Annotated in this window: 55 protein-coding genes, 3 tRNA genes and 1 pseudogene (1 of these 59 only partly in view); 27 read left to right on the forward strand and 32 right to left on the reverse strand. The window is 59.4% G+C overall.

Annotated elements, in window-relative coordinates; all coding sequences use genetic code 11:
- Nucleotides 1-1,561: 1,561 nt before the first annotated feature.
- The 3 genes from AD665_RS20185 to AD665_RS20195 form a co-directional block, all read right to left on the reverse strand.
- Nucleotides 1,562-1,646: transfer RNA gene (locus AD665_RS20185), tRNA-Leu, on the reverse strand.
- Nucleotides 1,647-1,704: 58 nt separating this feature from the next.
- Nucleotides 1,705-1,780, reverse strand: a tRNA-His gene (locus tag AD665_RS20190).
- A gap of 40 nt (nucleotides 1,781-1,820) precedes the next feature.
- A tRNA-Arg gene (locus tag AD665_RS20195) sits at nucleotides 1,821-1,897 on the reverse strand.
- A gap of 281 nt (nucleotides 1,898-2,178) precedes the next feature.
- On the opposite strand from AD665_RS20195, the gene folD reads away from it, so the two are divergent.
- The gene (gene folD / locus AD665_RS20200; protein ID WP_024778303.1) at nucleotides 2,179-3,033 is read left to right on the forward strand and encodes a bifunctional methylenetetrahydrofolate dehydrogenase/methenyltetrahydrofolate cyclohydrolase FolD; all 855 of its coding nucleotides are present in this window, start codon (nucleotides 2,179-2,181) and stop codon (nucleotides 3,031-3,033) included.
- 271 nt (nucleotides 3,034-3,304) lie between these two features.
- Complete coding sequence (pbpG, locus tag AD665_RS20205) at nucleotides 3,305-4,243, forward strand: D-alanyl-D-alanine endopeptidase (protein WP_053193678.1); 939 nt, start codon at nucleotides 3,305-3,307, stop codon at nucleotides 4,241-4,243.
- Between the two features lie 105 nt (nucleotides 4,244-4,348).
- On the opposite strand, the gene AD665_RS20210 is transcribed toward pbpG, so the two are convergent.
- Complete coding sequence (locus tag AD665_RS20210) at nucleotides 4,349-4,555, reverse strand: DUF6021 family protein (RefSeq protein ID WP_024778301.1); 207 nt, start codon at nucleotides 4,553-4,555, stop codon at nucleotides 4,349-4,351.
- A 100-nt stretch (nucleotides 4,556-4,655) separates the two neighbouring features.
- Nucleotides 4,656-5,333 carry a hypothetical protein gene (locus AD665_RS20215; RefSeq protein ID WP_024778300.1) on the reverse strand — a complete coding sequence of 226 codons (678 nt, stop codon included), beginning with the start codon at nucleotides 5,331-5,333 and terminating at the stop codon, nucleotides 4,656-4,658.
- Between the two features lie 223 nt (nucleotides 5,334-5,556).
- Here AD665_RS20215 and AD665_RS27630 point away from each other — a divergent pair, with 223 nt between their 5' ends.
- Complete coding sequence (locus AD665_RS27630) at nucleotides 5,557-5,721, forward strand: hypothetical protein (protein ID WP_167355731.1); 165 nt, start codon at nucleotides 5,557-5,559, stop codon at nucleotides 5,719-5,721.
- Nucleotides 5,722-5,788: 67 nt separating this feature from the next.
- Here the strand turns inward: AD665_RS27630 and AD665_RS20220 are convergent, their stop codons facing one another.
- On the reverse strand, nucleotides 5,789-6,538 hold the full coding sequence (locus AD665_RS20220) for a TerC family protein (protein WP_024778299.1): 750 nt from the start codon (nucleotides 6,536-6,538) through the stop codon (nucleotides 5,789-5,791).
- Between the two features lie 28 nt (nucleotides 6,539-6,566).
- Nucleotides 6,567-6,830 (reverse strand): hypothetical protein, encoded by a 264-nt coding sequence (locus AD665_RS20225; protein ID WP_024778298.1) that lies wholly within the window; start codon nucleotides 6,828-6,830, stop codon nucleotides 6,567-6,569.
- Nucleotides 6,831-6,965: 135 nt separating this feature from the next.
- Between AD665_RS20225 and nhaR the strand changes: the two genes are divergently transcribed.
- Entirely contained in the window at nucleotides 6,966-7,859 is an 894-nt protein-coding gene (nhaR, locus tag AD665_RS20230; RefSeq protein ID WP_024778297.1) for a transcriptional activator NhaR, read from the forward strand.
- On the opposite strand, the gene AD665_RS20235 is transcribed toward nhaR, so the two are convergent.
- Nucleotides 7,856-9,010, reverse strand: coding sequence for an MFS transporter (locus AD665_RS20235; RefSeq protein ID WP_024778296.1), 1,155 nt, complete (start codon nucleotides 9,008-9,010; stop codon nucleotides 7,856-7,858). The two genes, nhaR and AD665_RS20235, sit on opposite strands and share 4 nt — an antisense overlap.
- Nucleotides 9,011-9,293: 283 nt before the next feature.
- On the opposite strand from AD665_RS20235, the gene sstT reads away from it, so the two are divergent.
- On the forward strand, nucleotides 9,294-10,526 hold the full coding sequence (gene sstT / locus AD665_RS20240) for a serine/threonine transporter SstT (protein WP_024778295.1): 1,233 nt from the start codon (nucleotides 9,294-9,296) through the stop codon (nucleotides 10,524-10,526).
- A gap of 184 nt (nucleotides 10,527-10,710) precedes the next feature.
- Here the strand turns inward: sstT and AD665_RS20245 are convergent, their stop codons facing one another.
- Complete coding sequence (locus AD665_RS20245; protein ID WP_024778294.1) at nucleotides 10,711-11,220, reverse strand: DUF1993 domain-containing protein; 510 nt, start codon at nucleotides 11,218-11,220, stop codon at nucleotides 10,711-10,713.
- A 130-nt stretch (nucleotides 11,221-11,350) separates the two neighbouring features.
- Between AD665_RS20245 and AD665_RS20250 the strand changes: the two genes are divergently transcribed.
- Nucleotides 11,351-11,998, forward strand: coding sequence for a YceH family protein (locus tag AD665_RS20250; protein ID WP_024778293.1), 648 nt, complete (start codon nucleotides 11,351-11,353; stop codon nucleotides 11,996-11,998).
- 3 nt (nucleotides 11,999-12,001) lie between these two features.
- On the opposite strand, the gene AD665_RS20255 is transcribed toward AD665_RS20250, so the two are convergent.
- On the reverse strand, nucleotides 12,002-12,823 hold the full coding sequence (locus tag AD665_RS20255) for a shikimate 5-dehydrogenase (RefSeq protein WP_024778292.1): 822 nt from the start codon (nucleotides 12,821-12,823) through the stop codon (nucleotides 12,002-12,004).
- Nucleotides 12,824-12,990: 167 nt separating this feature from the next.
- Between AD665_RS20255 and AD665_RS20260 the strand changes: the two genes are divergently transcribed.
- Nucleotides 12,991-13,341: a hypothetical protein gene (locus tag AD665_RS20260; RefSeq protein WP_024778291.1), complete on the forward strand. Its 351-nt coding sequence runs from the start codon at nucleotides 12,991-12,993 to the stop codon at nucleotides 13,339-13,341.
- Nucleotides 13,342-13,466: 125 nt separating this feature from the next.
- Here AD665_RS20260 and AD665_RS20265 read toward each other — a convergent pair whose 3' ends face one another.
- From AD665_RS20265 to AD665_RS20290, 6 genes are all read right to left on the reverse strand, one after another.
- Nucleotides 13,467-14,987, reverse strand: a complete 1,521-nt coding sequence (locus AD665_RS20265; protein WP_024778290.1) for a nucleobase:cation symporter-2 family protein — start codon at nucleotides 14,985-14,987, stop codon at nucleotides 13,467-13,469.
- A gap of 195 nt (nucleotides 14,988-15,182) precedes the next feature.
- On the reverse strand, nucleotides 15,183-16,001 hold the full coding sequence (locus AD665_RS20270; RefSeq protein ID WP_024778289.1) for an arylamine N-acetyltransferase family protein: 819 nt from the start codon (nucleotides 15,999-16,001) through the stop codon (nucleotides 15,183-15,185).
- A gap of 115 nt (nucleotides 16,002-16,116) precedes the next feature.
- Nucleotides 16,117-16,911, reverse strand: a complete 795-nt coding sequence (xth, locus tag AD665_RS20275; protein ID WP_024778288.1) for an exodeoxyribonuclease III — start codon at nucleotides 16,909-16,911, stop codon at nucleotides 16,117-16,119.
- A gap of 37 nt (nucleotides 16,912-16,948) precedes the next feature.
- Complete coding sequence (locus AD665_RS20280; RefSeq protein ID WP_053193412.1) at nucleotides 16,949-19,525, reverse strand: bifunctional diguanylate cyclase/phosphodiesterase; 2,577 nt, start codon at nucleotides 19,523-19,525, stop codon at nucleotides 16,949-16,951.
- Nucleotides 19,526-19,606: 81 nt separating this feature from the next.
- Nucleotides 19,607-21,175, reverse strand: coding sequence for a sensor domain-containing diguanylate cyclase (locus AD665_RS20285; protein ID WP_024778286.1), 1,569 nt, complete (start codon nucleotides 21,173-21,175; stop codon nucleotides 19,607-19,609).
- A gap of 277 nt (nucleotides 21,176-21,452) precedes the next feature.
- Nucleotides 21,453-22,112: a ribonuclease T2 family protein gene (locus AD665_RS20290; RefSeq protein ID WP_024778285.1), complete on the reverse strand. Its 660-nt coding sequence runs from the start codon at nucleotides 22,110-22,112 to the stop codon at nucleotides 21,453-21,455.
- A gap of 185 nt (nucleotides 22,113-22,297) precedes the next feature.
- Between AD665_RS20290 and chrA the strand changes: the two genes are divergently transcribed.
- A complete protein-coding gene (gene chrA / locus AD665_RS20295; protein WP_024778284.1) occupies nucleotides 22,298-23,641 on the forward strand; it encodes a chromate efflux transporter in 1,344 nt (447 codons plus the stop codon).
- A gap of 13 nt (nucleotides 23,642-23,654) precedes the next feature.
- Here the strand turns inward: chrA and AD665_RS20300 are convergent, their stop codons facing one another.
- Nucleotides 23,655-23,918 carry a hypothetical protein gene (locus AD665_RS20300; protein WP_053193415.1) on the reverse strand — a complete coding sequence of 88 codons (264 nt, stop codon included), beginning with the start codon at nucleotides 23,916-23,918 and terminating at the stop codon, nucleotides 23,655-23,657.
- A gap of 200 nt (nucleotides 23,919-24,118) precedes the next feature.
- Here AD665_RS20300 and AD665_RS20305 point away from each other — a divergent pair, with 200 nt between their 5' ends.
- Entirely contained in the window at nucleotides 24,119-25,270 is a 1,152-nt protein-coding gene (locus AD665_RS20305) for a mechanosensitive ion channel family protein (RefSeq protein WP_053193416.1), read from the forward strand.
- Between the two features lie 147 nt (nucleotides 25,271-25,417).
- A complete protein-coding gene (locus AD665_RS20310) occupies nucleotides 25,418-25,897 on the forward strand; it encodes a hypothetical protein (RefSeq protein ID WP_024778281.1) in 480 nt (159 codons plus the stop codon).
- Nucleotides 25,898-25,907: 10 nt separating this feature from the next.
- Here the strand turns inward: AD665_RS20310 and AD665_RS20315 are convergent, their stop codons facing one another.
- Both AD665_RS20315 and AD665_RS20320 read right to left on the reverse strand, forming a co-directional pair.
- Complete coding sequence (locus AD665_RS20315) at nucleotides 25,908-26,156, reverse strand: hypothetical protein (RefSeq protein ID WP_050593842.1); 249 nt, start codon at nucleotides 26,154-26,156, stop codon at nucleotides 25,908-25,910.
- Between the two features lie 127 nt (nucleotides 26,157-26,283).
- Entirely contained in the window at nucleotides 26,284-27,519 is a 1,236-nt protein-coding gene (locus AD665_RS20320; RefSeq protein ID WP_053193419.1) for an MFS transporter, read from the reverse strand.
- A 243-nt stretch (nucleotides 27,520-27,762) separates the two neighbouring features.
- Here AD665_RS20320 and AD665_RS20325 point away from each other — a divergent pair, with 243 nt between their 5' ends.
- The 3 genes and pseudogenes from AD665_RS20325 (at nucleotide 27,763) to AD665_RS20330 (ending at nucleotide 29,554) form a co-directional block, all read left to right on the forward strand.
- Complete coding sequence (locus AD665_RS20325) at nucleotides 27,763-28,662, forward strand: AraC family transcriptional regulator (protein ID WP_024778278.1); 900 nt, start codon at nucleotides 27,763-27,765, stop codon at nucleotides 28,660-28,662.
- 108 nt (nucleotides 28,663-28,770) lie between these two features.
- Nucleotides 28,771-28,893, forward strand: a pseudogene (locus tag AD665_RS27920) (LysR family transcriptional regulator); the annotation flags it as partial.
- Nucleotides 28,894-29,068: 175 nt separating this feature from the next.
- A complete protein-coding gene (locus AD665_RS20330; RefSeq protein ID WP_231995046.1) occupies nucleotides 29,069-29,554 on the forward strand; it encodes a coiled-coil domain-containing protein 60 in 486 nt (161 codons plus the stop codon).
- Between the two features lie 33 nt (nucleotides 29,555-29,587).
- Here the strand turns inward: AD665_RS20330 and AD665_RS20335 are convergent, their stop codons facing one another.
- From AD665_RS20335 to AD665_RS20345, 3 genes are all read right to left on the reverse strand, one after another.
- Nucleotides 29,588-30,475, reverse strand: coding sequence for a LysR family transcriptional regulator (locus AD665_RS20335; RefSeq protein ID WP_024778276.1), 888 nt, complete (start codon nucleotides 30,473-30,475; stop codon nucleotides 29,588-29,590).
- Between the two features lie 6 nt (nucleotides 30,476-30,481).
- The gene (locus AD665_RS20340) at nucleotides 30,482-31,168 is read right to left on the reverse strand and encodes a cysteine hydrolase family protein (protein WP_024778275.1); all 687 of its coding nucleotides are present in this window, start codon (nucleotides 31,166-31,168) and stop codon (nucleotides 30,482-30,484) included.
- A gap of 256 nt (nucleotides 31,169-31,424) precedes the next feature.
- Nucleotides 31,425-31,700 (reverse strand): hypothetical protein, encoded by a 276-nt coding sequence (locus tag AD665_RS20345; protein WP_024778274.1) that lies wholly within the window; start codon nucleotides 31,698-31,700, stop codon nucleotides 31,425-31,427.
- Nucleotides 31,701-32,350: 650 nt separating this feature from the next.
- Between AD665_RS20345 and AD665_RS20355 the strand changes: the two genes are divergently transcribed.
- The gene (locus tag AD665_RS20355) at nucleotides 32,351-32,713 is read left to right on the forward strand and encodes a BrnA antitoxin family protein (RefSeq protein ID WP_053193420.1); all 363 of its coding nucleotides are present in this window, start codon (nucleotides 32,351-32,353) and stop codon (nucleotides 32,711-32,713) included.
- A 52-nt stretch (nucleotides 32,714-32,765) separates the two neighbouring features.
- Here AD665_RS20355 and AD665_RS20360 read toward each other — a convergent pair whose 3' ends face one another.
- Together AD665_RS20360 and AD665_RS20365 are read right to left on the reverse strand one after the other, a co-directional pair.
- The gene (locus AD665_RS20360; RefSeq protein WP_080686217.1) at nucleotides 32,766-33,611 is read right to left on the reverse strand and encodes a TIGR03915 family putative DNA repair protein; all 846 of its coding nucleotides are present in this window, start codon (nucleotides 33,609-33,611) and stop codon (nucleotides 32,766-32,768) included.
- On the reverse strand, nucleotides 33,602-34,822 hold the full coding sequence (locus tag AD665_RS20365; protein ID WP_024778270.1) for a putative DNA modification/repair radical SAM protein: 1,221 nt from the start codon (nucleotides 34,820-34,822) through the stop codon (nucleotides 33,602-33,604). The genes AD665_RS20360 and AD665_RS20365 overlap by 10 nt, the downstream gene beginning before the upstream one ends.
- 117 nt (nucleotides 34,823-34,939) lie before the next feature.
- Between AD665_RS20365 and AD665_RS27445 the strand changes: the two genes are divergently transcribed.
- From AD665_RS27445 to tal, 8 genes are all read left to right on the forward strand, one after another.
- The gene (locus AD665_RS27445) at nucleotides 34,940-35,110 is read left to right on the forward strand and encodes a YhfG family protein (protein ID WP_122319437.1); all 171 of its coding nucleotides are present in this window, start codon (nucleotides 34,940-34,942) and stop codon (nucleotides 35,108-35,110) included.
- Entirely contained in the window at nucleotides 35,110-35,730 is a 621-nt protein-coding gene (locus AD665_RS20370; RefSeq protein ID WP_024778269.1) for a putative adenosine monophosphate-protein transferase Fic, read from the forward strand. Before AD665_RS27445 ends, AD665_RS20370 begins: the two co-directional genes overlap by 1 nt.
- A gap of 142 nt (nucleotides 35,731-35,872) precedes the next feature.
- The gene (locus AD665_RS20375) at nucleotides 35,873-36,415 is read left to right on the forward strand and encodes a hypothetical protein (protein ID WP_024778268.1); all 543 of its coding nucleotides are present in this window, start codon (nucleotides 35,873-35,875) and stop codon (nucleotides 36,413-36,415) included.
- A 63-nt stretch (nucleotides 36,416-36,478) separates the two neighbouring features.
- On the forward strand, nucleotides 36,479-37,201 hold the full coding sequence (locus AD665_RS20380; protein WP_024778267.1) for a metallophosphoesterase: 723 nt from the start codon (nucleotides 36,479-36,481) through the stop codon (nucleotides 37,199-37,201).
- A gap of 147 nt (nucleotides 37,202-37,348) precedes the next feature.
- Entirely contained in the window at nucleotides 37,349-38,344 is a 996-nt protein-coding gene (gene dusA / locus AD665_RS20385; protein WP_053193425.1) for a tRNA dihydrouridine(20/20a) synthase DusA, read from the forward strand.
- A 168-nt stretch (nucleotides 38,345-38,512) separates the two neighbouring features.
- Nucleotides 38,513-40,249, forward strand: a complete 1,737-nt coding sequence (locus AD665_RS20390) for a DEAD/DEAH box helicase (protein WP_024778222.1) — start codon at nucleotides 38,513-38,515, stop codon at nucleotides 40,247-40,249.
- Complete coding sequence (locus tag AD665_RS20395) at nucleotides 40,246-42,234, forward strand: UvrD-helicase domain-containing protein (protein WP_024778221.1); 1,989 nt, start codon at nucleotides 40,246-40,248, stop codon at nucleotides 42,232-42,234. Before AD665_RS20390 ends, AD665_RS20395 begins: the two co-directional genes overlap by 4 nt.
- Nucleotides 42,235-42,416: 182 nt before the next feature.
- The gene (tal, locus tag AD665_RS20400; RefSeq protein WP_024778220.1) at nucleotides 42,417-43,343 is read left to right on the forward strand and encodes a transaldolase; all 927 of its coding nucleotides are present in this window, start codon (nucleotides 42,417-42,419) and stop codon (nucleotides 43,341-43,343) included.
- Nucleotides 43,344-43,561: 218 nt separating this feature from the next.
- Here tal and rssC read toward each other — a convergent pair whose 3' ends face one another.
- The 3 genes from rssC to AD665_RS20415 form a co-directional block, all read right to left on the reverse strand.
- Nucleotides 43,562-44,044 carry an anti-sigma factor antagonist RssC gene (gene rssC / locus AD665_RS20405; protein ID WP_024778219.1) on the reverse strand — a complete coding sequence of 161 codons (483 nt, stop codon included), beginning with the start codon at nucleotides 44,042-44,044 and terminating at the stop codon, nucleotides 43,562-43,564.
- Complete coding sequence (rssB, locus tag AD665_RS20410; RefSeq protein WP_024778218.1) at nucleotides 44,044-45,225, reverse strand: two-component system response regulator RssB; 1,182 nt, start codon at nucleotides 45,223-45,225, stop codon at nucleotides 44,044-44,046. The genes rssC and rssB overlap by 1 nt, the downstream gene beginning before the upstream one ends.
- A 343-nt stretch (nucleotides 45,226-45,568) precedes the next feature.
- The gene (locus AD665_RS20415) at nucleotides 45,569-46,258 is read right to left on the reverse strand and encodes an MlaA family lipoprotein (protein ID WP_024778217.1); all 690 of its coding nucleotides are present in this window, start codon (nucleotides 46,256-46,258) and stop codon (nucleotides 45,569-45,571) included.
- A 202-nt stretch (nucleotides 46,259-46,460) separates the two neighbouring features.
- On the opposite strand from AD665_RS20415, the gene pcrP reads away from it, so the two are divergent.
- Together pcrP and AD665_RS20425 are read left to right on the forward strand one after the other, a co-directional pair.
- Nucleotides 46,461-47,081 carry an HAD superfamily inactivated hydrolase PcrP gene (pcrP, locus tag AD665_RS20420; RefSeq protein WP_053193428.1) on the forward strand — a complete coding sequence of 207 codons (621 nt, stop codon included), beginning with the start codon at nucleotides 46,461-46,463 and terminating at the stop codon, nucleotides 47,079-47,081.
- Between the two features lie 111 nt (nucleotides 47,082-47,192).
- Nucleotides 47,193-47,456 carry a DUF4404 family protein gene (locus tag AD665_RS20425; protein WP_024778215.1) on the forward strand — a complete coding sequence of 88 codons (264 nt, stop codon included), beginning with the start codon at nucleotides 47,193-47,195 and terminating at the stop codon, nucleotides 47,454-47,456.
- A gap of 184 nt (nucleotides 47,457-47,640) precedes the next feature.
- On the opposite strand, the gene queF is transcribed toward AD665_RS20425, so the two are convergent.
- Together queF and copI are read right to left on the reverse strand one after the other, a co-directional pair.
- Nucleotides 47,641-48,471, reverse strand: coding sequence for an NADPH-dependent 7-cyano-7-deazaguanine reductase QueF (queF, locus tag AD665_RS20430; protein ID WP_053193430.1), 831 nt, complete (start codon nucleotides 48,469-48,471; stop codon nucleotides 47,641-47,643).
- A 61-nt stretch (nucleotides 48,472-48,532) separates the two neighbouring features.
- Nucleotides 48,533-49,075, reverse strand: a complete 543-nt coding sequence (gene copI / locus AD665_RS20435; protein ID WP_053193433.1) for a copper-resistant cuproprotein CopI — start codon at nucleotides 49,073-49,075, stop codon at nucleotides 48,533-48,535.
- Nucleotides 49,076-49,231: 156 nt separating this feature from the next.
- Here copI and AD665_RS20440 point away from each other — a divergent pair, with 156 nt between their 5' ends.
- Together AD665_RS20440 and AD665_RS20445 are read left to right on the forward strand one after the other, a co-directional pair.
- On the forward strand, nucleotides 49,232-49,912 hold the full coding sequence (locus tag AD665_RS20440) for a heavy metal response regulator transcription factor (RefSeq protein WP_053193437.1): 681 nt from the start codon (nucleotides 49,232-49,234) through the stop codon (nucleotides 49,910-49,912).
- Nucleotides 49,909-51,255: a heavy metal sensor histidine kinase gene (locus tag AD665_RS20445; protein WP_053193440.1), complete on the forward strand. Its 1,347-nt coding sequence runs from the start codon at nucleotides 49,909-49,911 to the stop codon at nucleotides 51,253-51,255. Before AD665_RS20440 ends, AD665_RS20445 begins: the two co-directional genes overlap by 4 nt.
- A gap of 161 nt (nucleotides 51,256-51,416) precedes the next feature.
- Here AD665_RS20445 and AD665_RS20450 read toward each other — a convergent pair whose 3' ends face one another.
- The 3 genes from AD665_RS20450 to AD665_RS20460 all read right to left on the reverse strand — a co-directional run bounded on the left by AD665_RS20450 (nucleotide 51,417) and on the right by AD665_RS20460 (nucleotide 54,665).
- A complete protein-coding gene (locus AD665_RS20450) occupies nucleotides 51,417-52,661 on the reverse strand; it encodes a lipoprotein-releasing ABC transporter permease subunit (RefSeq protein WP_024778210.1) in 1,245 nt (414 codons plus the stop codon).
- A gap of 62 nt (nucleotides 52,662-52,723) precedes the next feature.
- Nucleotides 52,724-53,407 carry a lipoprotein-releasing ABC transporter ATP-binding protein LolD gene (gene lolD / locus AD665_RS20455; protein ID WP_167355730.1) on the reverse strand — a complete coding sequence of 228 codons (684 nt, stop codon included), beginning with the start codon at nucleotides 53,405-53,407 and terminating at the stop codon, nucleotides 52,724-52,726.
- Nucleotides 53,408-53,414: 7 nt separating this feature from the next.
- The gene (locus AD665_RS20460) at nucleotides 53,415-54,665 is read right to left on the reverse strand and encodes a lipoprotein-releasing ABC transporter permease subunit (protein ID WP_053193443.1); all 1,251 of its coding nucleotides are present in this window, start codon (nucleotides 54,663-54,665) and stop codon (nucleotides 53,415-53,417) included.
- A 94-nt stretch (nucleotides 54,666-54,759) separates the two neighbouring features.
- Here AD665_RS20460 and AD665_RS20465 point away from each other — a divergent pair, with 94 nt between their 5' ends.
- On the forward strand, nucleotides 54,760-54,903 hold the 5' end (the start) of the coding sequence (locus AD665_RS20465; RefSeq protein WP_024778207.1) for a PilZ domain-containing protein. The gene runs 453 nt beyond the window's last position; only the first 144 of its 597 coding nucleotides appear in the window; it begins with the start codon at nucleotides 54,760-54,762; the stop codon falls past the right edge of the window.

The raw sequence follows: 54,903 nt of genomic DNA on the forward strand, positions 1-54,903 counted from the left end.
CCGACAAGCCTTCGCAATCCGCACCTGCATCACCCGGACATTCCGCTGAACGCGACACCAATCGATGTCGTGCCATTGCTGCGGAACACCGGAAGGCGCAGACACGGCCATATGGCTATGTACTAGCATGCTGCCTTCCTCTCAATTTGCCTGAGCTGAAGACGTACGCATCCCCTGACGGGAATGGACGCTCCCGCCAGGGCTGGATAAATGTGAAATCCAAACCTCGGATTTCTAAGATTGTTGAGACAGGTTCACTCAGAGTTCATGCGACGAAAGACCACGCAGAAGTCTGCCCGGTTTCCCGTGGGGTAATGTTCCAACCCCTATCCGATCCATTACAGTCCGGCTTTCGCTTTCTCTGCGATCCCATACCCGCACAGCCAACAGCTCACCTTACGGATCCCCTGCCCTAGGGCAGCTATACGGGCTTACCACGTTCCCTGCCTGTCACACGACTGGGTTAGAGCCTGCCTATTCGCCGGCGATCTTTGTGACGACGTGTCCCGACCCTTGACCAAGACAACCAATCGCATCACCTTTTGGTAAATGCCTAACAGCAGCTTAGGCACCGTAATGCTGACGACGCTTAGCAGCAGTTCACTTGGATTACTCATACCAGCCAGCCTAGCGCCTCAACCCGGTACTGCTCCGAGCATCCACACTCCTGCCTCGCGGCGAGAGTGCACCCTAACGGGGGCTACATTGTAGGAAGAGCTCCACACCCCACCGTTACCAGTGACGCATGTCTTCGTAGGCTATCGTTGGTCGCACAACGAGTCCGCTGCTATTTCAGAAGCAAAATAGTTGGACAATGACAAGCAGAGCTTTCGCTCATGCCTTCGATTGAATTAGAGAAGGGCCTGTTGATTGACCCGCTCTGAGAAATCGTTACCTCCTGTTTCTACGCAGGAAATAACCCCTGCGGGGATTATTTTCCGCAGGGTGGCGCCCTTGATTAGGGCCGAGAAGAGTATGCACTCTCGAGCCGGGGGACTCCGGCTCTTAGGTCGAATGTAGAGTGCGAATCGACCTGGCATTGCCAACCGCCGCAGCGGCTAAACCCTTGAAGGCAAAGGGCTTCTGGTGGATTTTGTTTCCCGGGATTGGGTACCCAAGCTTCGGTTCAAAGAACCCTTCAAGATGACCAGACACCTCGAAGCTGAAGACACGCTACGCGTGTCGCACCAAGGGCATGCATTCTAGTAGGTCAAACTCAAGAAGTCACCCTACTGAAAATGACTGGAAAACAGGCGCCGGCATTAGGAGCGAGGCAAACAGTCATGCCCCGCCCGGATTGCAAATACAGCCGATCATTCCAGAGGCTCTGCGCCAACGCTTCTATATATAGAAACGTGAACCTGCACGTCCCCGGCACTCGAGTGCCGCCAGGAGACCGACGGGCATACCGCGCATCATCGCGAAACACAATCGCAACAACCCATTGCCAAACCTGTCCCGAAACAAGACAGACGACAAACCATCCGAATGCCGAAAACAAAAACGGCGCAGCCCTCTTCAGGTACTGCGCCGTTCTCTGCTATTCAAATAGCGACTTGTATGGTGCGGACGGAGAGACTCGAACTCTCACACCTTGCGGCGCTGGAACCTAAATCCAGTGTGTCTACCAATTCCACCACATCCGCGTAGCAAGCTTTTAAAGCAAAGGCGCCAGATTGTTAGATCTGGCGCCTTTCTAGAATATGGGGTGGACGATGGGGATCGAACCCACGACAACGGGAGTCACAATCCCGTGCTCTACCAACTGAGCTACGCCCACCATATTGCCTTGTTGCGTTACTTGTGCCAAAGCTGCCTAATGGCGCACCCGGCAGGACTCGAACCTGCGACCATCCGCTTAGAAGGCGGATGCTCTATCCAGCTGAGCTACGGGCGCCTTTTTAATCTGTATTCTTTGACGACTACAAACTAAATGCTTTCAGTTTTGCCGAGTTAAAACAACCAACTCCGCTCCACCTTCTTAACCAGTGCTAGGCTGTGCCCGACAAGTGCGACGAATGTTATAGACGGCCTGATAGGTCGTCAACTCTTTTTTAAAAAAAATTCATTTAATTAAAGGGGTTAGGGGAATTTGCAGACCAAGCGCCTTTGCCCTCACGCCTCGGCATGCGAGAATGCGCTCTCTTTTTTTCCCCTCTCGATGGTTAACCACGCGCAATGACTGCACAACTTATCGACGGCAAATCGATCGCCGCCAGCCTGCGCCAGCAGATCGCCCAACGCGTCACCGAGCGTCGCCAGCAAGGCCTGCGCACGCCCGGTCTCGCGGTGATCCTGGTCGGCAGCGATCCCGCCTCTCAGGTTTATGTCTCGCACAAGCGTAAAGACTGTGAAGAGGTCGGCTTCCTTTCCCAGGCCTACGACCTGCCTTCCGAAACCACCCAGCAAGCGCTGGCTGATCTGATCGATCGCCTGAACGATGACCCGAACATCGACGGCGTTCTGCTCCAGCTGCCCCTGCCTGAGCATCTGGACGCCTCCAGACTCCTGGAACGCATCCGGCCGGACAAAGATGTCGACGGCTTCCATCCCTATAACGTCGGTCGCCTGGCCCAGCGCATCCCGCTGCTGCGCCCCTGCACACCAAAAGGCATCATGACGCTGCTGGAAAGCACGGGTGTGGACCTTTATGGCCTCGATGCAGTAGTCGTGGGCGCGTCCAACATCGTTGGCCGGCCGATGGCCATGGAGTTGCTGCTGGCCGGCTGCACCGTGACCGTGACCCACCGCTTCACCAAGGACCTGGCCGGCCATGTCGGACGCGCCGACCTGGTGGTCGTGGCAGCCGGCAAGCCTGGCCTGGTCAAGGGCGAGTGGATCAAGGAAGGCGCCATCGTCATCGATGTGGGCATCAATCGCCAGGATGACGGCAAGCTGGTGGGTGACGTGGTCTACGAGACCGCCCTGCCCCGTGCCGGCTGGATCACACCGGTACCCGGCGGCGTGGGCCCGATGACCCGTGCCTGCCTGCTGGAAAACACGCTGTACGCGGCCGAGACGCTGCATAGCTGAGTTTCTCCCGCCAAAACGAAACCCTGTGGGAGCGAGCCTGCTCGCGAAGCGGTGTGTCAGTCAGCCATCAACGCGCTGACACGCCAACTTCGCGAGCGGGCTCGCTCCCACATTGGTTTGGATCCCCCTTTTATTAAACTTTATTTATTCGCAAGCCTCAGTGGTACAGGCATGTAGCGCTGTTGTCGCCCATACTCATAAAATGCAGCGCTTTTTTCAAAAGCCGCTACTGAACGGCCTCTTCATCTTCAATTCTACCGAGCCTATTCGCGTGAAAATCCGTATTTCGATCCTCAGCCTGTTCATCGCTTTCTCAGGCACGCTTATCACGCAGGATATCAACGCGCAGGAAACCATCGCAGCTCCACGAGACACGTCAAAACTGCAAGTCGCTTCGGGCAGCGCGATGTTGCTGGACCTGCAAACGGATAAAGTCGTCTATTCCAGCAATCCGGACGTGGTGGTACCCATCGCCTCGGTGACCAAGTTGATGACCGGGCTGATCGTGCTGGATGCCAAGCAGGACCTTAACGAGTACATCTCCATGACCATCGCCAACACCCCGGAGATGAAAGGGGTGTTTTCCCGAGTCAAACTCAACAGCGAACTGTCCCGTCGCGACGTGTTGCTGATTGCGCTGATGTCCTCGGAAAACCGCGCCGCCGCCAGCCTCGCGCACCATTACCCGGGCGGCTACGCAGCGTTCATCGCCGCCATGAACGCCAAGGCGAAGGCACTGGGCATGACCAGCACCCACTATGTCGAGCCGACAGGCCTGTCGATCCATAACGTATCCACCGCCAGGGACCTGACCAAGCTGCTGATCGCTGCTCGCAAATACCCCCTGCTGAGCGAATTGAGCACCACCAAGGAAAAGACCGTCACCTTCCGCAAACCGGTTTACAGCCTGGGCTTTCGCAACACTGATCACCTGATCCACAAGGATAATTGGGATATTCAGTTGACCAAGACCGGCTTCACCAACCAGGCCGGTCACTGCCTGGTGCTGGTGACGAAAATGGGTAATCGGCCGATGGCCCTGGTGATCCTCGATGCCTTTGGCAAGTACACTCACTTCGCCGACGCCAGCCGGATTCGTAGCTGGGTGGAAACGGGCAAGAGCACCAATGTGCCGGCGGTGGCCATGCAGTACAAGGCGGCGAAGAACCTCAAGAGTCGCCAGAGCGGCGTCGTGGAAGCCTCCAAGTAATTGACGAATGCGCCGGCATCTGTGGCGGGGGGATTTATCCCCTCGCCACAATGGCTCATAAACCCTGGGGAGCAACATGACCCAACTCGTCGGGCTTTTTTTCGCTCAATGCTTCAGGTCACCAAGCGGATCATAGGCCTTGGCCCGGGGCTCCCCCTTATCGTCTTTCTCGTCACGAGGGGCCTTGGCCGGCCCGATCGGATCGACTTGCGGATCATCGAGGTCCGGCGAATCCGGATCGAATCCCAGCTCGTCACCAGCGGATGAATGCTCGGAAGAATGGGGCCCCGTGGGCGTTTTCGACTGTGCCATACCTGCCTCCTTGAATCATGGCCCGGACAATCCGGACCCTGACGATAAGAACTTCAGGCGTGCGGGGTCGTGCCCGGCAGGTGACGAACGGGGCAAACCGTCAATGCGTTGCACCCAGGGTCTTGGTGGCGCGCGCTGCCGCCTGCTCCTGCCCTGCCCCGGCCAACTCGTCCGCGGCCTTCAACCAGCGCTGCGGGTTGACGTTGGCCGGAAGTTGCGTGGGCCGCTGGAGCAGAACCGCCCAGCCGCCGGCATCCTTGAAAGCCGACTCGAACCCACTGAAGCTCATCAATAGTCGCCGGTTCATGCCCGAACGCAGCAAGACCGTGCGCTTCTGCCGGTTATAGCCGGCGAGAATCCCGTATCGGGGCCCAGACCAAAATGCCGTACCTTCGGTGTAGCGAAGCAATACCGGGTTGCCCGCCGCAACCTGCTCCAACAATGCGGACAAATCACTGTCGAGGGGATACACCACCAGCCCGTATTCTCGTGCCAGGGTCTGCATATTCTGCTGCAAGCCGGCTTCACCACCTGGCAGATGCAACGGTTTCTCCAGCAGCCCCGGGGTAATCACCGTACCTTGCGAGGTCAACACTGCAGCCAGAGATTGCGGGGCACCCTGGTACATATCGCCACGATAGAACGGCACGCTGTTGAGTTCCACCCGCTCGGGCAGGCGCTGGATCTGGGGCGGCACGCTGCCCGCGCAACCCGCCAGGGCTGCAAGGCAAGCCGTCGCGAATACCAGTGATCGAAAAGAGGGAATGACCGGCAACATGATGAGTCTCTAGTTCAGGTACCCGATGAACGGGCCAGGCTTGGGCCGTCGATCATAAAGCGCCCACAGGCCGGGGTATAGCCTTAAACAGCAGTCTCGCTAATGCGATAGAACCAACCCGTCCGTCGCCGACGACCACGAACGACTGCCTGCAACACTTGAACGACTAGACTGTCCATTGAACTGAGTGCATTGCCCCGGACCGGGGCTGAGGGAGGCCCCCATGAGCCTGACAACGACAATCCTGATGCTGTTATTCGGCTGGCTGAGCGTAGCGGCGGCGATGCTGTGGGGCGTGTTGCGAATCACCCGTCGCTATCATCATCCGTCCCCATCGAGCACAGAAAAGCCCACGGAGCCCAGCCAGCGCCACGCCGCCGCACACTGATCGCCACTTTCAAAAAGTCAGAAAAAGCCGCCCGGGCTGGACCCGGGCGGCTTGTGCATGCCTGCTGTCAGGCTTCGTTGCCCAACGCCTTTTGCCGGGCGCGACGGGCCATCATGTTCAGTACCTCAATCGCGGCCGAGAAGGCCATGGCAGCGTAGATGTAGCCCTTGGGCACATGGGCGCCGAAACCTTCGGCGATCAACGTCATGCCAATCATGATCAGGAAGCCCAGCGCCAGCATGACCACCGTCGGGTTGTTATTGATGAATCGGGCCAGAGGCTCGGCTGCCAACAGCATCACCAGTACCGACACCACTACGGCGATGATCATGATCGGCAAGTGCTCGGTCATGCCCACAGCGGTGATAATGCTGTCGATGGAAAATACCAGGTCGAGCATCAGGATCTGACCGATTGCGGCGGCAAATCCGAGGGTCACGCCCGAGGTGGCCGACTTGGGATCGTTTGGCGCCGGGTCCATGCTGTGGTGGATCTCGGTCGTGGCCTTCCACAGCAGGAACAGACCGCCAGCAATCAGGATCATGTCCTTCCAGGAGAACGCCTGGCCGAGGATTTCGACGACCGGCTCAGTCAACTGCACAATGAACGCGATGGTGCTCAACAAGCCCAGCCGCAGGATCAGCGCCATACCGATACCGATCCGCCGCGCCTTGGCACGATGCTGTGCGGGCAGCTTGTTGGTCAGGATCGAAATGAAGATCAGGTTATCGATACCCAGCACGATTTCCATGACAACCAGGGTCGCCAAGGCGATCCAGGCAGTGGGGCTGGCAGCGAGTTGTAGAAGATAATCCATGGGTCAGTCCTGGCTCGATGTGACGGAGTTAGATGGCTTGGGTGGATGATTCGGTTTTTTCAGCATCGTCCGCCGGCTCTTTCTTGGGACTGATCAACCCGCCAGTGGCGTCGTTCAGCGCCTGCTCGGCAGCTTTATGGGTATCGTCGATGGCTTTTTTGGCCACATCGACCGCTTGCTCCTTCAACTGCTGGGCCAATTGTTCAGCGCTTTTCTCCGCCTGTTCGCAGCCCACGAGTGCCATTGAAGACATTGCCAGCAAGGCAGCAAGCCCCAGGGATTTGTATGTCATGGTTAGAAGCCTCTGAGGAAACACGGAGCCCGGAGATGGCTCACCAATGGCCAGGCATTCTAGAGACGTCGATACTTCAGGAAAATTCGTATTTTCAGCGGTTATACTTCGGTTTTTACGAATCCGAGTGAACCCATGCTCAATTATCGACAACTGCATTACTTCTGGGTGGTGGCCAAGACAGGCAGCATCGTGCGGGCGTGCGAGCAGTTGAACCTGACTCCGCAAACCATCAGCGGACAGATTTCCTTGTTCGAGCAGACGTATAACATCAAATTGTTTCGCCGCGTCGGACGGCAACTGGAGCTGACGGAAGCCGGACGCCAGACGCTGCCCTACGCCGAGCACATGTTCCAGTTGGGGGGCGAACTGGAGTTGATGCTCCGCGCCCAGCCCAACGAACAGCAGACGCTGTTCCGGGTCGGAGTGGCGGACGTGGTGCCCAAGTCAATCGTCTATAGACTGCTGGCGCCGACCATGGAACTGAGCGAACCGCTGCGCGTTACCTGCCGCGAGGACAAACTCGAGCGGCTGCTCGCGGACCTGGCGATCCAGCGCCTGGACCTGGTGATTTCCGACAGTCCTATGCCCAGCCACCTGGACATCAAGGGCTACAGCCAGAAACTGGGGGAATGCGGCATCAGTTTTTTCGCCACCGCTGCGCTGGCCGAACGCTACGGGCAGGATTTCCCCCGAAGCCTGCAGGACGCTCCCCTGCTGATTCCCGGCCCCGAAACCGTGGTCCGCAGCCGCCTGCAACGCTGGTTCGCCGAGCAGCAGATCCAGCCGCGCATCGTGGGGGAGTTTGATGACAGCGCGTTGATGCAGGCCTTCGGTCAGTCAGGCAGCGGGATTTTCATCGGCCCGAGCGTGATCGCCGAAGAAGTGAAGCGCCAGTACGGCGTGCAGGAGATCGGTCAGACTGACGCGGTAAGCGAGTCATTCTATGCCATCTCCGTGGAGCGCAAGGTCAGCCATCCAGGTATCGTCGCGATTGCCGAAGGTGCTCGCCGCGAGTTGTTCCACTAGCTGCAAACGGGCCGGGGCTTGAAGGTCATCAGCAGCAGCGCCAGCAGGATCGATACAAGAATGAACCCGGCCGCCGCAAAACCGACGCTGCCCAGGCCCAATGTATCGATGACTCGCCCGCCGACCATCGCTCCGAGACCGATCCCCAGGTTGGCACCAGCAATGTTCAGCGACGCCGCAAAGGCTGGCGCTTGCGGTGCTGCCTTCATCAATCGCACATGGCTGACCAGGAACAGCGCGGCCTGGGTCACGCCCCAGATCGCCATCGCCGCGGCCAGCCACAAGGCCGAATGAATGCTTGGCACCAACGCTACCATACCGCCGATCATGAACAGGCAGAACACCATCGACGCCATCAGGGGATGCCGATCCACCGCCCGGCCACCCAGGGAATTGCCCACCAGCCCCACGGCGCCGAACCCCATCAGGCACCAACCGACCAGCGTGCCATCGAACCCGGCGAGACGTTCGAGGATGTCGGCCAGGTAGGTGTAGGCGGTGAACATGCCGCTGAACACCAGGATCGACAACAGCACATGGCCTTGCATCAACGGACTGCGCAGGATCTTGAACTGCGAGCGGAAGCTGACCTGATGCAAGTGCAGGTTGGTTTTCGGCAGGTAGATGAACAGCAATAACGCCTTGGCGAAAGCGATGACGGCCAGGATCGCGAAAGCACTGCGCCAGCCGAATGCATCGGAAATCAGCGTTCCCACCGGAATCCCGAATACCGTGGCGCAGACAATGCCGAAGCCGATCCGGGCGATGGCCCGTCCGGCGTGTTGCGGCCCGACAATGTCCACCGCTGTCTCGCTGGCCAGCGCCCAGAACACTGGCAGGCCGAGGGCAGGGATCAATCGGGCAATGGCCATGACCCAGATATCGGGGGCAACGGCCGCCAATGTGTTGGCCAGGCCGAACATCAGCAGTACGCTGATAAACAGCCTGCGTCGCTCGAAACGGGCAAACCAGGCTGTCAGGAATGGCCCGAACGCCGCTACCGTAAACGCGAACAATGTCACCAGCAATCCGGCCTGGGGAATGCTGACGTGCAGGTCGCGAGCGATGGATGGCAGCAGGCCAACAATGATGAATTCCGTGGTCAGCACGGTGAAACCGGCGGCCGACAGCAGGAAAATGGGTAACAACATGCAGAACTCCGACAAAACGACAACACCAGCGTTGGCTTGAGGGCCCGCTGGAGGAAGAGAGAGGTGAGAGAATCCAAGCCTAACAGAATGTGGGCCGCAGACAAATGTGCTCAAACACCTGAGTGACGGATCGTCACAGGTCCGTCAGATTCTTTACCGGGCTGTGCTAAAGTCCGCGACCCGCAAACATCGAACATTTCTTCCGGTCCCGCTCATGTGGCCTGCCCGCTTGTTGCCCTGAACGTCGACCATTGCCCACAACAAAAAACACATGGATAGCCGTATGACTGCTTTATCCCCGTCCCTTTTGCAACGCTTCAAACGCACCAGCCTGGTCACGCAAATCGTCATCGGTCTGATCATTGGTATTGCGTTGGCCTGGCTGGCCCCGGACGTAGCCAAATCCACCGCATTCATTGGCAAGGTCTTCGTATCCGCCCTCAAGGCCGTGGCTCCCATCCTGGTGTTCGTGCTGGTCATGGCTTCGATCGCCAACCATAAGCAAGGCCAGGAAACCCATATCCGTCCGATCCTGTTCCTGTACCTGCTGGGCACCTTCGCGGCGGCGGTGGTTGCGGTCGTTGCCAGTGCCCTGTTTCCATCCAGCCTGGTCTTGTCCGCCCAGGACGTCGCTGTCACCGCTCCCGGTGGCATTGGTGAAGTGCTGCAGAGCCTGCTGCTCAGCGTGGTGGACAACCCGGTCCGGGCGCTGACCAGCGGTAATTTCATCGGCATCCTGGCCTGGGCCATTGGCCTGGGCATAGCCTTGCGCCATGCCGGCGAGACCACACGCACCATGCTTGATGACCTGTCCAACGGCGTGACCGCGATCGTGCGCCTGGTGATCCGCTTCGCCCCGCTGGGGATTTTCGGGCTGGTCGCGTCGACCCTGGCCACCTCAGGCTTCGGCGCCCTGCTCGGTTACCTGCACCTGTTGACCGTGCTAATCGGCTGCATGCTGTTCGTCGCACTGGTGGTCAACCCGCTGATCGTGTTCTGGAAACTGCGTCGCAACCCATATCCGCTGGTATTCACTTGCCTGCGCGAAAGCGGCATCACCGCGTTCTTCACCCGCAGTTCAGCGGCCAACATCCCGGTGAACCTGGAGTTGAGCAAACGCCTGGGCCTGCACGAGGACACCTACTCGATATCGATTCCGCTGGGCGCGACCATCAACATGGCCGGCGCCGCCATCACCATTACAGTGCTGTCCCTGGCCGCGGTACATACCCTGGGGATCGTGGTCGATATTCCGACAGCGGTGCTGCTGAGCGTTGTCGCGGCCGTTTGCGCTTGCGGGGCGTCTGGCGTAGCCGGCGGTTCGCTGCTGCTGATCCCCCTGGCATGCAGCCTGTTCGGCATCCCGAGCGAAATCGCCATGCAGGTGGTTGCCGTGGGATTCATCATCGGCGTCCTGCAGGATTCGGCGGAGACGGCATTGAATTCTTCCACCGATGTGCTGTTCACCGCAGCGGCTTGCCTGGGTGAGGAAGAAAGGCTTGCGCGCACGGCATAACCGTTGCGGTGGATGCATCACCGTCATCGCGAGCAGGCTCGCTCCCACAGGGGCCAGCGGCAACCACAATGTGGGAGCGAGCCTGCTCGCGATAGCGGAGGTATATACGCCAAGGACATGACAGACAGCCACAAAAAAGCCCGGAACGGCTCACACCGTTCCGGGCTTTTTCATGGCTGTGAGCTTAGAACGCGCCCATGTAGTCGCGCTTGCCCACTTCCACACCGTTATGACGCAGCAGCGCATAGGTAGTGGTGACGTGGAAGAAGAATTGCGGCAGGCCGTAGGTCAGCAGGTAGTTCTGACCGGTAAAGCGCTTTTCCTTCGGCGTGCCCGGACGGGTGACGATCTCGATGTTCTCCTTGCCATCGACCTGCTCGGGGCTGATGCCATCGATGAAGGCCAGTACCTTGGTGATCAGGGCTTGCAGCTCGGCGAAGGTAGTTTCGCTGTCGTCATACTTGGGCACTTCAATCTCGGCCAGGCGAGCGGACACGCCCTTGGCGAAATCCACGGCGATCTGCACCTGACGCACCAGCGGAAACATGTCCGGGTACAGGCGGGCTTGCAGGAAAGCGTTCGGGTCGATGTTTTTCGCAGTCGCGTGGGCTTCGGCCTTGTTCAGGACGTCGCTCATGGCGTTGAGCATCTGCTTGAAAACCGGGATGGAAGCGGCGTACAGGGAAATAGTCATGGCGATCTCATGCAGGTGAGAGGAAAGAAATACATCAAACGGAGGCGATTATAGCCACGGCTTGTTGCACACCTTGTCTTTTATTGCGCAAGGATTAGGCTAGGCGGCTTCACAGCATAGGGGACGCGCGATGAGCATCGAAGAACAAGGCCAGGCCGAAGAACCACGGCTCAACAGCACGGAAATCCGCATCCTTGGTGCCCTGGTCGAAAAACAGGCCACCAACCCGGAAACCTACCCGCTGACCCTCAACGCCCTGGTACTGGCCTGCAACCAGAAAACCAGCCGTGAACCGGTGATGAACCTCACACCTGGCCAAGTCGGCCAGAGCTTGCGGGCACTGGAGGGCCGCGGCTTTAGCAAATTGGTCATGGGCAGCCGCGCCGACCGCTGGGAGCATCGGGTCGACAAGGCCCTGGAGCTGGTGCCGGCCCAGGTCATCCTGATGGGCCTGCTGTTCCTGCGCGGCCCACAAACGGTCAACGAGCTATTGACCCGTAGCGGTCGCATGCATGATTTCGAAGACACCGACCAGGTGTTGCATCAACTTGAACGCCTGATTGCCCGAGGACTGGCGCTGCTGGTGCCACGCCTGGCCGGACAGCGGGAAGACCGCTACGTCCACGCCATGGGCGACCCGGCGGAGATTGAAGCGATCCTCGCCGCCCGCCAGCACCCGGTGGAGCGCGGTGCCGGCAGCGGCGTGTCGCTGGAGCGCATCGAAGAACTCGAAGCCCGAATCGCGGCGCTGGAAGAACGGCTCGCGCGGCTGGAATAGGTCCTATGCGGACCGGGCAAACGCTACGGCTTTCTCGAACTGTTCCAGGCTGGGCCGCACACCGGTATACAACACGAACTGCTCCAGAGCCTGGATCGCAACCACCTCCAACCCGGTGATGACCCGTTTGCCCTCAGCCCGGGCTCGAACGATCAGCGGCGTTTCCGACGGAATTGCCACCACATCGAACACGGTCTCGGCCGCGGCGATAGCGTCGGGCTCAAACGCCAGATGATCGGCTTCCGGCCCCCCGGCCATGCCGATCGGCGTGACATTGATCAGCATCCGGGGATGCTGATCGCCCAGTTCAGTTTGCCACTCATACCCCAGGGACTCGGCCAGGGCCCGTCCGGCGGTTTCGTTGCGGGCAACGATCAGCCCCTGCTTATAGCCGCCGTCACGCAGGGCGCTGGCCACGGCCTTGGCCATCCCGCCGCTGCCGCGCAGGGCGAAGGTCGAATCTTTGGGCACGGCATGGGTGTGCAGCAATTGAGCGACGGCGATGTAGTCGGTGTTATACGCCTTCAAATGGCCATCAGTGTTGACGATGGTATTGATGGACTGGATCGCCGCGGCGGAGGCGTCCAGCTCATCGACCAAGGCTATGCAGGCTTCCTTGAACGGCATCGATACCCCGCACCCGCGAATGCCCAGCGCGCGGATACCGCCGACCGCACCGGGCAAGTCCCGACTGCTGAAGGCCTTGTAGTAGAAATTCAGGCCCAGCTGCTCGTACAGGTGATTATGAAAACGCAGGCCGAAATTCCCGGGACGCCCCGACAGCGACATGCACAACTGGGTGTCTTTGTTGGGATTGATTTGCATGTTTGTTTCCTTTGCATTCACTTTCTGACAAGCGGGATCACCGCCCGCCCGACCTTACACAATATTTACCCAACGGCGGTGCAAATCCTGGGAAAATCGTTGTCAGAGCAAGTATCCCCGTGACCCTATATCGGTCTGTTACAAACGGGGCCAGACGAGGAATCACCATGAATCGTAAACTCCCTGTCATCGCCCTGCTCATGGGGGCACTCGCGGTCACCGGCCAGGCATCCGCCCATGGTCGCGGTGGTTGGGAGGGGCCCGCAGTGTTTGGTGCAATCGTCGGTTCGGCTATTGTCGGCTCGGCGCTCATCAACCGTGACCGGCCGGTGTACGTGCAACAACCGGTCTACGTCCAGCCGCAACCGGTTTATGTCCAACAACCCCCACCGGTCTATTACGAGCCACAGCCGGTGTACATCGAGCGGCCTATCTACTATCGCCCGGCGCCGGTGTATTACGGGCCACCACGGGGCTACTACTACGGCCCACCACGCGGTCATTACGGTCGCTGGTAACCGAACAAAAAACAGCCTGTGATCAAGGATCACAGGCTGTTTTTTTATGTGAACACCACAAAACCTGTGGGAGCGGGCTTGCTCGCTCCCACAGGGGATTTGCCGCTGATGCTCAGTTGGCAAAGTCAGACATGTTCACTGCTTTTCAGTCGTACCGGCCCATGCTCCGCGGTCGGGTGGGAAGGCTCTTCCAGCACCGGAATCTCGTTGCCGTCACAGTCATGCAGCTTGCCGTCGCTGAAATAGTCGCCTTCACGCAGCGCCGCCAGGTCCTGATAACGCAGCACCCGCTCAGTGCCGGCGGCAAAGACTGATTGCTGATCGGAGTTGCCTGCGGTGAAGTGATTGAAGGCCAGGTTCAGGATGATCGCCATGATCGCCGAGGAACTGATGCCCGAATGGAAGATCGTCGCGAACCAGCTCGGGAAATGGTCGTAGAAGCCTGGCGCGGCGATGGGGATCATGCCGAAGCCGATGGAGGTGGCAACGATGATCAGATTGACATTGTTGCGGTAGTCCACTTTCGACAGGGTTCGGATGCCGCTGGCGGCCACGGTACCGAACAGCACGATACCCGCGCCCCCCAAGACCGAAGTGGGTACCGCAGCGATCAGCCGGCCCATGAATGGCAACAACCCCAGTACCACCAGGAACACGCCTCCCGTGGCCACCACGAAACGGCTCTTGATCCCAGTCACTGCCACCAGGCCGACGTTCTGGGCAAAAGCACTCTGGGTGAAGGAACCGAAGATCGGCGCGATCATGCTCGACAGCATGTCGGCCCGCAGACCGTTACCCAAGCGCCTTGAGTCGACCTTGGTGTCGATGATCTCGCCCACCGCCAGGATGTCGGCCGAGGTTTCCACCAGGGTCACCATGATCACGATGCACATCGACAGGATCGCGGCGATGTGGAAGGTCGGCATGCCGAAGTGAAATGGCGTGGGAAAGCCGAACATCGGGCCTTCGCCAACGGATGAAAAGTCCGCCATGCCAAGGAACACCGCGATCACCGTCCCAATGACCATCGCCAGCAGAATCGACAAGCGGGAAATGGTCGCGCTGCCCATCTTGCTGAGCAACAGCACCAGCACCAGCGTGACCGCAGCCAGGCCGATGTTGGCCATGCTGCCGAAATCAGCGGCGTGACTGTTGCCGCCCATGGCCCAGCGCGCTGCTACCGGCATCAACGTCAGGCCAATGGTGGTGATGACGATGCCGGTGACCAGTGGCGGAAAGAAACGAGTGATTCGCGAGAACACCGGTGTGATCAGCAAACCGATCAGGGACGCGGCGACCACGGCCCCCAGGATGGCTTGGAAGCCGCCCTCTCCGCCAGTTCCGACAATCGCCACCATGGTCGCAACACCGGAGAACGATACGCCTTGCACCAACGGCAGTTGGCAACCGAAAAACGGCAGGCCGAGGGTTTGCAACAGGGTCGCCAGCCCCCCTGCAAACAATGACGCTGCAATCAACAGGCCGATGTCCGCCGAGGACAGACCTGCCGCCTGGCCGATGATCAAGGGCACCGCGACAATACCGCCGTACATGGTCAACACGTGCTGCAGGCCGTAAGCCATATTCGCGCCGACACCAAGGTTTTCGTCCTCGGGCCGTGGGAGTGAAACATGGGGCGTTTTCATGGTTCGGGGGTTCCCTGTTTTTTTGTTATGGGCACACTGTATTCAAAACTCAGGACAAATGTCCATAGAGTTGTATACAACTTTCCATCACCGCATCAACGCGGCAAGGGAACTTGCCCTGCCCGAGTAGCGAAACGCCCCCCCCCTAGTGGCCTGTGTGGCTAATTCGTTTACTCAAATCAACCGTACAGGCCACTAGATAAGCCCCGCCACCGCAGGTCGTAACAACTCCCGTGGCGGTACCCGCAGGCCGAATTCGTTTTCCAACAGATCGATCAGTTCATCGGCATCGGTGATAAGCCGTCGCACGCTCTCCTGCCCCATCCGGTGCACGGCATAGCTGTTGCCGTTGAGGGTCTTGCGCAAACCGTCACCAGTGCGGGCCACCATCAGCCGGCCCATGAACGGGGAGTCAGGATGGTTGCAGACGTACCAGTTACCCAGGGTGTAGTCGATCTCCTCCTGGCGTTGAAGGTCGAACAGGTACATCGGTCGCCACTCGCCCCCAACGTTGGCACGCAGCAGGTAGCCGTCCGGATGGTCCTCGATGCGATACGGCTCATGGGGAGTAGCCTGGATGTCACGGCTGTCCAGAAGCAGTGGCCCGGTGGGAACCATGCCACCAAAGCCGACATCGGTGGTGTAGCGCACGCCGCCAATCGTTACCAGGCTCAGGCGATGGGTCCGGGCGGTCCAAGCGCCCTCGGGGGCGTTCATCACCACACGGCCGGTGATTCCGCGGGCGTCGAAACCCAGTTCCTGCAGCAGGGCCAGGAACAACTGGTTGAGCTCGTAGCAGTAGCCGCCACGGCCCTGCTCGAAAACCTTGCGCTCCACCGACTCGAAATCGATGGGCACCGGTTGGCGCAGCAGCGTCGAGAGGGTTTCAAAGGAGAATTCGGCCGTGTGGCGATTTTGAAGCTGGCGCAATGTATCGAGCGTCGGGGCTGGCGGGGTGTCGAAGCCCAAGCGTTGCAGATAACGGCGCGAATCGCTCAGTCGGGGCTGGCTCATAAGGGTGTCCTTTTCCTGGTCCGGTGCAGGGCTGACAGGCAGCATGCTGTGTTTGGCGCCAGATATAAGGCATTACCCTTCCATAGACAACAACGGACCGAGATACGTTGGACTTTCAGCGCCGCTTGCGAGAAGCCAGCCGGATCCAGGTAGGGGCATGATCACTGGGGTGCGGCTGGTTCCTGACCCAGGCGTCCACGCCCGCCTCACTCAGATAAGGGCTTGCCGCAGGGTTGAGCAGCAGGTGATCGATCCGCAGCCCGGAGTTTTTCTGCCAGTGCTGCCGGAAATAGTCCCAGAAGGTGTAGATCCGCTCGTCCGGGTACAACTGGCGCAGCGAGTCCGTCCAGCCTTGATCCAGCAACCGTTGGTAGCACTCGCGACTTTCGGGTTGCAGCAGCGCATCCTTGAGCCAGGAACGGGGGTTGTAGATATCCATGTCGGTGGGCACCACGTTGTAGTCGCCAGCCAGCACCACGGGATGATCGCTGGCCTGCAACGCCTGGGCGTAATCAATCAGCCGTTCAAACCACGCCAGTTTGTAATCGAACTTGGGCCCTGGCTGCGGATTGCCGTTGGGCAGGTAAAGACAACCTACCAGCACGCCATGTACGGCCGCCTCCAGATAGCGGCTGTGGCTGTCGCCCTCATCGCCCGGCAAGCCGCGCCGGCTTTCCAGTGGTTGCGCGTCTCGGGCCAGTATCGCCACGCCGTTCCAGGATGCCTGGCCGTGCCAGATCGAGCCATACCCCACCGACTCCAGCTCGGCCGCCGGGAAATCCTTGTCGAGCGCCTTGAGTTCCTGAAGACAGGCGATGTCGGGTTTCTCCCGCTCCAGCCACTCCAGCAGGTTGGGCAGCCGGGCGCGAATGCCATTGATATTGAAAGTCGCGATGCGCAGCTTTTTCATGGGCAAGGACCTCAAAGTGCCAGGACGTCAGGGGTTTTCAGGAACCGGTTTTCGGCAGCGCCTGCGGGTTCTCCAACAAGTTCGAAAAAGCCTGTTTATCGATCGGACGACTGAGGAAATAGCCCTGTACCTCATGGCATTGATCCGAACCAAGCGAACCCAACTGGGCCAGGGTTTCCACGCCCTCGGCCGTGACGGTCAGGCCCATCGCCTTGCCCAGGTTGATGATCGCCTGGACCACCGCGCGGTCGTTGCTGCTGTTGCTCATGGACGCGATAAAGCGCTTGTCGATCTTGATGCCATCGAAGGGATAGGTGCGCAAGTACCCCAGGGAGGAGTATCCGGTGCCGAAATCGTCCATGTTCAGACGCACCCCCAGTTCTTTCAGGGTATTCATGACCTGGAGGGCACCGTCCACATCGTTGAGCATCACATTCTCGGTGATCTCGAGCTCCAGGCGACTCGCTGGGAAACGGGTTTCGACCAGCACCTGCCGTACGTCCTCCACCACATCGCTGCGCTCGAACTGCGCCGGCGACAGATTGACCGAAACCATCAGGTTCCCCGGCCAGGTCAGCGCGGTTTCGCAAGCCTCACGTAACACCCAACGCGATAGCGGAACAATAAGGTCGGTCTGCTCGGCCAGCGGAATGAAAGCGTCGGGGCCGAGCAGGCCCTGGGTGGGATGTTGCCAGCGCACCAATGCCTCGACGGCTACGATCTCCCGGCCGTCGACTTTGTAGCGTGGCTGGAAATGCAAGATGAATTCGTTGTTCTTCAGCGCCTGGCGCAGGTCGCTTTCCAGCTGGCGTCGATGCTGGATCTGGTCGTTCATCTGCGAGGCGAAGTAACACCAGGTCCTTTTGCCTTCGGACTTGGCCTGATACATGGCAATGTCGGCACAGCGAATCAACTCGCCAGGCACATAACCCTGGCGACGACTCACGGCAACGCCAATGCTGGCGCCGATGTGAAGGGCATGGGTTTCGTAGTGAATCGGTTGCTGCAAGCTCTCGATCAACCGCGCGCAGAATCGGTCGATCTCAGTAGTGTTCTCCATCCCGCTGAGCACCACGACGAATTCATCGCCGCCCAGTCGCGCCACCAGGTCCTGCTCACGGGTACTGTCACGCAGGCGCTGTGCAACTTCCAGCAGCACCGCGTCGCCGGCAGGGTGGCCCAAGGAGTCGTTGATCGGCTTGAAGTTGTCCAGATCCACCATCAGCAAGGTCAAGGGAGCGGAATGCTCCTTGGCGACCAGCGCCTCATCCAGGTGCCGCGCCAACTTGTTGCGGTTCGGCAGCCCGGTCAGTGCATCGTGCATCGACAGATGCTGGACCTGGGCGTGGGCAGCCACCTCATCGGTGATGTCGCTGGCGGTGCCGCGGTACCCGACCACTTCGGACCTGTCGTAGATTGGCCGCGCCGATACCCGGCAAAAGCGCAGTTGTCCGGATTGATCGCGGTAGGAACAACGCAGGTTGCTCGCGCTCTGTTCTTCCGTCAGGCTCCCCAGCCACAGGGTAATCGGGGTGGTGTCGCAATACAGCAGTTGCTCGATGTCCTGGCCCCGCCATTGCTCGGCGGGAAAACCGGTGACCGTATTGAAACGGCCCGACAGATAAGTGATGTGCTGTTGAGCATCGATTTCCCAGATCCAGTCGGAAGCGGCCTCGGCCACGGCCCGGAAACGCTCCTCGCTGGCTTCCAGGGCCAGGGTCGAACGCTCCAGGCTGTCGTAGCTGGCATCCACCTGCCTTGCAGTACGCAGGGCGTAGCGGAAAAAGTAGGCAGTGAGCAGCACAAGGATCAGCAGCGCCCCACCCAGTGGTGGCATCAAGGACCAAAGCAATTGCCGGCCCGGCTGTTCGAGACGGGAGACCAGGCTGTAGCCGGTGCTGTCCAGCGGCACCGCAGGCTGACCGGGCGCAAGCGCGTTGTCCTTCTTGAGATTCAGGTCGGTGAGGCCATAACGCTTGCCCAGCGCGCGCAGTTTGACGTAGGTCAGTTGGTCGACGAACAACAGGATCGACGTTCCCTTGGCGTCGACCCGGGGACGCTCGTCATTCGGCAGGATCACCGACGCGGTGACGATGGCTGGCCAGCCATCGAACAACGTGTAGCGGACCGCAGGAACGGTGAGATCAGACTGCCCCTGGAGCTGATCCACCAGGTCCTTTAACGGTAGGTCGAGATACGCTGTCGCTTCTGCCTGAACATTTTGCCCCCGCACCACCGCGTATTTGGTGCGCTCACGGTCGACGACGAACACACCCTCATACCCATCATTGGTGAACAGGGTCTTGCCCATGTTCTGTTCCGCGTAGGCCCACTGCACATCGACCTCACCGTTGAGGTGCTCATAGGCGGTGGTCCAGTAGGTGTAGCTGGTGATGTAGTTTTTTGACGCAATGATGCGATTTTCCACGGCGCGCTCGGTGTAGAAGTGCGTCTTGCGCACGTCCTCTGCGTCCAGCTCCCGTGCAATGTTGAACAATGCCGCAACGGCCACCAGGACGCCCAGGACAAACAACCCGGCGACCGCGACCACCAGGCGCCGGGTAATCGGCGTGTGGCGCATGACATTGGAAGGAATATCGGCGGCGGTCTCCATTTACCTGCTCCTGTCCGATCAACTGACGGCGAGTTGCCTGAGCAATGGACCTTCTTCAGCCGGCGATGATTCCAACGGATCTCAACGGTCCGAACGCTCCAGCGTATCGAGGCCACCTTCAATCGACCACACCGCCACCCGATTGCGGCCACTGTGCTTGGCCTGATAAAGCGCCGCATCGGCCCTCTGGATAAAGACCTCGATACTGTCCAGGCTGCTTGGCACGAAGGCGTGGCAGCCCAGGCTCATCGTCAGATAGCCGGTGGGGGACCCGGAATGAGTGATGTGCTTATCGACGAGACTCCGGCGGATCTGCTCAGCCAACGTCATGGCACCCTGCAGGTCGGTATCGGGCAGCAGCACGGCGAACTCTTCACCACCATAACGTACAGCCAGGTCGGCCTTGCGATGGCAGCAACCCCTGAGCAATTTCGCCACTTCCGCCAGGCAATGGTCCCCGGCCACATGCCCGTAGGCGTCGTTGTAGCGCTTGAAGTAGTCGATATCGAGCAGGATCAGGCTTAACGGAGAGCGTTGGCGGGCGCCCCGGCCAAATTCGATGTCCAGAGCCCGCTCGAACAGCCGACGATTCGCCAGCCCGGTCAGGCTGTCATGGGTGGCAATCAGCCTCAACGCTTCCTGGGCCTTGCGCAGGTCGGCTTCGATCCGCTCGCTGTTACGCACCTGGCGCACAAACACCCAACCGAACAAGCAAATGCCCGTGACCACCAGGGCCACGATGAGACTGGACTGAAAGGCTTTGCCATACCAGCCGGCGAGGATCGCCTTTTCGGACATTGCGACAGTGACCATCAGCGGATAGGCCTGCAAGTGCCGGTGATCATACAGCCTGACAACGCCGTCGGCGGAGCGGATCATCGCGGTGTCGGGGTCCTTGATCCGCGGGTCATGCCGAAAGAGGCTCTCCTGGGACACGGTCCGGCCAATCTGCGTCTCATCGAAGGGACGGCGGGCCAGCAAGGTTCCGTCGGACAAGGCCAGGGTCATCTCGTCCTTGTCGTCGAGGCTGAAGCTTTTGAAGAACTTATCGAAGTAGGACATCTTGATCCCGGCCAGCAGCACGCCCTGGAAATTGCCGTCCTGATCATTCACGCGCCGGGAGATGGGGATGATCCAATCGCCATTTTGTCGGCTGCGAATAGCCGGCCCGATATGGGCGATCAACGAAGCGTTCTGCTGATGGAAAACGAAATACTCCCGGTCCGCCACCCCCTCGCCTTTTTGCAAGTCATCAAAGGAGGTAACGACCCAGTGCCCGCTCTTGTCGAACAGAAACAGGCCGTGCAACTGCTCCAGTGACTGCACGCGTCGGGCAAAGGTTTTGTGCAGACGCGGTTGCAGCGCCGGGCCGAAGCCATCGACCTGAATCCAGTCGGTCAGGCTGCTCAGCACCAGGTCAGCCTGCACAAAAGTATCCTGGGCCTGCTGGGCCATGGCCCGGGTAAGGTTGGCCGAGGCAATACCCGCGGCCTCGAGGTCGTGGCGTCGGGACTGTTCCAGTTGCAGATAAAGCAAACCGCACAGGCACAGGCAGACCGCCGCGATAAACGCCACCGCTGCCTTGAGCAACGGCAGGCGCTTGAGGGCACCGCCGGGGGTATTGAGCGGATCATGGATGAGGATAGGCAAACGGATTCCCGGGAGGGCAAAGCATGAGCGAATCGCTCAAAGCCCCCTATAGGCGAGAGCTTAGCCTACCGCTTGTAGGGCGGCAATTTGCCGGTGCGACCCAGCTGATGGGCGGGAAGGCGGATCCAAAATCAGCACCAGACTCTCGTAGCGAGGGGATTTATTTCGCGGGGCTGCCTGGCAGTCCCAACCGATGTCTTGTCTGATACACCGTGGAGTCAGGGTTCAGGGCCGCTTCGCAGCCCAGCGGGAATAAATCCCCTCGCCACAAGAGCTGTCAACGCACTGGCGGCACCCGGATATCTCCGCCCCGGCACTGCGTCCTGACGCCCCTGCCGCAACGGGTGAACACCAGATTTTTGTCCATGCACACTCGGACTTCCGACAATTGCGGCCCGTTGCAGATGACTGCAATACCATCGGCCGGAATACCGGGGTTGCGTTGACGGAACAGCCGGGCGATCTCCTCGGCTTCAAAATAGTACGAGGAACCAGGGGGTTGCAGCTGCGACGGAATCTTCACCCTCGCCAACGCCTTGTCGGACGCCTCCAGAAAGCCCATGGCGCCGAGGCCGCTGCAAGTGCCGTGCTTGGTCCACTCGTGCTCCAGCAACTTGCGGGTCGGAAACAGCGTCAGGCCCTTTTCCCGCTCGCTAACCGTAAGCGGCACCCTCGGCTCACAGGATTGCGGCCAGCCACCCTTGGCGTATTGCGGCCAGAGGCCGTGCAGGACAAAGCCATAGCCTTTGCCGGAGCATTGGGCATCGCCCGAGTGAGTGAGGCAGAACGTCGGGGACCAGGACAGTGACAGCAGGTAGTAATCGAATACCCCGGCGACGGACTCCGCCCGGGCATTACGTGACTCACGGGCATTGCCCGTTCCCATGCAGCCCATAGTCAGCGCGAGCAGCATGGCTATCGCAAAACGTTGTTTCATTGACCCGCTCCTTGGGCAGCCCTGTAGAAAGCAGTGACGTCGATTCGGTCGGTGAGTGTTCAAGGACTATGTTTCAAGCCGGTGAAGGGAGGTGTTTTTTACAGGGAAACCCTGGCGGGGGCTATCCAAATTACGTAACGCCCCATAACGTAGATCGCCTTCCACCTGCAAGTGCACCGCCGACCATGGAAAAACCCTCCCAAACCATCGAAGCCCCCTCGACCGTCAGCCTGCGCGAAGCTTTCTGGTTCTGGCTCAAATTGGGTTTCATCAGTTTTGGCGGGCCGGCAGGACAGATCGCGATCATGCATCAGGAGCTGGTGGAGCGCCGGCGCTGGATTTCCGAACGGCGTTTCCTGCATGCCCTCAACTACTGCATGCTGTTGCCGGGACCCGAGGCCCAGCAGTTGGCGACCTACCTGGGTTGGCTGATGCACCGTGGTCGGGGCGGAGTCATCGCTGGCGCGCTCTTCGTACTACCTTCGCTGTTTATCCTCATCACATTGTCATGGCTGTACGTCGCTTTCGGTGAAGTGCCGGTGGTGGCCGGCATTTTCTATGGCATCAAGCCCGCCGTGACGGCAATAGTCGCCCATGCCGCTCACCGCATAGGCTCCCGTGCGCTCCAGAACAGTGGGTTGTGGGCAATCGCCATCGCGTCGTTCGCTGCAATATTCGCTTTCAATGTCCCCTTTCCGCTGATCGTGATGGGGGCCGCCGTCATCGGCTATTTCGGTGGTCGCTGGGCGCCGGAAAAATTCAGCCTCGGCGGCCAGGCCGCCGGGCATCGATCCTTCGGGCCAGCCCTGATCGACGATGACACCCCACCCCCCGACCATGCCCGGTTCAGCAGCTTCAGGCTGATCCGTCTGGCAGTCATCGGTGCCTTGCTGTGGATCTTGCCGATGGGCCTGTTGACTCTGACGTTCGGCTGGGAAGGCACCTTCACGCAGATGGCCTGGTTCTTCACCAAGGCGGCGTTGCTGACTTTCGGTGGCGCCTATGCGGTTCTGCCTTACGTGTATCAGGGAGCCGTTACACACTTCGGCTGGCTGACGCCGACACAGATGATCGACGGCCTGGCCCTGGGTGAAACCACCCCAGGCCCCTTGATCATGGTGGTGGCTTTCGTCGGTTTCGTTGGCGGCTATGTGATGCAGGTGTTCGGCCCCGAACAGGCCTTTCTCGCCGGCGCCGTGGCGGCCACCCTGGTGACCTGGTTCACCTTCCTGCCTTCGTTTCTGTTCATCCTGGCCGGCGGCCCATTGGTCGAATCGACCCACAACGCCCTGAAGTTCACCGCACCGCTGACGGCGATTACCGCGGCAGTGGTCGGCGTGATCCTCAACCTGGCGTGCTTCTTCGGCTACCACGTGCTCTGGCCCAGCGGCTTTGCCGGTGCGCTGGATTGGCCATCGGCAATCATTGCCCTGTTGGCGGCCATTGCTTTGTTTCGCTACAAGCGGGGCGTGATCCAAGTATTGGTGGCGTGCGGGCTGGCCGGACTGGCGGTACACCTGTTGCGTTAAGTGAGTCGCTTGCTCAGGTAAGTGGCCGAAGCCGGGCATAAGCTCCTGAACTGAACCGTCGCACCGATTGACGTGGGCGCCAGCGAACGCTCCTGGACCTGATAACCGTGGGCAGCCCCGCCCCCTCGATCCCGCCAAACGCCAGGTCACTGTCCTGCTGTCTGAACCTGAAAAACCGCCGGCCGGGCAGGCTCAGGTCATCCGCAGGCAAACCGGCCAGGATGAGCGCTTCGCGCAAGGGGCCCAGATCATCGTCACTCAGTGCAGTCATGTGCATGGCTTTCACTCTTTCATCGGACTTGCACTGGAAATTACGCCGCACCTCTCGGTGCCCGCAACCGCTGGCAGGTAACAAAATTGAACGGCCCATACCTCACACCGCCTAATGAAGTTCGTGGCCCTGTCCAGACTCTCACGCTAATGACTTGTACTCGATAGGGCCGGAATCCGAAACGCAACGGCGCAGGTGACCGATCCATGGACTCAAGCTCCCTTGAAATCTTTACCGATACCCAGTTGCTGGGCATCTCCATCGCCAACTGGCTGCTCGCCCTCGGCGTGATGACAGTGAGCTTTATCGTCGCCAGGGTGAGCATCGGCTTCCTCCTGAGGAATGTACGGACCCGGGCGCAAAAGCCGAACGCCTATCTCAGCCACATCGCCGTCGAAGTGCTCTCCAGCACCAGCAACACTCTGTTGTTGCTGGCCTCGATCCTGATCGGCATCGGCGTCCTGGACTTGCCGGCGCGTTGGCTCGGTCGGGTCAGCAGTCTCTGGTTCGTAGTGGCGGCCCTGCAGATGGGACTGTGGGCCAACCGGGCGATCGCCCTAGCGCTCCTGCATTATTTTGCCCGCCACAACCACACCGAAATCCATCAGAAAAGTGCCCTGGCGACCCTTAGCCTGTGGGGCGCGAAGGTATTTCTCTGGGGCATGGTGCTATTGGCGATGCTCTCCAACCTCGGTGTGAATATCACCGCGTTTATCGCCAGCCTCGGCGTCGGCGGCATCGCCGTGGCGCTCGCGGTACAGAACATCCTCGGCGACCTGTTTGCCTCGCTGTCCATTGCCGTGGACAAACCCTTCGAAGTCGGCGACTTCATCGTCGTCGGTTCCCTGGCCGGTACCGTCGAACACGTCGGCCTGAAGACCACACGGATCCGCAGCCTGGGCGGCGAACAGATCGTGATGGCCAACGCGCAGATGATCAGCACCACCATCCAGAACTACAAACGGCTTCAGGAACGACGCATCGTTTTCGAATTCGCCCTGCCCCTCGACTGCTCCACGGAACAGCTCAGGCAGGTGCCGGTCATCGTCGAACGCATCATCAAGGCGCAGGAAAAGACCCGCTTCGACCGCTCGCACTTTCGCGGTATCGGCCAGAGCGCGCTGGAATTCGAAACGGTGTATATCGTGCTGGACCCCGGCTACAACATCTACATGGACATCCAGCAGGCGATCAACCTGGGCATGATGGAAGAATTCGCGAAAATCGGCGTGCGCTTCGCGATTCCTGCGCGAACCGTTCACGTCGCTTCGCTGCCGCACATGACTGCGCAACCTACCAAGGAAAGCGACCACGAAATCTCGACGCAGGCGACGCCGAAATATCAGGTACGGCGCTAATACCAAGCTGAGATCAGGTTCAACCGGAACCCCGTGGGAGCGAGTTTGCTCGCCCCTACACTCCAAAGCCTTCCCCTGACCCAGCGCAACTGAACAGCTGCCCCCATCAACTAAGCTCACCTCATCACTACGACAGGGAGCATCGACATGAGCAAGGCAGACGAGCTGGCAGCCAAACTGAGGCAGACCCGGCAAAGCCGTGCCGACACTGATAACAACGCTGATTTGGCGATTGAACATTGGCCCGCCCAGGTCTATGAGCTGTACCACCAGATCGAAACCTGGCTGGCGCCGGTCTGCGAGGCTGGGCTGACGATTCGGCGCAATCCCACTCACGTGTTCGAAAGCCATTCCAGCGGATCGACGTACAACTACGCCATTGATCAACTGGTGATGGAAGGGAACCATCACCGCATCGAGCTCGACCCGATTGCCCGCTTCTCCTCTCATGGAGAGGGCTGTATTGAAATCCACCTGAAGGGGCAGACACGCTGCCTTCTGCGAAGCGTCGGTGCGCATGGCGAATCGCGCTGGCATGTCCAGTCGAGCGTAAAACCGCAGCCCGAGCCCGTAGCACTGGACGAAGATGCGCTGCTTGCACTGGTAGAGGAAGGTTTGGGGCTTTAACCCACGCGGTTCAATTGCAGGCTTGAGAGGGCAACTGGAATGTCACGCCGTCACCGACTTCAGTGTCCGGCGACTTCATTTGCGCCATCGGGCGTCTCAGCAGAACATTCAGGGCGTTGTCGATCTCGTCGGCCGCGCCTTGTGCATGTTGGGCATTCGCCCAGCTCCAGTAGTGATCGGACATCAATCCGCCCACCGCCTGGGCGCACAGCTCATCGCTGCAGATACCCATTTTCCCCGCCGCAGCAATAACGGCCATAAGGGCTTGCTCCAACTGGGAAATTCGTTCGCTAGACACAACTGACGGCTCGATAGATCGCAAAAGTAGAGCTTAGCAAGATATCAATAGGCCACCAACCGCAAGCGCTCAACGGTCACCTGAATGCTCAGCCACCTGCCGCGCCAAATGCCGCAGGCTCCGGCATCGCTGTCGATTCCCGAGCCGCAGCACGGGCGGCCAACACGGCCAGGATCGCAGCAACGCCCAGCACCGCCGCGCTGGTTTCGAAGGTCGCCTGGTAGCCGTTCAAATCAAAAAGGACGCCGCCGACCGTCGCGCCAGCCCCGATGGCGAGCTGGACGATCGCCACCATCAGCCCGCCTCCGGACTCGGCATCGTCCGGCAGAGTCCGCGCCAGCCAGGTCCACCATCCGACAGGTGCGGCAGTCGCCACCAGCCCCCAGAACCCCAGCAAGACGGTCGTGGCAACCACGGATGCGCCGAACCCCACCAGCGCAATGGCAATCGCCGCCATCAACAACGGGATAGTGATCAGGATCCGATACAAGCCATTTTTCAGGAATGCGCCAATCAGGAACGTGCCCAGGAAACCGGCCACGCCGATGACCAGCAACATGAACGAAAGCAGTGACACGCTCACTTGGGTCACGCTTTCAAGGAACGGGCGCAGGTAGGTGAACAGCATGAACTGCCCCATGAAGAACGAGCTGACCGCCAACATGCCCCACGCAACCGGCGCGCGGGTCATCAACCTGAATACATTGCCGCTGCCGCGTTGGGTTCGAGTGCGCCGTACCGGCAATGTCGGCATCCGCAACAGCAGCCAGACCAGGGCAATCGCTGCAACCGGCACGATGCAGAAGAACGCGCCACGCCAACCGATGATCGCTCCCAGGAAGCTGCCCAACGGCGCCGCCACCACCGTCGCCAGGGCATTGCCGCCATTGACGATGGCCAAGGCACGGGGCAGATGATTGTCCGGCACCAGTGCCATGGCCGTGGCCGCCGACAGCGACCAGAAGCCACCGATCGCCACCCCGATCAAGGCGCGCCCCACCATGAACGTCAGGTAATCAGGCGCCAGCGCGACCACCGCCCCGGAGAGGATCATCAGCAGCGTCAGACCCGACAGCAGCCATTTACGGGCGACCCTGGCCGCAATCGAGGCAATGAACAGACTGGTGATCAGCGCAAAGGCACCGGAAACGGCAATGCCCTGGCCGGCTTGCCCTTCGCTGACATGCAGGTCCGCCGCGATCGGTGTCAGCAGGCTGACCGGCATGAATTCCGACGCTACGAGTGCGAACGCGGCGAGCGCCATGGCGAGTACAGCACTCCAGGCGGGTTGGCCGGGTGATCTCGGCAAAGGGGTATCGGTCATCGGGTAGGTATCCTGTCGCTGGAGGTGGCGCTTTTGCCGGGCAGCAAGACCGGGTCGCTCATGACCTGGGAAACACACGGCAGCTCACGATCATTTCAGCGGTTATCTCCAGATGACCGGTAGAGTATTTCTCTGTGATTCTTGCCCGATTCTGTGAACCTGCACGTACCCTATGGTCAACGCTTCGCTTGGCGAGGTAATGTTCTGCCTAAAGCTCTCAAGCCAACATGAAGCCTGCCCACCATGACGATCCGCCGCACATCATTGCAAGAGACGCTCGCCGACACTATTGGCGCGCGGGCCCTCCGAACGGGAGACTTTGAAACATCGATCGCCGGCCTCAGCCTGTTTCGGCGTGAAGCCCCGACGCCGCCTGCCATTTGCATGATCGGACCAAGCATCGTCCTTGTGGCCCAGGGTGCAAAACAACTGTGGCTCGGCGGCGAGGCCTTTGGCTACGATGCCTCGCGCTTCCTGATCACCTCGCTGGACCTGCCCGCCGATTCCGAGGTGACCCAGGCCAGCCCGGAGCAGCCCTGCCTTGGCCTGGTCTTGAAACTCGACTTGCGCCTGGTCGCCGACCTGGTTGCCCAGGGCAGCCTGGCACCCGCCCGGGATCGCCCCGTCGGGGTCGGTGCGAACATCGGCGCGGTGACGCCCGATCTGCTCGCGCCGTTCGTACGCCTGCTGGCCCTGCTGGATGAGCCGGATGCAATACCGGTACTGGCGCCGCTGATCCTGCGCGAAATCCATTATCGACTGCTGATGAGCGAGCAGGCCGCCCGGCTGCGGCAGATCGCCTCCGTCGACAGCCAAGGCTACCGGATCGCCAAGGCCATCGACTGGCTGAAACTGAACTACACCGCCCCCATCCGCGTGGAAGACCTCGCGGCGAGCGTGCAAATGAGCGCCCCGACGTTCCACCATCACTTCCGCCAACTCACCGCGATGAGCCCGCTGCAGTACCAGAAATGGCTGCGACTGAACGAAGCAAAACGTCTGATGCTCAACGAACGCATGGATGTGGCGAACGCGGCCTTCAAAGTGGGCTATGAAAGCCCCTCCCAGTTCAGCCGCGAATATGGCCGCTTGTTTGGCGCGCCACCCAAGCGGGATATTGCCGGGCTACGGAACAAGGCTTGATGCAAATCATCCTGTGGCGAGGGGATTTATCCCCGCTGGGTTGCGAAGCAGCCCCTAGACAGCCAAACATAATCTATCTGGTACATCGAGGCGCCAGGGTTCAGGGCTGTCAGGGCCGGGGGCGACGAATGGAGCACGCAGTTGGAGATTCGCTCGTACTGTGCGATTGACAATCGGAACCCGACGATGCGCAAGCTGTGGAAGACGTTGGAGGGGGCTTCGTTGCGATAGCCGGCAGACGCTGTTTGAAGAGACGAACGTACGCTGTCAACAAGCGGGAATCGACGTGCCTGGTCGTCTTTTTCCCGGGAATACACTCTTTAACAATTCTCTGTCCCAAAAGATCTAAAGGCGCTAAACCACATGCCGATAGCTTTCCAGTATCCAACTCATCCAGGGACTGAACATGATTACCGGCGCACCGACCTACAACAGCAGCCAACCCTCCGTGTTCAGCGTAGAGCCAAATAAATCAGCGGATGAAATATCGGAGGCATCGGCAACCAAACCGTCTACCGGCACGCAAGTTGAAGGGGTAAAAGTGACGCTGTCAGGCGTTGGCCTCCAAAAAGCCGCGAATGAACGCTCCGCCAATGCCAACAAGGACATTGAAGAAAGCGGGTTGCCTGACCAGGTGCAGAAGCTCCTGAAAATGATTCGGGAGTTGAAGCAGAAAATCCAGGAAAAGCAGTCAGAAATGCAGGCACTCATGGCCGATCAGAGTATGTCCCCGGAAACCAAGCAGACGAAAATCAGCGCGTTGCAGACGACGCTCTCGACACTCACCGCCAGCCTGATGACAGCGAGCGCCTCCCTGGAAAAACTGAGCAAGAATGGAAGCCTGTCTGCCGCCCAGGTACAACAAGCCGCCAAGCTGGCCATGAAAAGCTGAACCCGTTTCCCGGAGGACATTTCCATCCCCCACTCAGAGTTTTCCTTCGTAGTACTGGGCCATGTGATCAACAAACACGCGGACCTTGAGGGGCAAGTTCCGGGCATGAGGGTACAGCGCATAGTAGTGCCTCATCCCCAGGGTGTATTCCGGCAGAATCCGCACCAACCTTCCCGTCAGCAGATCGTCCCGCACCGTCGCCAGGGTGAACGCCGCGATTCCCCCGCCTGACAAGGCGCACGCGTGCAAGGCGGTGATGGTGTCCGTATGAAAGGCACTGTCGCAATCCAGTGTCATCGACTCCCCTCCCTCGCTGACCAACGACCACTGGGTGGCCGACGCATACGTCAGTAGCCGGTGCTCATTGAGCTCTACGACGCTGTGCGCAAGACCGTACTTGGCTACATAGCTCGGCGCCGCCACCAAGACTTGCGATGACACCCCGAGCAAACGGGCGACCAGGCTGCTGTCGGCCAACGGCCCGCAGATCCGCAACGCCACATCGACCCCATCGGCCACCAGGTCGACAAGGGGATCGGAGCAGGACAGGTCGACCTGGATGTCCGGATAGCGTTGCTGGAAGACCGGCAACCAATGGGCCAGTTCCAACGTACCGGTTACCAGCGGCACGCTGATCCGCAGCAGGCCGGAAGGACGCTCCTGCTCCTGAGTGGCGGCACGGGAGGCGGCCTCGACGCGGTCCAGGATATCCACGCAAGCCGCGTAGTACCTTTCGCCGGCAGCGGTCAGGCTCATGCGTCGGGTATTGCGATTGAGCAGACGCACGCCCAAGGCGCTTTCCAATTGCTGCAAGTGTCGCGACACCGAGGAATGAGTGGTGTCCAGCCGCTCAGCCGCGGCTGAAAAACCTTGGGTTTCCACAATGCAACGGAACACGCCCATGGCGAGCATCTGATTCATATCGACTCAGCGTATCGGTAAATTGATGATCTGCTCGGTGGTCATGACATCACCGAAGGTATCCTCGACTTCAGCCAGCGCGGCCTTGTGCAAGGCGTCCTTGTCGATGGCATCACCGTTGACCCGGGTAATCGCGCGAGTCGCCGATGCGTCGGAGGCGACCAGTACGTTGTAGCCCAAAGGCGCCGCATCCCGGGCGGCCCCCGCCACACACGCATGGGTCATGAGACCGGAAATGATCAGGTTCTCGATTCCGGCACGCTTCAGACGCTTGTCCAGGTCGGTACTGCCGAAGACGCTGACGGTGGTTTTCTGCAACACCACATCCTGGGCCCTGGGTTGCATGTCCGGATGAAACTTCACGCTTTCACCGTCCTTCGCGAACACCGCCGAACCCGCAGGGGCGATGTGTTGGACATGGAAAACCGGCATCTTGTGCTCATCGGCAAAGGCAATCAGCTTACGGGTATTGGCCAGCGCAGCCGCGCCATCAGGAATCGGCATCTTACCGGTGAAGTATTCGTTCTGAAAATCGATCACCAGTAACGCGGTTTTACCAACAGGCAACTGGCTGGTCGGCGTTGCGCCTGACATGGCCCGGATGGTTGGGTGGTTTTCAGCGAGTGCGCCGCTGCTGGCGACAATGCCGGAAAATGCACAGGCGGCGAGGAAACGGCGGGTGAATCGTTGCATGGGAATTTCCCTTCCTGGTTGTTGAGGGAAGGAATGCTAGAAAGAGGTCCCGCGCTTGAACACAGTGGGGACGGCACAGGACCTGTTCGGGATTTGCACAAATAAAGCATTTGCCGGTGGGCAGCATTCACCGTATTCGTACTGGTGATGAACTGACCTGGCTTTGAGCGGAGCGGATCTGAGCGAAGGGTCGAAGCTGACACTTTTTACGAATCGGCACTGAAAGCGGGCGGCCCTTCACGGTCGCCCCACTTCGTTATGACGCCAGAACCTGCGCATGCAGTCGGCGCCCAATGACATCCAGCAAGTCACAACCGTCGCGCAATGGGATCGCCAGTAACTGGGCGAAATCGTGCAAGACCACGGCGTCAGTGCTGATGTCGGAACGCATTGCGAGGTTTTCCAGCAGTTGCGTGACGGCGGCGATGCGATAGGCCGCAGTGTCGTGGAGCACGTCCAAGGGTGCTTCCGTGTCGATCAGGAGGGCGTGGTAGTTATTTTCGATACCGGTGATGGGCATGTAGCGAGACATGGTTGTTTACTCCTGCGAGATGGCTGGTCAGCTGCAAACCTGGGATTGGGTCATTGCTGGCGAGAAGAAAGAATCCGGGTTGGAAGTCTGGATGATTTGCAGGAGGTGCAAAGCGATGGACCGTTTTGGATTGGCTACGGTTTTCGGAGCGTTGACGGTGGGCGTTTTCATTGGCTGATTTCTCTAGGTTAGAAAAGAGCTGCCAGCATCACTTCCACATGATGAGGTGGCAGCTGTACGCGGGTGTGGAAGACCGAGAACCTAGGACCCGGCGCACCCGGAGGTGCCCCGCGTACAGCCGCCGTAGTTTAACAACAGACACAAAAAAGGTGTCTGCCGTTAGTTCAACGACGGTACGCGCCAGGTTTTCGCGAGGGCTTCCACACCCTGCCGCTGAATGTGCAGCGACAGACCAAACTTAGCGTGAGGGATGATTCGCGGATAGTCGGCGGGGGGCGATGCGGATTGCGGGAAATTTCCGATAGGGGAGTCCATAAATGTCCGGGAGGCGTGGGAAATCACAACGACTTACCCTGATACGAATTGGCTCTCAAATCCGTAGATGAAAACAAAAATTTCGTCGTATGGTTTGGGCGCAGCCATCCTTCGCGGCAAGCAATGAACAGCGCCAGTATCTGGAGGGTTGAGCCATGAAAGAAGAATACGATTTCAGCAAAGCCAAGCGTGGCCCGGTTGCGAGCAGCAAAGGCAAAACACGCATCACCATCATGCGGGATGACGACGTGATCGAGGCTGCTCGCGAATGTGCCGAAAATGCCGGCGCTGGGTATCAAACCGTTATTAATAATCTATTGCGTCAGGCCCTGATACCTCAGACTGCCCACCATTTGGCGCCAGTAGCTCAAAAGCGGACCCGAATAGACAAACCCTACGCAAACGGCGTTACCCAAGCCGACGTGAAAGGCTTGGAAAAACAGTTGGCCGCTATGGCTGAAGAATTACATAAGATGATGGATTCGCCCAAGCCCGGCAAGGCCAAGGCATCGGTATAAGCTGAAACCTCCCGTCACTCAAACGCAAAGCACAGCCCCCGGCCCAGGGGCCTCAGCCATTGCCACCCCAAACGATCCGCTTCCCCACCTTCTCCCCCACCTCCAACGCCTGCCCATCCCGTTGCTTTCCCTGCCTCGCCAGCCCAACCAGCCGGGGAATCAGCTCCCCCTCCGGCAAGTGTTGCCAGAATCGCCCGGGCATGTGCTGTCTGAGTGCCTGCGGATTGACCCGCGCCGGGTTGAAGGTGTGTCGATAGTAAGTACGCCATAACTCGGCGTCCGGGTCTTCTGCGTGACGCGCCCACTGCTGCCAGGGCTCAGGACATTGGCGCTGATAATCCAGGGCCTGGCCATCGAACCGGATGCCATCGCGAGGCGTCGCTATCAGCCAGCGTTGTCGGCCCAGTCGCTCGGCAAAATGGCCGCTCGCGCTTTCGAGGATGTCATGGGCCGGCTCGTGAAAGGCTACGAGGTCCAGTTGCAACTGCTCGGCGAGCGCCTGCGGCAAGGGTATGAAGCGTACAAACGCATGGAGATGATGGGCCTCGCGGTTGACTTGCCTGATCCGTCGCTGCAATTCGCTGCCCAGGCGATCACCGGCGAGCATCGCCGTGCGATCGCCATGGGCGACGCGCCAGAGCACTTCGTACAACAGGCTCCAGCGTTGTTCGCCCTGGTAACGGCCAGCCTGCTCGAGCTGGGTCAACAAGGCCGCCGGCACTCGCGCTGAGAACGGACCCGGGCCTGACGGCAGCGGCGTCGGCATGGCCAGCAGGTCGGCCATGGGGCCTTGGGTCCAGGTCACGTCAGCGGGGTCGATGCCGTGGCCAAGCAGCTTGCGGGCCTGATCTCGCCATACCAGGAAATCGTCCTGGCAATCCAACGCGATCATCCCCACAACCCCATTTGCATGGGCCCTTGGGGCTCACGCAAGCGCGCCCGCAGCAGGCCGCTGCGCATCTGAGCGTCGACGGGCCGGTAGTCGCTGGTGACGATGAACGGTCGCGCCTTTTCCAGCACGCAACGCAACTGCACCAGATCGTCGTAGCGGACCCGTCGTTCCCGGCGCAGCGCCACCAGGCGTTGCACGCTGCGCAAGCCAATTCCCGGAATACGCGCCAGCAACGCGGGTTCGGCACGGTTGACGTCGAGGGGGAACACCTCACGGTTCGCCAGAGCCCAGGCCAGTTTGGGGTCGATGTCCAGGTCCAGGTTGCCGGCGCCCCCCAGGATTTCACCCGCCTTGTAGCCGTAGCCGCGCATGAGGAAGTCAGCCTGGTACAGCCTGTGCTCGCGCAACAACGGCGGCGCCGCCAATGGCACGCTGGCGGGGCTGTCGGGAATCGGGCTGAAAGCCGAGTAGTAGACCCGCCGCAGGCCATACCCCTGGTAGAGCGATTCGGCATTCCGCAGGATCGCATGATCGTCCGTGGCATCGGCCCCGACAATCACCTGGGTGCTCTGCCCGGCCGGGGCAAAGCGAGGCGCCCGCGCTTCTCCGGCCACTGCTTGCTGGCCCTGATGGATGGTGCCCATGGCCTGGCGGATCGTGACCAGTTGCTTCTCCGGCGCCAGGCGCTTGAGACTGGCCTCGCTGGGTAATTCGATGTTCACGCTCAGGCGATCGGCCAGCCGCCCGGCCTCCTCGATCAGCAACGGATCGGCATCGGGAATGGTCTTGAGGTGGATATAGCCCCGAAACTGATGCACCTCCCGCAACAGACGCGCCACGCGTACCAGTTGCTCCATGGTGTAGTCGGCCGACCGAATGATGCCGGAACTCAGGAACAGCCCGCTGATGCAGTTACGACGATAGAAATCCAGCGTCAGGCGCACCACCTCCTCCGGCGTAAAGCGCGCCCTCGGCACGTTGCTGGAGCGGCGGTTGACGCAGTACTGGCAGTCATAAAGGCAGAAATTGGTCAGCAGCACCTTGAGCAGCGAAACGCAGCGCCCATCCGGCGTGTAGCTATGACAAATGCCCATGCCGTCCGTGGCCCCCAACCCGTCACGACCGCGAGAGCTGCGCTTGGGTGCACCACTGCTGGCGCAGGAGGCGTCATACTTGGCAGCGTCGGCGAGAATGCCGAGCTTGGCGATCAGTTGCATGGGAGGGCTCTCGATACTGGTTATGCATACAGTATTTGGAGAAGCAGGGCGATGCAAGCGCCATTGGTCATCGGTGGGTTATAATCCATTCACCCACGCGATTTGAGGTCCAGCCCCATGGGCACTATCAGCCTTGAAACCAAGAAGGCCTACGCGGCCAGGACACGTCGGTCCAACTATGCGGCCAGCCTGCGCCTGGAAGGCTTCAAAGTGACCTTTTCCGATGGCGAATGCAAAATGCCGACCCGTGAAGAAGTCTTGAAGACCTTCACCAAGACCAGAACCTGATGCCCGACAAATATGGGGTCGGTGAAGACGCCTATTGCTACCCGGGCTCCACTGTCCTTCGCAACAAACTCGATATCCGCGACGAACCCACCTTGAGCGAAGCCGAACAACAACTCACGGCCATCGCGGCGGACCATGTCGAATTCAACCCTCCCCCTTACGACCTGGCCTACCTCCAGAACATCCACCGGCAACTCTTCTCGGATTTGTACGAGTGGGCCGGAGAACTGCGCACCGTCGGGATGGCCAAGCAAGACACACGCTTCTGCCAGCCGCAGTTCATGGAAAAAGAAGCCGGGAAAATTTTCAGCAACATGGCCGCCGCCCATTGGTTCGAAGGACTGTCCCGGGCGGACCTGATCGTTGCCGTGGCCGATGCCTATTCCGATATCAACGTCGTCCACCCCTTTCGCGAAGGCAATGGACGTGCCCAACGCATTCTCTTCGAACATCTCATCATGAATGCCGGGCTTGAAATCAGTTGGTGGGGCATCGAAAAGGAAGAGTGGATCTTTGCAAACATTGCAGCTTACAACTGCACACTTGGCCCCATGGTGCAGGTGTTCGAGAAGTGCATTGGTCAGGCGATTCAAGCCAGTGCAGCTGATGCCGCCCCATGAACTGATCGCACTATCATCGACTCGCTCAACCCCTGCACCCTTCGAAACCGCATCGATTTATTTCATCTTGCGGGTAGGTCAGCGATAAACTCGACAGCCATTGCATGCCTCGACGCTGCAGATCATTCTCAAGGACTCTAGTATGACTCTCTTGCCGTCACGCTCCCTCTTCTTTGTCTCCAGCCTCATGGCCAGCACTTTGTGCTTCGCCGAAGCTGAACCGGCCGATGGCAGCCTCATCAAGGACTCGACCAAAGCCGCCGTTTCATCGTTCATCACGGCTGGGAAGAACCTGTTGGGCGGTGTGAGCGAAGGTGTACTCGATGGCCGCGAATCAGCCCAGGGCACCGATGGCGCAGCGATCATTTCCTCCGGCGAACAAATGAAAGATCGGATCGGCGTCGAGGTGCTGAAACTGGAGCCCAGTGATGACAACCTTACAGTCACTCTCGGTTTCAAGAACAGTACCGACACGCAACTGCGCCTGATCAACCTCAGGCAGACGGGCGTCTTGCTGGCTATCGACCAGGCAGGTTATGCCAACAGCCTCAAGGCAATGGAAAACCCGGATGAAGTTACTGTTCCACCCAAGGCCGCCGTGCGGCAGAAGTTCATCTTCGATGGGCAGAACGAGCCCATCAGTTCTGTACGGGTGTGGGGCCAGGACTATCAATTGAAAAAATAATGTTATCGGGCCAGAAGAGCGAGCAAGCTGCTTCTTCTCCCCTCTCCACATGAAATGCCGACGATGAACACGATCAGAACGTTCTCCCCCAATGGAAAAGGCCGGGACTTTGTCGTAGGTGATGTCCATGGACACTTCAAACTTCTGAAGTCGCTTTTGGTTAACGCCAATTTCAAGGCAGAACGGGATCGTGTTTTCTCGGTTGGCGACCTGATCGATCGCGGCCCGGACTCCCTGGACGTGATGAACTGGCTCACGGAGCCCTGGTTTCACGCGGTCCGAGGCAATCATGAACAGATGCTCATCGACTGTGTGTCCGGACAGGGCGACATTGCCAGGCATACCCGAAACGGCGGGGCCTGGCTCTATGAGCTGGCAGCCACGACCCAGCATGAACTGTCCAATGTCCTCCAGGGACTTCCGCTGATCATTGAAGTTGACCTGGTAGACGGAAGAAAAATGGGCATCGTGCACGCCGAAGCTCCGTTACTACACGACGATGGCGACTGGCAGACTGCCAAAGACGCCTTGTCCGGACATTTTGGAGAAGACAGCCGCCACCGCGCCCTGAAAACAGCTCTGTATGCCCGGGGAAAAATCGAACAGCAGAATAATGACCCCATCAGGGGAATAAGCCGGCTTTACGTCGGGCACTCAACCGTATCGAGCGTCACCTGCCTGGGTAATGTCGTCTACATCGACACCGGCTGTTCCTTTCACGATGGGGCATTGAGTCTTGTGGAAATCAATGCGGACACCACAACCTGCATAACAATGCGCCCATAATCGAATACGGAAACGGGTACGACACTTCGCCTGCACGTGTCAGACCTTGAAACGCGCCACCAGGCATTGCGCGATCCTGCAGCTTCAAACCTCGCAGAGCGCTTTCCTGATAAACTGCGGCCTTCCGCCTTCCCGTCCAGATATCCGATGTCTCTATACCCAGCTCCCCCGCAGCCCTTGTCCCGCCGTTTCAGCGTTGCCCCGATGATGGACTGGACAGACGCCCACTGCCGCTACTTCCTGCGCATCCTCTCCAAAAACGCGCTCCTCTACACCGAAATGGTCACCACCGGCGCCCTGCTCAACGGCGACCATGAGCGTTTCCTGCGTCATCACGAAACCGAACACCCCCTGGCGCTTCAGTTGGGTGGCAGTGTCCCGGCGGATCTGGCCGCCTGCGCGAAGATGGCCCAGGAGCATGGCTACGACGAGGTCAACCTCAATGTCGGCTGTCCAAGCGATCGGGTGCAGAACAATATGATCGGTGCGTGCCTGATGGCGTATCCGGGGTTGGTGGCCGATTGTGTGAAGGCGATGCGTGATGCGGTGTCGATCCCGGTGACGGTCAAGCATCGGATCGGGATCAACGGGCGGGACAGCTATGAGCAGCTGTGTGAGTTCGTTGGCACGGTGCGCGAGGCCGGTTGCACGAGTTTTACCGTGCATGCGCGGATCGCGATCCTGGAGGGGCTGTCGCCGAAGGAGAATCGTGATATCCCGCCCCTGCGCTATGACGTGGTGGCGCGGTTGAAGGCGGATTTTCCGGAGCTGGAAATCGTGCTCAACGGCGGGATCAAGACGCTTGAGGCGTGCCATGAGCATCTGCAGACCTTCGACGGCGTGATGCTGGGGCGCGAGGCGTACCATAACCCCTATCTGCTGGCCGAGGTCGATCAACAGCTGTTCGGCAGCACCGCGCCGGTCATCACCCGGGCCGAGGCGCTGGCACAACTGCGACCCTATATTGCCAATCACTTGGCCGCTGGTGGGGCGATGCACCATATCACCCGTCATATGTTGGGCCTGGGCACTGGTTTTCCAGGAGCGCGACGGTTTCGGCAGTTGTTGTCGGTGGACATTCACAAGACCAAGGATCCGTTGGCGCTGTTGGACCAGGCGGGGCAGTTGCTGGAGGGGCGTTAATACGCGCATCTGAGGCAAGCATCGTCCTAGGTGAAAATTCGCTGAGCTGCAGTTGCATTCAATCGTGCGATCGGGTTCGCGTGAGGATATTGGATCCATATCGCTCGCGCCTCGCTTCAACAGTATGCAACACTGTTGTGCCATCACCGTTCAGGGACGAATATCGCCATGCAAGGGCAGCATCCGCTTATTAAAAAGCTTTTTAAATTTATCTATGCCGAGCGCGATGCGAACCTTCAGCAACTTTTGCAAACCTGGCAGCGCCCCTTGCATGAGAAGCTTGAAAAGGGTTTGACTCAGGGCTTCACGCACCTAGAAAGAGCCGACAAAGCTACTTGTCTTTGGGCGCACCTTGATGAGAGCGAATCACGCTTTCGTGAAGGGGATATGCTGCGTTTGCACCTTGGCGATCCGTCTACCGGGCTGTTGTGCGCCAGGATGACCTTTGAACGCGAAGAAGAAGGGCGATGGCTGCTGAGCGAGAAACTGGCTAATACGGTATGGGACAACTACCAGGGCGGACCTTGCTATGCGGATATGGACGCGCTGGATCTGACGCCCCGCTATGAAAAGACCCTGGAAGATATTGCAGATTCAATCAATACCGACAACCTGATTATCCCGCTGCTCGGCGATGCGCCAGCCATCACGTTCAACGACGCGGACCTAGATTACGCTGAACGTTTCGCCATCCAAAACAAGTGTAACGAACATCAAGCCCGGGCTGTCGCCATGGCCTTTGCCGCTGAGCAAATTGCTTGCATCCAAGGCCCACCCGGGACCGGCAAGACCCGTGCACTCGCGCTTATTGCCCAGCTACTGGTCGAGCGTCAGGAACGGGTATTTGTCACCTCTCACACGCACATGGCTATCAACAATGCCCTTGCAAAGATTGCCGAGCGCAACATACCAACGGTGAAGATTGGTGGCCGTCCTGAGGATGTAAGCAAAACCGTTGACTGGGCAAAAACACCCGCCGATTGGGAGAACCTGCCTGCGGACGGCAGCGGCTATGTCATTGGCGCGACTCCGTTCGCCACCTGCAGCCAGCTTGAACATTTCAAATTCGACACGGTGATCTTTGACGAAGCCAGTCAGATTACCCTCCCCCTCGCGCTGATGGCCATGCGCAAAGGTAGACGCTTTATCTTCATTGGAGACCAGAAACAACTGCCGCCGGTGCTGTTGTCCCAGTCGGTCCTTTCTGGCGAATCGATGTCGATCTTTGGCCGTCTTACCTCACAAACAGCCGACCACACGGTCATGCTTGAAGAAACCTACCGGATGAATCAATGGTTGACCGAATGGCCGGGCCAAAATTACTACGAAGGCAAGTTACGTGCGGCGGGCCCCAATAAAGACCGACGCTTCAACTACGTTGAGGTCGAGTCCCCGATGGATCGCGTCTTTGATCCAGAGGCAAGCGCCATATTTATTCCCACGACTGACAGAACGGCAAAAACCCGAAACTTTCGGGATGCTCAGCATGTACTTGAACTCTGCAAAGTCGCCCATGCCATGGGTGTCGCCCCGGCAGATATCGGCATTGTCACACCTTACCGGGCTCAGGGCCGGGCGATTCGAACGTTATTGACTCGTCATTTTGGACGCGAACTCGCCCAAACCATCGTCGCAGATACCGTTGAACGCATGCAGGGGCAGGAACGCGAACTTATCATCGTGTCATTGGCCAGCGGCGATGAGGCATTCCTTGGTGCTGTCGCAGAGTTTTTCTTCCAGCCTGAGCGACTGAACGTTTCCATCACCCGGGCGATGACCAAATTGATCATTATCGGGCCTGAGCTGGCCCAGGGGATTGAGTGCAGTAACAACGTTACGCAGCTATGGGCCGATGAGTATTTGAGTCTGATCAGTCGATGCCGCAAAGTGGTACTGCCCCTATGACACTCTTTATCCCTGAATGGCAGCGCAGCACTGGCGCCTATGTTCACGTTAAACGTACGTTGCGCAAACTGGATGATAACCATGTTGTACGCCAGTGCCTCGCTCGGGAAGCCTGGGCCCCTGACTTCTTCCTCCAACATGCACAACATCAATGGCTGGCTACTGTGTTGTGTGAAACCTCTTTTGACACACTAGACCCCGATCAACTGTTCACCGCTACCGAACAACAGACCTTTACAGAGCTGGTTTCGCACCTCGAAGCGACTGAGCCCGACAAGATGCCGGCCGGGCAGCGACTCGGCAAACTGATCATCATGTGGAACTGCACGCCCGAACAGACCAAACGCCTGTGGCAGCACTACTCAACGCCTGACGGCCCGCGGCTCATGTCCAAGAGCACCTTTATCGAGCTTGGCCACGAACAATTGCCCAAGTTATTCAGCTCGCTGAGCCGCGAAGCCAGCGACACGCTCATGGGGCACTATTTTCCAGAAGCCGAAATACCGGCAATCTGCACGACCCGCCGGCATTTCTCACGAGATAACTCAGCAAAGACCACACGTTATTTCCTGGACACACAACAAGAGTGGGCCAGTAAGTTGGACTTGGAGTTGCCTGAGGAACAAACGCAAACCTTGAATGATTTCTCGGTGCGGCTGGTCAATGGCGTTGCCGGAAGCGGAAAGACATTGATTGCCGCTAACCGGGCGTTGATCTTGGCGAAAAAATTTCCAGATCAAAAGATATTGATGCTAATCCACAATGTGCCGGTGGTTAAAGACCTCAAGCACCGCTTGAAAAAGGCCAGCCCGGAGGGTTTGCCGCGCAACCTGACAATCGTGACCGCGCTGGCATGGATACGACAGCAATGGGTGAACCATTTTGAGTTGCAACCAGAGATGGTATTCCCTAAAGAAGTCACCAGCCAAATTGGCCATTATCGGAAATCCTTTCCGGACTTGAAGCCCGGGAATGAACAACTCCTGGACGAGTTCGACTTCATCAATGAGTCATTGATTAGCGACGAGCAAGGCTATCTGGACGCCGAACGCGCCGGCCAAGGGTTTGCCTTGCGCAAGGAAGAACGGGGCCAGGTATGGGCGCTCTACGGGCAGGTCACTGATGCATTGCGCAAGCAAGGCTCTCGTTTATGGAGTTCATTGTCCCGGGATCTGTGTCTGACGAAGCTCGACAAGCTCGATAAGTATCAACACATCCTGGTAGACGAAGCCCAATTCTTCGCGCCGACCTGGTTTCAACTAGTCAAAAGCACCTTGGCCGACTCAGAAGGCAGCCTGTTTTTATGTGCCGACCCCAACCAGGGCTTTTTGAAAAGCCGACTCAGCTGGAAGCGTGTCGGCCTGGATGTGGCGGGTAAAACAAAGAAGCTTCATCACTCCTACCGAACCACTCAGGCCATACTGCGGGCAGCCGGTCTTGTTTTGGCCGAATTTACCCAAACCGACCCGGACGATTATCTGCAGCCTGATTTCAATGGCATGGACGAAGGCATCGCCCCGCTATTGATCCGATCGGACACACCCCAGGATGCGGTTATACAGGCCTGTAACGAGATAGCCGGCTACTTGCAAACCCAGCAGATCAATCTATCGAACATGCTTGTGCTATATGGCCGGGACACCAATAAGAAGCTGCTGCTCAAGGCGTTGAGCGATCGATTCGGTTCGCGCAAAGTCTGGGATCTGAACAGCATGGAGTCCGTTCATGTGGACGCAGATAATCTGCGTGTTTCCACAGTGGACACCGCTACAGGGCTTGAAGCCAGTATCGTGTTGCTGCTGGGCCTGGAAAAGCTCATGAGAGAAACGGCTCAAGAGGGCGTGCTTTCTGCCCAGGAGCGGGAACAGAATTCGCGCAAACTCTATATGGCAATGACAAGGGCGGGCCAGCGATTGATTCTGATCTCGACGACGCTACTACCAACAAGTATTGCGGACCTGTTCTTGAACACACAACATGCATGACCATCAGGCGATCGTGTTGAACCTGCACGCGGTTTTGGCATCGTATCTACCGGTACCTGCCCCGCCCTTTCAAACAGCCGTTTTCAGGTTGTTGCCACAGGGGCCATCGATCCCCGCACACGCCCTTGAGTGGCCGCCGGCCCTCGGGTAATGTCAACAGACCCACAGGACAGAGCACGCTCATGACTTCCAAGCTGGAACAACTCAAGCAATTCACCACCGTCGTGGCCGACACCGGCGACTTCGAAGCCATTGCCCGCATCAAGCCGGTAGATGCCACCACCAACCCTTCCCTGCTGCTGAAGGCCTCGGCGATGCAAGGCTATGCAGAGCTGTTGAACGCCTGCGTGGCGGACTGCAAGGGAGATGTGGGACTGGCCAGTGACCGCTTTGGTGTGGCGGTCGGACAAGAGATCCTGAAGGTGATTCCAGGGCGCATTTCCACCGAAGTGGACGCGCGCCTGTCGTTCGATACCGACGCCATGTTGAAGCGTGCCCATCGCCTGGTCGAACTGTACGACAAGGCCGGCATTGGCCGTGATCGTGTGCTGATCAAGATCGCGTCGACCTGGGAAGGCATTCGCGCCGCGGAACAGTTGGAGCGTGAAGGCATCCAGTGCAACCTGACCCTGCTGTTCTCTTTCGCCCAGGCCGCGGCCTGTGCCGATGCCGGGGTGTTCCTGATTTCGCCGTTCGTGGGACGTATCTACGACTGGTACAAGAAGGCCAATGGCAACGACTACACCGGTGCCGATGATCCTGGTGTCCAGTCGGTGACACGCATCTACAACTACTACAAGGCCAATGACTACAAGACCGTGGTCATGGGCGCCAGCTTCCGTAACCTCAATCAGATCGAGCAACTGGCCGGCTGCGACCGCTTGACCGTCAGCCCGGAATTGCTTGAGAAGCTGGCCGCTGACGAAGGCAAGCTGGAGCGCAAGCTGGCACCGGGCCAGGCCGGTGAAGCACGCTTGAGCCTCAATGAAGCGCAGTTCCGCTGGTTGTCCAACGAGGACGCCATGGCAACCGAGAAGCTGGCAGAAGGTATCCGTCAGTTTGCCCGGGACCAGGAGAAGCTTGAGGCGTTGCTACAAGCCAAGCTCTGAGTTGATTCACAGGCATGCAAAAGGGGGCGAACCTTGATGGGTTCGCCCCCTTTTCATGTTGGAATGGCTTGGCTTCGCACTGAGGGATTGGACGACAGAACAGACGTCATCGCGAGCAGGCTCGCTCCCACAAGTTTCGCGTAACCCTCATCTGAGTACAGCCCAATCCCTGTGGGAGCGAGCCTGCTCGCGATGGGGCCCGCCAGGTCATCCCAGGATCAGGGACGTTCCAACGCGTTCACCAGATCATGGAAAGCTTCACGATTGGACTCGTTCAGCCCCATGAGGATCTTGTGGGCTTCGAGCACCTTGACCCGCACTTCTTCCTCGGACTGGTCCTGGTCAGGCAGGTCATCCAGGCACTCAGGGCACGGCACCGGGTCACTCACGATGTTGAACACCTGGTCGAACCCCATCGATTGCAACAGACGGGTAATGTCGTTATGGGTGGTGACGACGGTGGGCAGCAGGCCAACCTTCTGCCGCGACAGGATCGATAACTTGGCCAGCAGGCCAAGGGTGGTGCTGTCGATGCTGCGGGTTTCAGTCAGGTCGATCACGATGGCGCTGAAATTCAGCGCGGTGAAGATCCGCTCAATAGTCGCATCCAGCGCCGAACACAGGGTCAGGCGCACTTCACCGACAAACTTCAGGACAAATGTGCCGTCCTGCTCGGCGAACTGGATTCTACCAGTACTCATCAAAGGTTCCTGCTCAACACTAACAGGGCGATATCATCCGGCATCTCCCCTAGCGTGGCTAATCCAAACACTTGGCGCAAGCCTTCCAGGCTGCCGCCCGCTGCACTCACCCGCTCAGGCAAGGCCGCTTCTTTCTCTTTGAGTGTAGGTTCTGTCAAAAGATCCAGAATGCCATCAGACATCAGCGTCAAGCTGAATACCGGCGGCAATTCCAGCACGTGGTCTTCGTAGGTCGCCTCGTTGAACAGGCCCACCGGCAAACCACGCCCTTCCAGATACCGAACGCTGTCTGGCGTGTACAACACAGGCAACGGCAGGTGACCGCCGATGCTATAGGTCAACAACCCTGTCTCCTCGTCGATAACTCCACCGACCATGGTGACGTGTTTACCCAGCTTACAACTGATCAGGCCCCGGTTGATATGCCCCAGGACCTCGGAAGGCTTGAACTCCGGCAGCGTACCGTTGCGCTTGGATTCGAACAGCAACCGCGTGGTCATGAACTTCAGCAGCACCGTAACGAAAGCCGACGAAGCACCATGGCCGGAGACATCCGCCAGGTAGAACGCCACTCGTCGCTCATCGACCCGGAAATAGTCAACAAAATCCCCCGACAGGTACAACGACGGGATGATCTGGTGGGCAAAACGGAAATCGCCGACGGCCCAGGGGCTGACCGGCAGCATGTTCATCTGCACCTGGCGCCCGGCGTTCTGGTCTTCCTGCAACAGGTTGAGGCTGGCTTCCAGCTCACGGTTGGCCGTTTCCAGCTTTTCGCGGTAACGCTGGTTCTCAACCAACAGCCTGGAACGGTCCAAAGCCCGGCGCACCGAGTGCTCAAGCACCGCCAGGTCTTCGAGGGGTTTGATCAGGTAATCTGCCGCGCCCAGACGCAATGCCTCGACCGCGTCATTCATCACACCCGCGCCCGAGACCACTATCACCGGCGTCTGCGATGAGATCTCGGTGACCTGGCGAATGAGTTCAAGTCCGCCCATCTGCGGCATGCGCAGGTCGCAGATGACCAAGTCGGGCTTGTCTTGCTCGAATACCTGAAGACCCTGTTGGCCGTTGCTGGCCTGCAGGACGCTGAAACCACTGTCTTCCAAGTAGGCTGCGAGACTGGCTCGCACCACTTCGTCATCATCGATTATCAGCAGCGTGGCACTGGTTTTTGGCATGTGGGCAAACGGCGCCAGAATTAGGTTGGCGTAGCCGGCTGGGCCATCTGGCCTCGCACGCACTACTGGATTCGCTTTCTAGCCACTCTGTCGTACCGGCTTCAGGCCTTTGCCCTACACACTATTACATCAGAGGTGCCCTTCTAAGGCGCAGACGGTACTCCCATCCGCGGGGCGTTTCAAGCTCATGCGGATAGCCGCTTGCCGTCTTTATTTGTCAAAGTACAGAGAGTTATAAGAACCGAGCGAAGCGTAACTCAATGGAAGGTCAAACCGACCAGACAAAGCGCAAAAGTACGGAAGGCGGCCATCAAGGCCGCCTTCCATTTGTTTCTGGATCGAATCAGAAATCGTCTTCGACCTGGCCATCCTTGACCTTGAACTCGCGGTTCTGCAGGTAAGCGTTGCGGATGAACACGTACTTGTCGCCCCTCACCAGTTTCTCGGCCGACAACAGGCTGGCACGGGTATCGACGACGTTCAGGCCGAAGATCGAGTTGCGCACCGACACATTGTCAATGTAGGGATAGGGCGTGGTGTAGTTATCGACGAGCTTGGCCGGTGCATCGCGCAGCGTGCTAGGCCCCAGCAACGGCAGCATCACGTAAGGACCGCTGCCCATCCCCCAATAGCCGAGGGTCTGGCCAAAATCTTCATCGCTACGCTGCAGGCCCATTTTGGTGCCTACGTCGAAGAAGCCCAGCAAGCCGAACGTGGTGTTGAAAATCAACCGGGCTGTGTCGACCCCGGCGGCGGCCGGCTTGGCTTGCAACAAGTCATTAGCCAGGTTGCCCACGTCCCCGATGTTACGGAACATGTTGTGGATGCCGTCCTCAAGGAACTGCGGCGTCACGTATTGATAACCCTGGGCCAGTGGCTTGAGCGCGTAAGTATCGACGGTGTCGTTGAAGGTGAAGATCGGACGGTTGATGCTTTCCCAAGGATCTTCTTCCGTAGCGGCCTGAGCGGCAAACGGGACCAGCAGCACACTGGCGGAAAGAAACAGCTGAGCTAGGCGATGGCTCCAGCGCATAAGGGAAAACTCCTTGGTTTATTCGAGCAAGGGCGCCGAGCCCAGGCGGTAGGATGCCGCTAGTATAAGGTGGAAAGCGTCGATAGGCAGCATGGAAAAAGAAGCTGCTTGTAGGACGTTTCCATGACCAACCCTTTCATTTCTCTGTCACAGGTCTGTCATTGAAACCCGTTAGGCTCGGCTTATTTCAAGGACGATCCCCATGCCCCGTGCCGAAGCCCTGCCTCTCCCCGCTCCCAGCCTCACCGCCGTACTGTTTGGCCTTAGCGGATGCCTGGTGGATTTCGGCGCGCGCATTCGCCACCCAGGGGCAGCACCGGCCGAACACGCGCAACCGACACCCGGCGCCCTCGAGAGCCTGCGGAACCTGCAACGTCAGGAAATCCCCTGCGCCTGGCTCGATGAACTGCCGCCAGCCGTCAGTCATGACCTGGCGGCGTCGTTACCGGCGTGGATCAAATCGCCGCAACTTCCTGCAACAAATAATCCGTGGCCGGCCCCTCATGCCTGCTGGCAGGCACTGATGGCGCTGAACGTCCAGCAATTGGACGGATGTGTATTGGTCAGCGGCGAACCCCGCTTGCTGCAGTCAGGGCTCAACGCCGGTTTGTGGACCATCGGATTGGCCTCCTGCGGCTCGCTGTGTGGCCTGACACCCAGCGAATGGCAAGCCCTGAGCCAACAACAGCGGGAAATCAGGCGCGCCAAGGCCACGGTAGAGCTGTTTAGCCTGGGGGTGCATTCGGTCATCGATCATCTGGGCGAACTGGATACCTGCCTGGCGGACATCAGTTTGCGTCGGATCAAAGGCGAGAAGCCCTGACCGGGATCATGCAGGGAGCGTGAGTGTGGATTACTCTTAGGACATGCCATGGACTTTTGACGCACTGTCGCGATCCATGGCTGTGCTTATCAATTATGGGAGTTAATGCCAATGGCGCGCCTCGAACTGCAAGAACAACTCAATGCCCTGCGCGAGCAATTGGACCAGAACCCGCCCCTGTCCGAACCTGAGCGCGAAAACCTGCAACAACTGATGGCTCAGATCGAAGCCGAAATCCAGCTGGAGAACACCCTTCAGAACACCAACCTGGTGGATGGCGTGAACCTGGCCGTGGAACGCTTCGAAGTCAGCCACCCAGCCGTTGCAGGGACGTTGCGCAACATCATGCTGACGCTGGGCAACATGGGGATCTGAAACACCGGACAAAGAAAGCCCCGCTCCATCGATGGCGGGGCTTTTTTATACTGCAACCTGAAATGCCATCTTTGTGGGAGCGAGCCTGCTCGCGAAGACGGCAGCACATCCGACCTCAATGCTGTCTGATCCATCGCTATCGCGAGCAGGCTCGCTCCCACAGGGGATCCCCTCTGCCAGGTGGTTACTGACGAACCAGCCGCAGGTTCGGCAGTTGCACGCTTTCAGTGCTGCGATAGGGGTTGATGTCCAGCCCGCCACGCCGGACATACCGCGCATACACCGTCAATTTCTCCGGCTTGAGCAAGCGCTGCAAGTCGAGAAAGATTCGCTCCACACATTGCTCATGGAAATCCGAATGCTGGCGGAAGCTGACGATGTAAGCCAGCAGGCTGGCCGGGTCCAGCGCCGCGCCGCGGTACTCCACGACAACACTGCCCCAATCCGGCTGACTGGTCACCGGGCAGTTCGATTTGAGCAAGTGACTGTGCAGGCTTTCTTCGACGATGCGCGACTCATCGCATTGCAATAGCTCGGGACGGGGATGCGCGTAGGAGTCGACGCTGATATCCAAGTCGTCTATGCAGACACCGGGCAGCGCCACGACGCCCTCACGTTCCACGTCCTTGAGGCTGCGAACCCGCACCTGCACCGGTTTACCCGCAGCAGCCGAGAGGTCCTGGCGCAACGTCGCTTCCAGGCTTGCGGTATCGGCGAACGGGGTCTGGTTCAGCGAGTTGAGGTACAGCTTGAACGACTTGGACTCAATGATGTTCGGTGAGTCCGCCGGAATCGCGAATTCACCGATCGCCACCACCGGCTTGCCGGACGGCAACAGCCATGACAGCTCGAAACAGTTCCAGAAATCCACGCCCTTGTACGGCAGTGTATCGGCCGTCAGGCCCAACTCCGCCCACTTTGCGGTGCGCGGGATCGGGAACAGCAGGGACGGCGTGTACGTGGCGATGTATTCGCTGGATTTGCCCAGCGGCGAATGTTCGGCTGCGGGATGCATGACGGAAACCTGACTGAAGAATCAGCGGATTCTATCAGCCTTTGCCCAAGCCTTTGAGTGCTTACTGTCTGACGGTCAAGTCACCCTTCATCCCCGCCTGGTAATGACCGGGAATATTGCAGGCGAACTCCAGGCGTGTGGCCTTGCTGAACGTCCAGGTCAGCTCGGCGGTCTTGCCCGGTTCCACCAACACGCTGTTGGGGTCGTCATGACTCATGCCGGCCATGTCATGCCCCATCGAACCATGATCCATCGAACCATGATCCATGGAGCCATGCCCCATCCCAGTCGGCATCAACTGCCCGCTCTGCTGCATCTTGAGCATCTCCTGCTGGTGCTCGGCGTGCATCGCGGCGTCGCCAAGATTGAATTCGTGCAGCAACCGGCCCTTGTTGATCAGCACGAATCGCACGGTTTCGCCAGCTTTGATGTCGAGTGTGCGCTGATCGAAGGTCATGTCTCCCATCACCACATCAATGGTGCGGCTGGCCCTGGCCGCCGGAGCAGGCTCGCCGAAATCGAAATGCTGGCCCGGCGACGCCCATGACGACGCATTGAAGGCCAGCGCACAAGCGGCCAGGATCAAACGTTTTCCCATCAACATGTCCATACTCCAACCGGATAATATTCAGCTTGCGCAAAACTCTATCCCGGTGGGGCTGCCAGTCGGCTGACGGCTTGATTACAACTTTGTCAGCTTCGGCCGCAGCGGTGCCTGGCACGGTATAACCTCACGCCGAAACCTGTCCTGAGCCGCCCTATGAAACTGCTGATCGTCGAAGACCAAACGAAAACCGGCCAATACCTGCGCCAGGGCCTGGGCGAAGCCGGGTTCAACGCCGACCTGGTGACCGACGGCATCAGCGGCCAGCAACTGGCCCTGAGCGGTGACTACGCCTTGCTGATCCTCGACGTGATGTTGCCCGGACGCGACGGCTGGCAGATTCTACAAGCGGTCCGCGGAGCCGGGCTGGATACCCCCGTGCTGTTCCTGACGGCGCGGGATGCGGTACAGGATCGGGTACACGGCCTGGAACTGGGCGCCGACGATTACCTGGTCAAACCGTTCGCTTTTTCCGAGTTGCTGGCGCGGGTCCGCAGTCTGTTGCGCCGGGGCGGTTCGATGCCCCAGGAAACCAGCCTGCAACTGGCGGACCTGCGCCTGGATCTGATCCGCCGCCGCGTCGAACGCAGCGGTCGGCGCATCGACCTCACCGCCAAAGAGTTCGCCCTGCTGGAAATGCTCCTGCGCCGCCAGGGCGAGGTACTGCCCAAATCTTTGATCGCCTCCCAGGTCTGGGACATGAACTTCGACAGTGATACCAACGTCATTGAAGTCGCGATCCGGCGACTGCGGCTCAAGATCGACGATGAGTTCCCCAGCAAGCTTATCCACACCGTGCGGGGCATGGGCTATGTGCTTGAAGAGCGCAGCCTGTGAGAGGCCGGTGGTCGTTGAGCAGCCGGCTGGCACTGTTGTTCGCCGCCTGCACCGCCGTGGTGTCCTTGTTTGCCGGGGTACTGTTCAGCCGCGCCAGCGAGGCGCATTTCATCGAGTTGGACCAGCAGTTGCTGGAAGACAAGTTGATCGGTCTGCGGCGCGCCCTTCAGGATCTGGATGCCGGACAGACCCAGCGCCGCCTGGAAGATGAATTGAGCCGACAGGCCGATCTGGCGCTGCGCATCAAAGACAGCGACGGCGTGCGCTGGTATGACAGTTCGATCCGGATTCCTGCCCGACTGCCCGAAAGCCCTGGCCTTTCCACCCTCAATGACGCCGACACCGATTACCGGGTCCTGAATGCAGCGCTGTACCCCGACCGCCCGGACTCGCCACAACTGACGCTGCTGCTGGACATCACCCACCACCAGCATTTCCTGCAACGCATGCAGCGCCTGATCTGGCTGACCGTTGGCCTGTCGGCCCTGGCCACCGCCCTTCTCGGCGCCTGGGTTGCCCGACGCGGTTTGCAGCCGCTACGACGCATGGGCGCAATCGCTGGCGGGGTTTCGGCGCGCTCACTCAATGCCCGACTGCCCGAAGACCGCATGCCGGCCGAACTGGCGGAATTGGCCCACAGCATCAACGCCATGCTCGGACGCCTCGATGACGCTTTTCAACGGCTTTCAGCGTTCTCCGCTGACATCGCCCATGAACTGCGCACGCCGCTGTCGAACCTGCTGACCCACACCCAGGTCACCCTCACCCGCGAGCGCACACTGGAAGATTACCGCGAGACATTGCACAGCAATCTCGAAGAGTTGCAATGGATGGCCCAACTGGTCAACGACATGCTCTACCTGGCCAAGGCCGACCATGGCCTGTTGACGCCTCACCGCGAGCCGCTGGAACTGGCGCAGGAAGTGGATGTGCTGCTGGAGTTTTTTGCGCCACTGGCCGAAGACGCCCAGGTTCGCTTGAGCCGCGAGGGCAGTGGTCGCCTCGAGGGGGATCGCGGCATGTTGCGCCGGGCCCTGTCCAATCTGCTGGACAATGCCCTGCGTTTTACCCCCATGGGCGGTGAAGTGCGGGTACGAATGATCGAGACTGCCCAGGCGTTGAGCGTGAGCGTGGAGAACAGCGGCGAAGGCATCCCGGCGGACTTGCTGCCGCGCCTGTTCGACCGTTTCTATCGCGCCGACCCGGCCCGCCGGGAAGGCAGTAGCGAACATGCCGGCCTGGGCCTGGCGATCACCCGCTCGATCATCCGCGCCCATGGCGGAGAGATTCACTGTGAATCAGCCGATGGCTGGACGCGGTTCGTGATTGAGTTGCCAAAATAGGTTGAGCCGAACGCCAACCCTGTGGCGAGGGGATTTATCCCCGCTGGGGCGCGAAGCAGCCCTAAACCTGCCAACCCGATCTGCCAGATTGAATGGGAGCTTTTTGGGCTGCTTCGCAGCCCAGCGGGGATTTATCCCCTCGCCACAGGGGACTGCGGGGCTTACGAGTATCGCAATGCCTGCGCCGGCTCGATCTTGGCCGCGCGCCACGCCGGGTAGACGGTGGCCAGGAAGCTCAGGATGAAGCCTGCGGCACAGATCAACACCACGTCGCCACGCTGAAGCTCAGACGGCAGGTTGCTGACGAAGTACACATCGGAACTGAAGATATGCTGACCGGTGACTCGCTCCAGCCACCCCACCAGCTCACTGACATTCAGCGCCGCAATCACCCCCAGCACACCGCCGATCGCCGTGCCGACGATACCGATCACCGTGCCCTGGACCATGAAGATCGCCATGATCTGCCGCGGCGTGGCACCGATGGTACGGAGGATCGCGATGTCCGCCCCCTTGTCGTTCACCACCATGATCAGCGTAGCGATGATGTTGAACGCTGCCACGGCGACGATCATCAGCAACAGCAGGCCGATCATGGTCTTTTCCATTTTCATGGCACTGAACAGGCTGCCCTGGGTGTGGGTCCAGTCGTCGGCCCTGTAGTCCGTACCCAGGCTCGTGGCGATATCACCGGACACCTTTGGCGCGGCGTAGAGGTCCTTCACCGCCAGGCGCACGCTCTGCACCTGGTTCGGCTGCCAGTGCTGCATCTGTGCAGCGTCGGCCAGATGAATCAGGGCCATGGAGCCATCCAGCTCGGCGCCTACCTTGAACACGCCGACCACATTCAGTCGCTGCATCCGCGGCGTGATACCGCCCGGCGCGGTGCTGACTTCCGGCACGATCAGGGTCAGCTTGTCGCCGACGTTCAGGCGGAAGCGCCGGGCGGTGATTTCACCGATCACCACGCCAAACTCACCCGGTTTCAAGGCATCGAGACGACCCTGGACGATATGCTGGGCGACGATGGACACCTTGCCTTCCTGGGCCGGGTCGACGCCGCTGATCTGGATCGGCTGCATCGAGCCCTTATAGCTCAACATGCCTTCCATCTCGGTGAACGGCACGGCGGCGGTCACCTCGGGATTTTTCAGCGCGGCGGCGGCCACTGGCTGCCAGTCATCGATCGGCTTGACCCCGACAATCGTGGCATGGGGCACCATGCCGAGGATGCGCGAGCTCATCTCACGCTGGAAGCCGTTCATCACCGACAGCACCACGATCATCGCCAGCACACCCAGGGCGAGGCCGATCATCGAGGTCATGGATATGAACGAAACAAAGCGATTGCGACGCTTTGCGCGGGTATAGCGCGTGCCGATGAAGATCGATAACGGTCTGAACATTCGCGGAGCACCGTAGAAAATTGAAGACCCGGCGCGTGTTACCGACGCCGGGTTGCGGGCGGTCAGATAGGCGTCAGGCAACCTTCCTGCAAATGCAGGACGCGGTCCATCTGCCGGGCCAGGTTCATGTCGTGGGTCACCACCAGGAACGCGGTACGCATCGAGGTGCTGAGCTCCAGCATCAGGTCCTGGATACCCTGGGCGGTGTGGGAATCGAGGTTGCCGGTCGGCTCGTCGAGCATCACCAGGCCAGGCTTGTTGACCAGGGCCCGGGCGATCGCCACGCGCTGGCGCTCGCCACCGGACAGTTCCGCCGGCTTGTGCTCCAGGCGATGGCCCAGCCCTACCCGCTCCAGCAACGCGGTAGCGCGCTGGCGGGCCTCTGGAATCGCGGTGCGACCGATCAACAGCGGCATGCAGACGTTTTCCAGGGCAGTGAACTCGGGCAGCAAATGGTGGAACTGGTAGACGAAGCCCAGGGAGCGGTTGCGCAACAGGCCACGGCCTTTCTCGTTCAGCGCCGAGAGTTCTTCTCCAGCCAGCCAGACACTGCCGGCGGTCGGTGTATCGAGACCGCCCAGCAGGTTGAGCAAGGTACTTTTGCCCGACCCGGAGGTACCGACAATCGCCACCCGCTCACCCGGATGCAGTTCCAGCTGCAGGTCCGACAACACCACTACCGACTCCGGGCCTTCCTCGTAGGATTTGCCCAGGTTGCGGCAGCTCAAGATCGCTTTTTCACTCATGCCCGACTCACTCATAACGTAACGCCTCCGCAGGCTGGGTGCGCGCAGCACGCCAGGCTGGATACAGGGTGGCGAGGAAACTCAGGATCAACGCGGCGCCGCAGACCATCAACACATCGTCGGCCTGCAGTTGCGATGGCAGGTAGTCGATGAAATACACGTCGGCGTTGAGAAACTTGTGCCCGATCAGACCTTCCAGGGCGGCAATCGCGGCACTGACGTTCAGCGCGGCGAACATTCCGACCAGGGCGCCAACCAGGGTCCCGATCACACCGATGACGGTGCCCTGGACCATGAAGATGCGCATGATCTGTCCCGGCGTGGCGCCCAGGGTCCGCAGAATGGCGATATCCCCCTTCTTGTCATTCACCACCATCACCAGCGTGGAAATGATGTTGAACGCAGCGACAGCGACGATCAGCAGCAACAGTAGGCCGATCATGGCTTTTTCCATGCGGATCGCCTGGTACAGGTTGCCGTGGGTGCGGGTCCAGTCCCGGGCGTAGTAACGGTCTTCGCCGAGCTGCTGGGCGATGGCCCACGCGGCACGTGGTGCCTGGAACAGGTCATCGAATTTCAGCCGCAGCCCCTGGACCTGGTCCGGTTTCCAGCGATGCAGGCGCGCCAGGTCCTGGAGGTTGGTGACGCCCAGGTAACCGTCCAGCTCCCCGGCGCCGACATGGAAAATGCCGACCACGGTAAAGCGCTTCATGCGCGGGAACACACCGCCCGGCGTTACGGTGACTTCCGGCGCGACGAAGGTCAGCTTGTCACCGATGGCCACGCCCAGTTTGGTCGCGGCCTTGTCGCCGATCACGATGCCGAAACTGCCCGGCGCCAGGTCGTCGAGCCGCCCCTGCTGCATGAAGTTATCGATGATCGACACCTGTCGCTCGAGTCCGGGGTCGATGCCGTTGAGCAGGACCTTGGACACCTTGCCGTCGTGGGTCAGCAGCCCCTGCATCTGGGTGAAAGGCGCAACGGCCAGCACCTGCGGGTTCTGCTTGGCCTTGGCAGCCAGGCTCTGCCAGTCGCTTATAGCTTCGCCGGATTCGACGGTGGCGTGGGGCACCATGCCCAGCACGCGGGTACGCATCTCATGGTCGAAGCCGTTCATCACCGACAACACGACAATCATCACGACCACGCCAAGGGCCAGCCCGATGATGGATGTCAGGGAAATGAACGATACGAAATGATTGCGACGTTTTGCACGGGTATAACGCGTGCCGATGAATACGAAGAGAGGTCTGAACATGTCGGGGCTTGTTCGGAGGGAAAAGGAACGTCCTTGTGGCGGGGGTCTCAAACCAGCTTTACACTCAGACCACCGCCGCTACCATGGGTTCGCCATGTCGACATTAGATGAAGAAGATCGCCGCGAATACTACCGTATCGAGGACATGATCGCACTGGAAATTCGGCCCCTCTCCATTCCTGAAGCTGCTGACCAGGAAGTGTTGCAGGATCCCTCTCCATTGTTCAACTTGCTCAGC

This window comes from Pseudomonas corrugata, assembly GCF_001269905.1.
Classification (GTDB): Bacteria; Pseudomonadota; Gammaproteobacteria; order Pseudomonadales; family Pseudomonadaceae; genus Aquipseudomonas; species Aquipseudomonas corrugata.

What these genes read in the sequence shown, in the direction of transcription:
- AD665_RS20390 (WP_024778222.1), top strand. Translation starts at nt 38,513, where the DNA reads ATGCAAGGGCAGCATCCGCTTATTAAAAAGCTTTTTAAATTTATCTAT.
- rssC (WP_024778219.1), bottom strand. Translation starts at nt 44,044, where the DNA reads ATGAGTACTGGTAGAATCCAGTTCGCCGAGCAGGACGGCACATTTGTC.
- xth (WP_024778288.1), bottom strand. Translation starts at nt 16,911, where the DNA reads ATGAAAAAGCTGCGCATCGCGACTTTCAATATCAATGGCATTCGCGCC.
- AD665_RS27445 (WP_122319437.1), top strand. Translation starts at nt 34,940, where the DNA reads ATGGGCACTATCAGCCTTGAAACCAAGAAGGCCTACGCGGCCAGGACA.
- AD665_RS20305 (WP_053193416.1), top strand. Translation starts at nt 24,119, where the DNA reads ATGGACTCAAGCTCCCTTGAAATCTTTACCGATACCCAGTTGCTGGGC.
- AD665_RS20340 (WP_024778275.1), bottom strand. Translation starts at nt 31,168, where the DNA reads ATGCAACGATTCACCCGCCGTTTCCTCGCCGCCTGTGCATTTTCCGGC.
- AD665_RS20310 (WP_024778281.1), top strand. Translation starts at nt 25,418, where the DNA reads ATGAGCAAGGCAGACGAGCTGGCAGCCAAACTGAGGCAGACCCGGCAA.
- sstT (WP_024778295.1), top strand. Translation starts at nt 9,294, where the DNA reads ATGACTGCTTTATCCCCGTCCCTTTTGCAACGCTTCAAACGCACCAGC.
- AD665_RS20290 (WP_024778285.1), bottom strand. Translation starts at nt 22,112, where the DNA reads ATGAAACAACGTTTTGCGATAGCCATGCTGCTCGCGCTGACTATGGGC.
- AD665_RS20235 (WP_024778296.1), bottom strand. Translation starts at nt 9,010, where the DNA reads ATGTTGTTACCCATTTTCCTGCTGTCGGCCGCCGGTTTCACCGTGCTG.
- AD665_RS20450 (WP_024778210.1), bottom strand. Translation starts at nt 52,661, where the DNA reads ATGTTCAGACCGTTATCGATCTTCATCGGCACGCGCTATACCCGCGCA.
- queF (WP_053193430.1), bottom strand. Translation starts at nt 48,471, where the DNA reads ATGCATCCCGCAGCCGAACATTCGCCGCTGGGCAAATCCAGCGAATAC.
- AD665_RS20225 (WP_024778298.1), bottom strand. Translation starts at nt 6,830, where the DNA reads ATGACATACAAATCCCTGGGGCTTGCTGCCTTGCTGGCAATGTCTTCA.
- AD665_RS20260 (WP_024778291.1), top strand. Translation starts at nt 12,991, where the DNA reads ATGAATCGTAAACTCCCTGTCATCGCCCTGCTCATGGGGGCACTCGCG.
- AD665_RS20245 (WP_024778294.1), bottom strand. Translation starts at nt 11,220, where the DNA reads ATGACTATTTCCCTGTACGCCGCTTCCATCCCGGTTTTCAAGCAGATG.
- AD665_RS20210 (WP_024778301.1), bottom strand. Translation starts at nt 4,555, where the DNA reads ATGGCACAGTCGAAAACGCCCACGGGGCCCCATTCTTCCGAGCATTCA.
- nhaR (WP_024778297.1), top strand. Translation starts at nt 6,966, where the DNA reads ATGCTCAATTATCGACAACTGCATTACTTCTGGGTGGTGGCCAAGACA.
- AD665_RS20345 (WP_024778274.1), bottom strand. Translation starts at nt 31,700, where the DNA reads ATGTCTCGCTACATGCCCATCACCGGTATCGAAAATAACTACCACGCC.
- AD665_RS20250 (WP_024778293.1), top strand. Translation starts at nt 11,351, where the DNA reads ATGAGCATCGAAGAACAAGGCCAGGCCGAAGAACCACGGCTCAACAGC.
- AD665_RS20265 (WP_024778290.1), bottom strand. Translation starts at nt 14,987, where the DNA reads ATGAAAACGCCCCATGTTTCACTCCCACGGCCCGAGGACGAAAACCTT.
- AD665_RS20440 (WP_053193437.1), top strand. Translation starts at nt 49,232, where the DNA reads ATGAAACTGCTGATCGTCGAAGACCAAACGAAAACCGGCCAATACCTG.
- AD665_RS20280 (WP_053193412.1), bottom strand. Translation starts at nt 19,525, where the DNA reads ATGGAGACCGCCGCCGATATTCCTTCCAATGTCATGCGCCACACGCCG.
- dusA (WP_053193425.1), top strand. Translation starts at nt 37,349, where the DNA reads ATGTCTCTATACCCAGCTCCCCCGCAGCCCTTGTCCCGCCGTTTCAGC.
- AD665_RS20215 (WP_024778300.1), bottom strand. Translation starts at nt 5,333, where the DNA reads ATGTTGCCGGTCATTCCCTCTTTTCGATCACTGGTATTCGCGACGGCT.
- AD665_RS20325 (WP_024778278.1), top strand. Translation starts at nt 27,763, where the DNA reads ATGACGATCCGCCGCACATCATTGCAAGAGACGCTCGCCGACACTATT.
- AD665_RS20330 (WP_231995046.1), top strand. Translation starts at nt 29,069, where the DNA reads ATGATTACCGGCGCACCGACCTACAACAGCAGCCAACCCTCCGTGTTC.
- AD665_RS20270 (WP_024778289.1), bottom strand. Translation starts at nt 16,001, where the DNA reads ATGAGCCAGCCCCGACTGAGCGATTCGCGCCGTTATCTGCAACGCTTG.
- pcrP (WP_053193428.1), top strand. Translation starts at nt 46,461, where the DNA reads ATGCCCCGTGCCGAAGCCCTGCCTCTCCCCGCTCCCAGCCTCACCGCC.
- AD665_RS20315 (WP_050593842.1), bottom strand. Translation starts at nt 26,156, where the DNA reads ATGGCCGTTATTGCTGCGGCGGGGAAAATGGGTATCTGCAGCGATGAG.
- chrA (WP_024778284.1), top strand. Translation starts at nt 22,298, where the DNA reads ATGGAAAAACCCTCCCAAACCATCGAAGCCCCCTCGACCGTCAGCCTG.
- AD665_RS20425 (WP_024778215.1), top strand. Translation starts at nt 47,193, where the DNA reads ATGGCGCGCCTCGAACTGCAAGAACAACTCAATGCCCTGCGCGAGCAA.
- folD (WP_024778303.1), top strand. Translation starts at nt 2,179, where the DNA reads ATGACTGCACAACTTATCGACGGCAAATCGATCGCCGCCAGCCTGCGC.
- lolD (WP_167355730.1), bottom strand. Translation starts at nt 53,407, where the DNA reads ATGAGTGAAAAAGCGATCTTGAGCTGCCGCAACCTGGGCAAATCCTAC.
- AD665_RS20220 (WP_024778299.1), bottom strand. Translation starts at nt 6,538, where the DNA reads ATGGATTATCTTCTACAACTCGCTGCCAGCCCCACTGCCTGGATCGCC.
- AD665_RS20255 (WP_024778292.1), bottom strand. Translation starts at nt 12,823, where the DNA reads ATGCAAATCAATCCCAACAAAGACACCCAGTTGTGCATGTCGCTGTCG.
- AD665_RS20300 (WP_053193415.1), bottom strand. Translation starts at nt 23,918, where the DNA reads ATGCACATGACTGCACTGAGTGACGATGATCTGGGCCCCTTGCGCGAA.
- AD665_RS20395 (WP_024778221.1), top strand. Translation starts at nt 40,246, where the DNA reads ATGACACTCTTTATCCCTGAATGGCAGCGCAGCACTGGCGCCTATGTT.
- AD665_RS20320 (WP_053193419.1), bottom strand. Translation starts at nt 27,519, where the DNA reads ATGACCGATACCCCTTTGCCGAGATCACCCGGCCAACCCGCCTGGAGT.
- AD665_RS20375 (WP_024778268.1), top strand. Translation starts at nt 35,873, where the DNA reads ATGACTCTCTTGCCGTCACGCTCCCTCTTCTTTGTCTCCAGCCTCATG.
- AD665_RS20355 (WP_053193420.1), top strand. Translation starts at nt 32,351, where the DNA reads ATGAAAGAAGAATACGATTTCAGCAAAGCCAAGCGTGGCCCGGTTGCG.
- AD665_RS20460 (WP_053193443.1), bottom strand. Translation starts at nt 54,665, where the DNA reads ATGTTCAGACCTCTCTTCGTATTCATCGGCACGCGTTATACCCGTGCA.
- AD665_RS27630 (WP_167355731.1), top strand. Translation starts at nt 5,557, where the DNA reads ATGAGCCTGACAACGACAATCCTGATGCTGTTATTCGGCTGGCTGAGC.
- AD665_RS20365 (WP_024778270.1), bottom strand. Translation starts at nt 34,822, where the DNA reads ATGCAACTGATCGCCAAGCTCGGCATTCTCGCCGACGCTGCCAAGTAT.
- AD665_RS20335 (WP_024778276.1), bottom strand. Translation starts at nt 30,475, where the DNA reads ATGAATCAGATGCTCGCCATGGGCGTGTTCCGTTGCATTGTGGAAACC.
- tal (WP_024778220.1), top strand. Translation starts at nt 42,417, where the DNA reads ATGACTTCCAAGCTGGAACAACTCAAGCAATTCACCACCGTCGTGGCC.
- AD665_RS20415 (WP_024778217.1), bottom strand. Translation starts at nt 46,258, where the DNA reads ATGCGCTGGAGCCATCGCCTAGCTCAGCTGTTTCTTTCCGCCAGTGTG.
- AD665_RS20380 (WP_024778267.1), top strand. Translation starts at nt 36,479, where the DNA reads ATGAACACGATCAGAACGTTCTCCCCCAATGGAAAAGGCCGGGACTTT.
- rssB (WP_024778218.1), bottom strand. Translation starts at nt 45,225, where the DNA reads ATGCCAAAAACCAGTGCCACGCTGCTGATAATCGATGATGACGAAGTG.
- copI (WP_053193433.1), bottom strand. Translation starts at nt 49,075, where the DNA reads ATGTTGATGGGAAAACGTTTGATCCTGGCCGCTTGTGCGCTGGCCTTC.
- AD665_RS20370 (WP_024778269.1), top strand. Translation starts at nt 35,110, where the DNA reads ATGCCCGACAAATATGGGGTCGGTGAAGACGCCTATTGCTACCCGGGC.